Origin of the sequence: Staphylococcus caledonicus, assembly GCF_016238465.1 — a bacterium.
GTDB lineage: Bacteria > Bacillota > Bacilli > Staphylococcales > Staphylococcaceae > Staphylococcus > Staphylococcus caledonicus.
This window is the reverse complement of the sequence record NZ_JABTXV010000005.1, coordinates 57,672-114,509: the sequence shown is the minus strand read 5'-3', so window position 1 is coordinate 114,509 and position 56,838 is coordinate 57,672. Positions and strand designations below refer to the sequence as shown.

Annotated in this window: 56 protein-coding genes and 1 rRNA gene (1 of these 57 cut by a window edge); 15 read left to right on the top strand and 42 right to left on the bottom strand. The window is 33.0% G+C overall.

Translation table 11 applies throughout. The features are described 5' to 3' along the window. The 4 genes from HS848_RS11430 to bcp form a co-directional block, all read right to left on the bottom strand. Positions 1–125, bottom strand: a 16S ribosomal RNA gene (locus HS848_RS11430); the annotation flags it as partial. An 806-nt stretch (positions 126–931) separates the two neighbouring features. Next, a complete protein-coding gene (perR, locus tag HS848_RS11425; RefSeq protein ID WP_198612414.1) occupies positions 932–1,384 on the bottom strand; it encodes a peroxide-responsive transcriptional repressor PerR in 453 nt (150 codons plus the stop codon). Positions 1,385–1,478: 94 nt separating this feature from the next. Continuing rightward, entirely contained in the window at positions 1,479–2,435 is a 957-nt protein-coding gene (locus tag HS848_RS11420; RefSeq protein ID WP_198612413.1) for a phosphoglycerate dehydrogenase, read from the bottom strand. A gap of 5 nt (positions 2,436–2,440) precedes the next feature. Further along, positions 2,441–2,896, bottom strand: a complete 456-nt coding sequence (bcp, locus tag HS848_RS11415) for a thioredoxin-dependent thiol peroxidase (protein ID WP_198612412.1) — start codon at positions 2,894–2,896, stop codon at positions 2,441–2,443. A gap of 81 nt (positions 2,897–2,977) precedes the next feature. Here bcp and HS848_RS11410 point away from each other — a divergent pair, with 81 nt between their 5' ends. Next, a complete protein-coding gene (locus tag HS848_RS11410) occupies positions 2,978–4,267 on the top strand; it encodes a glutamate-1-semialdehyde 2,1-aminomutase (protein WP_198612411.1) in 1,290 nt (429 codons plus the stop codon). Positions 4,268–4,463: 196 nt separating this feature from the next. Then, positions 4,464–5,558, top strand: coding sequence for an FUSC family protein (locus HS848_RS11405; RefSeq protein WP_198612410.1), 1,095 nt, complete (start codon positions 4,464–4,466; stop codon positions 5,556–5,558). Between the two features lie 148 nt (positions 5,559–5,706). On the opposite strand, the gene HS848_RS11400 is transcribed toward HS848_RS11405, so the two are convergent. The 3 genes from HS848_RS11400 to mutY all read right to left on the bottom strand — a co-directional run bounded on the left by HS848_RS11400 (position 5,707) and on the right by mutY (position 9,321). Beyond that, positions 5,707–7,443 carry an ABC transporter ATP-binding protein gene (locus tag HS848_RS11400; protein WP_198612409.1) on the bottom strand — a complete coding sequence of 579 codons (1,737 nt, stop codon included), beginning with the start codon at positions 7,441–7,443 and terminating at the stop codon, positions 5,707–5,709. Between the two features lie 165 nt (positions 7,444–7,608). Beyond that, a complete protein-coding gene (ntdP, locus tag HS848_RS11395) occupies positions 7,609–8,151 on the bottom strand; it encodes a nucleoside tri-diphosphate phosphatase (RefSeq protein ID WP_103166685.1) in 543 nt (180 codons plus the stop codon). Between the two features lie 123 nt (positions 8,152–8,274). Further along, a complete protein-coding gene (gene mutY / locus HS848_RS11390) occupies positions 8,275–9,321 on the bottom strand; it encodes an A/G-specific adenine glycosylase (protein ID WP_198612408.1) in 1,047 nt (348 codons plus the stop codon). Between the two features lie 148 nt (positions 9,322–9,469). Between mutY and HS848_RS11385 the strand changes: the two genes are divergently transcribed. Then, entirely contained in the window at positions 9,470–10,447 is a 978-nt protein-coding gene (locus HS848_RS11385) for a metal-dependent hydrolase (RefSeq protein ID WP_107507752.1), read from the top strand. A 122-nt stretch (positions 10,448–10,569) separates the two neighbouring features. Here HS848_RS11385 and HS848_RS11380 read toward each other — a convergent pair whose 3' ends face one another. From HS848_RS11380 to HS848_RS11350, 7 genes are all read right to left on the bottom strand, one after another. Beyond that, entirely contained in the window at positions 10,570–11,364 is a 795-nt protein-coding gene (locus HS848_RS11380) for a teichoic acid transporter (protein WP_198612407.1), read from the bottom strand. Between the two features lie 8 nt (positions 11,365–11,372). Further along, the gene (locus tag HS848_RS11375) at positions 11,373–12,884 is read right to left on the bottom strand and encodes an ATP-binding cassette domain-containing protein (protein ID WP_198612406.1); all 1,512 of its coding nucleotides are present in this window, start codon (positions 12,882–12,884) and stop codon (positions 11,373–11,375) included. 15 nt (positions 12,885–12,899) lie between these two features. Then, positions 12,900–13,214, bottom strand: coding sequence for a YfhH family protein (locus HS848_RS11370; RefSeq protein WP_107507749.1), 315 nt, complete (start codon positions 13,212–13,214; stop codon positions 12,900–12,902). After that, the gene (gene recX, locus HS848_RS11365) at positions 13,207–14,010 is read right to left on the bottom strand and encodes a recombination regulator RecX (protein ID WP_198612405.1); all 804 of its coding nucleotides are present in this window, start codon (positions 14,008–14,010) and stop codon (positions 13,207–13,209) included. The genes HS848_RS11370 and recX overlap by 8 nt, the downstream gene beginning before the upstream one ends. 225 nt (positions 14,011–14,235) lie before the next feature. Continuing rightward, on the bottom strand, positions 14,236–15,048 hold the full coding sequence (gene sgtB / locus HS848_RS11360) for a monofunctional peptidoglycan glycosyltransferase SgtB (RefSeq protein WP_107507747.1): 813 nt from the start codon (positions 15,046–15,048) through the stop codon (positions 14,236–14,238). Between the two features lie 278 nt (positions 15,049–15,326). Next, positions 15,327–15,845, bottom strand: coding sequence for a type 1 glutamine amidotransferase domain-containing protein (locus tag HS848_RS11355; protein WP_198612404.1), 519 nt, complete (start codon positions 15,843–15,845; stop codon positions 15,327–15,329). An 82-nt stretch (positions 15,846–15,927) separates the two neighbouring features. Beyond that, positions 15,928–16,095 (bottom strand): SE1561 family protein, encoded by a 168-nt coding sequence (locus HS848_RS11350; protein ID WP_103166676.1) that lies wholly within the window; start codon positions 16,093–16,095, stop codon positions 15,928–15,930. Positions 16,096–16,253: 158 nt separating this feature from the next. Between HS848_RS11350 and yfkAB the strand changes: the two genes are divergently transcribed. Next, a complete protein-coding gene (gene yfkAB / locus HS848_RS11345; RefSeq protein ID WP_408642074.1) occupies positions 16,254–17,393 on the top strand; it encodes a radical SAM/CxCxxxxC motif protein YfkAB in 1,140 nt (379 codons plus the stop codon). A 79-nt stretch (positions 17,394–17,472) separates the two neighbouring features. Here the strand turns inward: yfkAB and HS848_RS11340 are convergent, their stop codons facing one another. Genes HS848_RS11340 through HS848_RS11330 form a run of 3 tightly spaced genes read right to left on the bottom strand, consistent with a single transcriptional unit; the run spans position 17,473 to position 19,511 of the window. Next, on the bottom strand, positions 17,473–18,006 hold the full coding sequence (locus tag HS848_RS11340; RefSeq protein WP_107507744.1) for an acyl-CoA thioesterase: 534 nt from the start codon (positions 18,004–18,006) through the stop codon (positions 17,473–17,475). Positions 18,007–18,043: 37 nt separating this feature from the next. Next, positions 18,044–19,291, bottom strand: a complete 1,248-nt coding sequence (locus HS848_RS11335; RefSeq protein WP_198612402.1) for an aminopeptidase — start codon at positions 19,289–19,291, stop codon at positions 18,044–18,046. Between the two features lie 13 nt (positions 19,292–19,304). Beyond that, positions 19,305–19,511, bottom strand: coding sequence for a DUF1128 domain-containing protein (locus tag HS848_RS11330; RefSeq protein ID WP_107507742.1), 207 nt, complete (start codon positions 19,509–19,511; stop codon positions 19,305–19,307). 141 nt (positions 19,512–19,652) lie between these two features. Here HS848_RS11330 and HS848_RS11325 point away from each other — a divergent pair, with 141 nt between their 5' ends. From HS848_RS11325 to HS848_RS11315, 3 genes are all read left to right on the top strand, one after another. Then, a complete protein-coding gene (locus HS848_RS11325) occupies positions 19,653–20,117 on the top strand; it encodes a low molecular weight protein-tyrosine-phosphatase (RefSeq protein WP_103166671.1) in 465 nt (154 codons plus the stop codon). Positions 20,118–20,122: 5 nt separating this feature from the next. Then, complete coding sequence (locus HS848_RS11320; RefSeq protein WP_107507740.1) at positions 20,123–20,407, top strand: YtxH domain-containing protein; 285 nt, start codon at positions 20,123–20,125, stop codon at positions 20,405–20,407. Between the two features lie 100 nt (positions 20,408–20,507). Continuing rightward, positions 20,508–21,734, top strand: a complete 1,227-nt coding sequence (locus HS848_RS11315) for a YihY/virulence factor BrkB family protein (protein ID WP_107507739.1) — start codon at positions 20,508–20,510, stop codon at positions 21,732–21,734. A 161-nt stretch (positions 21,735–21,895) separates the two neighbouring features. Here the strand turns inward: HS848_RS11315 and vraR are convergent, their stop codons facing one another. The 5 genes from vraR to map form a co-directional block, all read right to left on the bottom strand. Further along, on the bottom strand, positions 21,896–22,525 hold the full coding sequence (vraR, locus tag HS848_RS11310) for a response regulator transcription factor VraR (protein ID WP_107507738.1): 630 nt from the start codon (positions 22,523–22,525) through the stop codon (positions 21,896–21,898). Continuing rightward, the gene (gene vraS, locus HS848_RS11305) at positions 22,515–23,561 is read right to left on the bottom strand and encodes a sensor histidine kinase VraS (protein ID WP_198612401.1); all 1,047 of its coding nucleotides are present in this window, start codon (positions 23,559–23,561) and stop codon (positions 22,515–22,517) included. Before vraS ends, vraR begins: the two co-directional genes overlap by 11 nt. Beyond that, positions 23,558–24,259, bottom strand: coding sequence for a cell wall-active antibiotics response protein VraT (gene vraT / locus HS848_RS11300; RefSeq protein ID WP_198612400.1), 702 nt, complete (start codon positions 24,257–24,259; stop codon positions 23,558–23,560). The genes vraS and vraT overlap by 4 nt, the downstream gene beginning before the upstream one ends. Positions 24,260–24,287: 28 nt before the next feature. Continuing rightward, positions 24,288–24,674: a hypothetical protein gene (locus tag HS848_RS11295; RefSeq protein ID WP_107507735.1), complete on the bottom strand. Its 387-nt coding sequence runs from the start codon at positions 24,672–24,674 to the stop codon at positions 24,288–24,290. Positions 24,675–24,868: 194 nt separating this feature from the next. After that, the gene (map, locus tag HS848_RS11290; RefSeq protein WP_198612399.1) at positions 24,869–25,621 is read right to left on the bottom strand and encodes a type I methionyl aminopeptidase; all 753 of its coding nucleotides are present in this window, start codon (positions 25,619–25,621) and stop codon (positions 24,869–24,871) included. Positions 25,622–25,769: 148 nt separating this feature from the next. Between map and HS848_RS11285 the strand changes: the two genes are divergently transcribed. Then, entirely contained in the window at positions 25,770–26,759 is a 990-nt protein-coding gene (locus HS848_RS11285) for an FUSC family protein (protein ID WP_198612398.1), read from the top strand. A 61-nt stretch (positions 26,760–26,820) separates the two neighbouring features. On the opposite strand, the gene gatD is transcribed toward HS848_RS11285, so the two are convergent. Together gatD and murT are read right to left on the bottom strand one after the other, a co-directional pair. After that, on the bottom strand, positions 26,821–27,543 hold the full coding sequence (gene gatD, locus HS848_RS11280; protein WP_198612397.1) for a lipid II isoglutaminyl synthase subunit GatD: 723 nt from the start codon (positions 27,541–27,543) through the stop codon (positions 26,821–26,823). Between the two features lies 1 nt (position 27,544). Further along, on the bottom strand, positions 27,545–28,855 hold the full coding sequence (murT, locus tag HS848_RS11275) for a lipid II isoglutaminyl synthase subunit MurT (protein ID WP_198612396.1): 1,311 nt from the start codon (positions 28,853–28,855) through the stop codon (positions 27,545–27,547). A gap of 184 nt (positions 28,856–29,039) precedes the next feature. On the opposite strand from murT, the gene ftnA reads away from it, so the two are divergent. Both ftnA and HS848_RS11265 read left to right on the top strand, forming a co-directional pair. Further along, positions 29,040–29,540 (top strand): H-type ferritin FtnA, encoded by a 501-nt coding sequence (ftnA, locus tag HS848_RS11270; protein WP_107507730.1) that lies wholly within the window; start codon positions 29,040–29,042, stop codon positions 29,538–29,540. A 146-nt stretch (positions 29,541–29,686) separates the two neighbouring features. Next, entirely contained in the window at positions 29,687–30,241 is a 555-nt protein-coding gene (locus tag HS848_RS11265) for a 3'-5' exonuclease (RefSeq protein WP_198612419.1), read from the top strand. 57 nt (positions 30,242–30,298) lie between these two features. Here the strand turns inward: HS848_RS11265 and dinB are convergent, their stop codons facing one another. From dinB to gatC, 7 genes are all read right to left on the bottom strand, one after another. Further along, positions 30,299–31,369, bottom strand: coding sequence for a DNA polymerase IV (dinB, locus tag HS848_RS11260; protein WP_107507728.1), 1,071 nt, complete (start codon positions 31,367–31,369; stop codon positions 30,299–30,301). A 114-nt stretch (positions 31,370–31,483) separates the two neighbouring features. After that, positions 31,484–32,137, bottom strand: a complete 654-nt coding sequence (locus HS848_RS11255) for a DUF3267 domain-containing protein (protein ID WP_332871299.1) — start codon at positions 32,135–32,137, stop codon at positions 31,484–31,486. Positions 32,138–32,404: 267 nt separating this feature from the next. Beyond that, a complete protein-coding gene (gene rlmD, locus HS848_RS11250) occupies positions 32,405–33,781 on the bottom strand; it encodes a 23S rRNA (uracil(1939)-C(5))-methyltransferase RlmD (RefSeq protein WP_198612395.1) in 1,377 nt (458 codons plus the stop codon). Between the two features lie 124 nt (positions 33,782–33,905). Then, on the bottom strand, positions 33,906–34,868 hold the full coding sequence (locus tag HS848_RS11245; protein ID WP_198612394.1) for a diacylglycerol kinase: 963 nt from the start codon (positions 34,866–34,868) through the stop codon (positions 33,906–33,908). A 221-nt stretch (positions 34,869–35,089) separates the two neighbouring features. Further along, on the bottom strand, positions 35,090–36,517 hold the full coding sequence (gatB, locus tag HS848_RS11240) for an Asp-tRNA(Asn)/Glu-tRNA(Gln) amidotransferase subunit GatB (RefSeq protein ID WP_198612393.1): 1,428 nt from the start codon (positions 36,515–36,517) through the stop codon (positions 35,090–35,092). 12 nt (positions 36,518–36,529) lie between these two features. After that, a complete protein-coding gene (gatA, locus tag HS848_RS11235; RefSeq protein ID WP_198612392.1) occupies positions 36,530–37,987 on the bottom strand; it encodes an Asp-tRNA(Asn)/Glu-tRNA(Gln) amidotransferase subunit GatA in 1,458 nt (485 codons plus the stop codon). Position 37,988: 1 nt separating this feature from the next. Next, the gene (gatC, locus tag HS848_RS11230) at positions 37,989–38,291 is read right to left on the bottom strand and encodes an Asp-tRNA(Asn)/Glu-tRNA(Gln) amidotransferase subunit GatC (RefSeq protein ID WP_107507723.1); all 303 of its coding nucleotides are present in this window, start codon (positions 38,289–38,291) and stop codon (positions 37,989–37,991) included. A gap of 480 nt (positions 38,292–38,771) precedes the next feature. Between gatC and putP the strand changes: the two genes are divergently transcribed. Further along, positions 38,772–40,310 (top strand): sodium/proline symporter PutP, encoded by a 1,539-nt coding sequence (gene putP / locus HS848_RS11225; protein WP_198612391.1) that lies wholly within the window; start codon positions 38,772–38,774, stop codon positions 40,308–40,310. Between the two features lie 142 nt (positions 40,311–40,452). On the opposite strand, the gene HS848_RS11220 is transcribed toward putP, so the two are convergent. From HS848_RS11220 to HS848_RS11175, 10 genes are all read right to left on the bottom strand, one after another. Next, a complete protein-coding gene (locus tag HS848_RS11220; protein ID WP_198612390.1) occupies positions 40,453–41,658 on the bottom strand; it encodes a CamS family sex pheromone protein in 1,206 nt (401 codons plus the stop codon). Between the two features lie 12 nt (positions 41,659–41,670). Beyond that, positions 41,671–43,674 carry an NAD-dependent DNA ligase LigA gene (ligA, locus tag HS848_RS11215; protein WP_198612389.1) on the bottom strand — a complete coding sequence of 668 codons (2,004 nt, stop codon included), beginning with the start codon at positions 43,672–43,674 and terminating at the stop codon, positions 41,671–41,673. Positions 43,675–43,677: 3 nt separating this feature from the next. Then, positions 43,678–45,870 (bottom strand): DNA helicase PcrA, encoded by a 2,193-nt coding sequence (pcrA, locus tag HS848_RS11210; protein WP_107507719.1) that lies wholly within the window; start codon positions 45,868–45,870, stop codon positions 43,678–43,680. Then, complete coding sequence (gene pcrB / locus HS848_RS11205) at positions 45,867–46,562, bottom strand: heptaprenylglyceryl phosphate synthase (RefSeq protein WP_198612388.1); 696 nt, start codon at positions 46,560–46,562, stop codon at positions 45,867–45,869. The genes pcrA and pcrB overlap by 4 nt, the downstream gene beginning before the upstream one ends. 253 nt (positions 46,563–46,815) lie before the next feature. Next, positions 46,816–47,118: a YerC/YecD family TrpR-related protein gene (locus HS848_RS11200; RefSeq protein ID WP_107507717.1), complete on the bottom strand. Its 303-nt coding sequence runs from the start codon at positions 47,116–47,118 to the stop codon at positions 46,816–46,818. 93 nt (positions 47,119–47,211) lie between these two features. Then, the gene (purB, locus tag HS848_RS11195) at positions 47,212–48,507 is read right to left on the bottom strand and encodes an adenylosuccinate lyase (protein WP_107507716.1); all 1,296 of its coding nucleotides are present in this window, start codon (positions 48,505–48,507) and stop codon (positions 47,212–47,214) included. 350 nt (positions 48,508–48,857) lie between these two features. Beyond that, on the bottom strand, positions 48,858–49,031 hold the full coding sequence (locus tag HS848_RS11190) for an NETI motif-containing protein (RefSeq protein WP_107507715.1): 174 nt from the start codon (positions 49,029–49,031) through the stop codon (positions 48,858–48,860). Then, complete coding sequence (locus HS848_RS11185) at positions 49,012–49,617, bottom strand: DUF2179 domain-containing protein (RefSeq protein ID WP_107507714.1); 606 nt, start codon at positions 49,615–49,617, stop codon at positions 49,012–49,014. The genes HS848_RS11190 and HS848_RS11185 overlap by 20 nt, the downstream gene beginning before the upstream one ends. 201 nt (positions 49,618–49,818) lie before the next feature. Further along, entirely contained in the window at positions 49,819–50,640 is an 822-nt protein-coding gene (gene nadE / locus HS848_RS11180; RefSeq protein ID WP_198612387.1) for an ammonia-dependent NAD(+) synthetase, read from the bottom strand. Beyond that, positions 50,633–52,102, bottom strand: coding sequence for a nicotinate phosphoribosyltransferase (locus HS848_RS11175; protein ID WP_198612386.1), 1,470 nt, complete (start codon positions 52,100–52,102; stop codon positions 50,633–50,635). The genes nadE and HS848_RS11175 overlap by 8 nt, the downstream gene beginning before the upstream one ends. A 181-nt stretch (positions 52,103–52,283) precedes the next feature. On the opposite strand from HS848_RS11175, the gene HS848_RS11170 reads away from it, so the two are divergent. Continuing rightward, positions 52,284–53,327 (top strand): nitric oxide synthase oxygenase, encoded by a 1,044-nt coding sequence (locus HS848_RS11170; RefSeq protein ID WP_198612385.1) that lies wholly within the window; start codon positions 52,284–52,286, stop codon positions 53,325–53,327. Positions 53,328–53,381: 54 nt separating this feature from the next. Further along, on the top strand, positions 53,382–54,191 hold the full coding sequence (locus tag HS848_RS11165; RefSeq protein ID WP_198612417.1) for a prephenate dehydratase: 810 nt from the start codon (positions 53,382–53,384) through the stop codon (positions 54,189–54,191). A gap of 72 nt (positions 54,192–54,263) precedes the next feature. Here the strand turns inward: HS848_RS11165 and HS848_RS11160 are convergent, their stop codons facing one another. Continuing rightward, positions 54,264–55,346 (bottom strand): glycosyl hydrolase family 28-related protein, encoded by a 1,083-nt coding sequence (locus tag HS848_RS11160; protein WP_198612384.1) that lies wholly within the window; start codon positions 55,344–55,346, stop codon positions 54,264–54,266. Between the two features lie 173 nt (positions 55,347–55,519). Here HS848_RS11160 and HS848_RS11155 point away from each other — a divergent pair, with 173 nt between their 5' ends. Together HS848_RS11155 and HS848_RS11150 are read left to right on the top strand one after the other, a co-directional pair. After that, complete coding sequence (locus HS848_RS11155) at positions 55,520–56,080, top strand: cysteine hydrolase family protein (protein ID WP_198612383.1); 561 nt, start codon at positions 55,520–55,522, stop codon at positions 56,078–56,080. Positions 56,081–56,129: 49 nt separating this feature from the next. Then, positions 56,130–56,838: the 5' portion of a manganese-dependent inorganic pyrophosphatase gene (locus HS848_RS11150; protein ID WP_107507709.1), read on the top strand. It continues 221 nt past the right edge of the window; only the first 709 of its 930 coding nucleotides appear in the window; the start codon lies at positions 56,130–56,132; its stop codon lies off the right edge, out of view.

Below are 56,838 nucleotides of genomic sequence, written 5' to 3'. Positions count from 1 at the left end.
CCACGTGTTACTCACCCGTCCGCCGCTAACGTCAAAGGAGCAAGCTCCTTATCTGTTCGCTCGACTTGCATGTATTAGGCACGCCGCCAGCGTTCATCCTGAGCCAGGATCAAACTCTCCATAAAAAATTATGATGTTTGATTAGCTCATAATACTAAATAATGTTTGTAACATTTAAGTTACTTATTGGAATTAACGTTGACATATTGTCATTCAGTTTTCAATGTTCATTTCAAACAGTTACATTTATTAATTATATCAACAATCAATATATTTTGTCAAGAACTTTTTTCTTTTTATTTAATCGAAAATTTATCTCTTCAAAACTCAATTGATTATTTCAACAAATAATATCTTATAATGTTTTGTTTTTATTTTCAATAGTCAAAATTACACTTTCTTAACATTAAGTTAAAAAACTTAATCATCCGTTTCAAAAATGTTTCTTTCGTTTTTGACGACTTTTACATAATAGCAAGTTTGTAATTGAACGTCAATCATTTATTATATAGAATTATGTTTAATTTTATACATCAAATGTATTCTTTAACGTTTAAGAGTATTATTTATATGAAATATATTAAATTATGAGCCTCTTTTACTATAAAGCCAGGTAAATAATAGATTAGAAATATTAATTATTTGTAATTTACTCATCCCTTTAGCAAATGTAAAGGTAATTATTACCTTAATCATTTTAATAACTCACTGTATTATAATCTCCCTTTTTAGCTAAGCACTAAAGTCCCTCAATTTAGTTTTATTCATCTTACTTTATTCTCTTATTTAATTAAAGTTATTTTATGATCATTCAATTTATATTTCTTAACCACTATTAATATTCTAAACTTACACTTTTATCTATTGTAAAAAGAAAAAACACAATGGATTTTTTAATCCATTGTGTTGCCGATTTAAATTTACTTCATTATTATTCTTCTTTATCTCTGCATTCTTTACATATTCCATATATTTCCATACGGTGATGTGTTACGTCAAATTCCGTAATATGTTGAGCAAGCTGTTCAACTTCATCCAATTGTGGATAATGGAAATCGACAATCTTGCCACATTTCTCACAAATAACGTGATAATGATTATGTGTATTAAAGTCAAATCGACTTGATGAATCTCCATATGTTAACTCTTTAACAATACCGATATTTTTAAACACTCTTAAATTATTATAGATCGTCGCAACACTAATATTTGGAAAATCAGGTGAAAGTGCTTGATAAATTTCATCCGCTGTTGGATGTGAATGAGAAGTAATTAGAAAACGAATAATTGCTTGTCTTTGTGGTGTGATTCTTACTCCTGCTTTTCTAAGAGCTGCAATTGATTCTTCAAGTTCATGTTCTATAGATTCTATCTCCGCACTCATTATGTTCACCATCTTTCTACATAAGAATTATTATTACTTTATACTAATATAACTGTTTAGAAAGCTTAATGTCAATAAGTACGCTAGTATTCTACTAATATCCCTTATCAAGATCGACTAAATTCTCATTTACGCCCTCGTTATTGAGAAAATCATTCAAGTTTCTTTCAAATATCTTTGTGGAATCCTTTTTAATATTGTCATCATTTCCAGTTATGTGTGCAGTTATTGTTACATTTTCAATATCATAAAGAGGATGTTCTGGTGGTAAAGGTTCATTTTCAAAAACATCTAAATACGCATGTCGGATAGTTTTATTTCTTAATACCTCTAAAATAATCTCTTCATCTACTATTGTTCCTCTACCAACATTAATAAATAATGTCTCACTATCCATACGTTCAAAGTGTTCTTTATTTAATAAGTGATAAGTCTCCTTTGTTTCAGGCAACGTATTAATGATAATATCCGCTTCACTTTGACTTAGAACTTTATCTAATTCTTCTATTTTATATATTTGATTAAAGTCTTTCTTTTCTTGCCCTGATTTGCTAATACCAATAATTTCTACTTTAAAGGGTTGTAATAATCTTGCAGCTTCTTGTGCTAATGCGCCAGTTCCTAAAAATAACATTTTTGCTCCGCTTAGGCGTCTTCCTGTTAATTTTGAATCATAGATATGATTTTGTTGGTTGTCATATGATGTACGCATTTTTTTATAATCATCTAAGATGAACGCTAATATAAATTCAGATAGTTGCTTAGCTTGAACGCCCCTACTATTGGTTAAGATTATATTTCTCTCTTTTATATATTCTAATGGTAGGTTATTTACACCCGTAGCGTACCAAGCTATCCATTTTAATTTCGGACATTCTTGTAGAAAAGCTTTATCGACTTTATCGTCATAGCCTATCAAGATGTCTAATGTATTTTTTAAATGTTTTGGTATTTCACTAGCTTTTTTAAAGAAAGAAAACTCCAATTCTGGATATTTGTTAATGAGATATTTCTCTATATCGCCTAATCGTTTTAAACTAACAATTTTCATAGTTCTCACCCCAATATTTGTTTCAAGATTTCCATTTGTGTTTTTACTTTAACTTTCTCAATAACATCAATGATATACCCTTCTTCATCAATTACAAATGTGGTACGCACAATTCCCATGCTTTCTTTACCAAATGAACGTTTAAGTTGATACACGCCCATTTCTTTAGAAAAGTGGTAATCTTCATCAACCAATAAATCAAAATTCAAATCATTTTTCTCAATAAAATTTTGGTGCTTTTTCTTAGAATCTCCACTTATGCCAAACACTTTAACGTTTAAATCATTAAAATTTGATAAGTTATCTCTAAAATCGCACGCTTCTGTAGTACAAGTCGGCGTGTTATCACGTGGATAGAAGTATAAAATAGTATTACCACCTTTAATTGTATCGTTTGTAATCCAATCGCCTTGTTGGTTCTCTAGTTTAAATGTTGGTAATTTATCGCCCTTTTTTAACATTGTTTCACCTATTTCTTAATATTGTTAGTTATATGATACGATAGTAATGAATATTATTAAAATAAGAGAGGTTGATAATAAATGAATTTCACAGAGAGTGAACGTCTCCAAGAATTATCTAATGAATATATCTTAGGTGGAGTAAACTCACCTTCACGTTCTTATAAAGCAGTTGGTGGCGGAGCACCAGTCGTTATGCGAGAAGGACACGGAGCTTATTTATATGACGTAGATGGCAATAAGTTTATTGATTACTTACAAGCTTATGGCCCTATCATTACTGGCCATGCCCACCCTCACATTACTGAAGCTATTCAAGATCAAGCAGCTAAAGGTGTTCTTTACGGTACACCAACAGAATTAGAAATTGAATTTAGTAAAAAATTACGTGAGGCTATTCCCTCTTTAGAGAAAATTAGATTTGTAAACTCTGGAACTGAAGCAGTCATGACAACTATTCGTGTTGCACGTGCGTACACTAAACGTAATAAAATTATAAAATTTGCTGGCTCATACCATGGTCATTCCGACTTAGTATTAGTGGCTGCCGGTAGTGGTCCTTCACAATTAGGTTCTCCAGACTCAGCGGGCGTTCCTGAAAGTGTTGCTAAAGAAGTTATCACTGTGCCATTCAATGATGTTGAATCTTATAGAGAAGCTATGAAACATTGGGGCGATGAAGTAGCTGCAGTATTAGTAGAACCTATCGTAGGTAACTTTGGCATGGTAGAACCTCAACCAGGATTTTTAGAAGAAGTAAATAAAATAACACATGATTATGGAGCATTAGTGATATATGATGAGGTAATCACTGCCTTCCGCTTCCATTACGGAGCTGCACAAGACTTATTAAACGTCTACCCAGATTTAACAGCTTTCGGGAAAATTATTGGTGGTGGCCTTCCAATTGGAGGATATGGCGGACGCCAAGATATTATGGAACACGTTGCACCTCTAGGTCCAGCATATCAAGCAGGTACAATGGCTGGTAACCCTTTATCAATGAGAGCCGGTATTGCCCTATTAGAAGTTCTTGAACAAGATGGCGTATATGAAAAGTTAGATGCCCTTGGTAAACGTCTAGAAGATGGATTAAATAGATTAATCGAAAAACACAATATTACTGCTACAATTAATAGAGTTTATGGATCATTAACACTTTATTTCACTGATGAACATATTACTCATTATGAACAAGTTGAGAATTCAGATGGGGAAGCATTTGGAAAATTCTTCAAACTTATGTTGCATCAAGGTATTAATTTAGCACCTTCTAAATTTGAAGCATGGTTCCTTACAACTGAACACACTGAAGAAGACATCGACAAAACGCTTGAAGCTGCCGACTACGCATTTAGCCAAATGAAATAATTGGTCGAAAGCTTTTAAAGTCTGTCATCTTAGAATTCAACGTCAAAATAATCTACTAAATTGTTAACTTTAAATAGTATCTCAATTTAGTAGATTTCTTTATTTCTTCAATATAAAACTTGTATAGGTTCTTATTTCAAGTGTATACTAAATTCAATGTTATTAACTATAAATAAATTTTAAAGGAGCGTTATAGTTGAGGCTAGGAGCTCGTATACTTAAGACTGGTATTGCAATCATCCTCGCTTTGTTCATAGCTTCTTTCTTACCTGATAATGTCGGTTTGAAATCTGTAGCAGGGATTAGTGCGATTGTAGCAATGCAACCTAATATTTATCGCTCTATTAAAACAATCTCCGAACAAGCTACAGGTAACGTCATTGGCGCTATTCTCGCAGTTGTTATGGTCACTATATTTGGTAAAAATATAGTTATCATGGGTGTAACTGTCATTCTATTAATCGCCATTTTATACAAGTTGAATTTAGCACATGTAGCTACATTAGCTGGAGTTACTGCACTTATTATTATGGGGCAACACACTGGTTCTTTTTATGTAGCCGCTGCATTTAGATTTATTTTAGTCATGATTGGTGTAGTAAGTGCTTCGGTGGTTAACCTAATTTTCCTTCCACCTAAATTCGAAACAAAAATTTACCATAATTCAGTGAATATAGCTTCTGATATATTTATATGGTTTAAACTTGTATTAAATGACGCCTCTGACTATCATCAGATTAAAGAAGATGGTGAACAGATAGAATCACGCATATCGAAACTCGAACAAATTTTCAACTATTACAATGAAGAGAAAGCTTTAACTAGGAAAGCTACTTTTCAACAAAATAGAAAGAAAATCCTATTTAAAGAAGTAGTGGGTACTACTAGACAAGCTTATGAAGTTTTAAATCGTATGGCACGTTATCAAAATGATTTGCATAGTTTAAATTATAATCTTATTTTCCAAATTAAATTAGAATTAGATTCTTTAACAGCGTATCACGAACAAATTTTGAAAAGTTTATCAAAAAAAGCGCGCTATAATGTTGAACATTTTGATAATCAAATTAGAAATCCACAAAAGAAAGATCTTATGGATGCTTTCCAACAGCAACTTATTCAAAATCCTTATCAAGTAGAGTATTCTTATTCAAATATTATGCAAATCATTGCAACAATTGAGGAATATCGATACTTTTTAGAACATCTTGATCGTTTAAGACTAAGTTTCTTTACCTATCATCGTAATGATACGGATATAGATATTGCAGATGAAGACTTTGATTTATAATTCAAGTATGAGACTAGCATATCAACCTCTTTGATAGAAACATGCGAAATAAACAAAAATACCAAATAAGGCGTAGAGTCGATTCATAATAATTGAATCTTCTCTACGCCTCTTTATTTTAGGGTTTAAGCCTTAGACTTTGTATTTTTTATAGATTTTGGATGCTATATAAATGTTCATAAGCACCTTGTTTAGCAATAAGTTCTTGATGTGATCCTATTTCAACGATTTGTCCGTTTTGCATAACAATAATCTTGTCAGCATGAGTAATCGTAGATAGTCGATGGGCAACGATAAGCGTCGTACGATCTTTACTTAATACATCTAATGCTTCTTGAATGATTGCTTCACTTTCTAAATCAAGTGCACTAGTTGCTTCATCTAAAATTAAGATTGGTGGATCGTTTAGGAAGATACGTGCAATCGATAGTCGTTGTTTTTGACCACCGGATAATTTAACTCCTCGTTCCCCTACTTCTGTATCGTAACCATCTTGTAAGTTCATAATAAAATCATGTGCATTGGCCATTTTAGCGGCTTTAATAATCTCTTCTTCTGTCGCGTCAGGTCGTCCTAGTAGAATATTTTCTCTAACCGTATCAGAGAATAATACATTATCTTGTTGTACTAATCCTATTTGATTTCTTAAACTACCTGTTAAGAAGTCTTTAATATTATGACCGTCAATTAAGATTTCACCTTTTGAAACATCATAGAAACGAGGTATCAGATTGATTAGCGTCGACTTACCGCCACCACTCATTCCTACAAAGGCTACAGTATCACCTTTATTGATGTTAAGATTGATATCTTTTAAAATTGTTGCCTCATTTGAATTATATTTGAAGCTTACATCTTTTAATTCAATATGGCCTTCTTTAATTTCAATTGGCTGAGCCCCAACGCCATTTTTAATATCGTAATCTTCATCTATGAGTTGAAAGACCCTATCCATAGATGCAAAACTTTGAGTTAATGTAGTAAAAGAAGCTACTAATCTTCTTAAAGGGCCGAAAAGTTGTTCTAAATAACCAACGAAGGCAGCTAATGTACCAACTGTGATTGAACCATTAATTGCTAGATAGGCACCTACGCCAATGACGATAATTGGTCCTAGGTCTGTAACTGTATTAATAGCAGCGAAAGAATATGCATTCCATGATGTATGTTGGAACGCTTTATTTAAGAAGTTTTTATTTTTATGATCGAAGTTTTGAGCCTCATTATTTTCTATCGCGAAGCTTTTAATTACAGACATGCCTTGCACACGCTCATGTAGAAATCCTTGAACTTCTGCTAACGCTTGTGAACGTTTGCGGGTTAATTTTCTTAAGCGTCCAAAGAAAAAATATACTGTTAAAATATAGAATGGGAAAATGATGAGCGCAGCAAATGTTAATTTAACGTCTAAGAAGAACATAATTGTTAGTGCAATAATAATAGTGATACAGTCTAACCAAATGTTCATTAAACCTGTTAAAATAAAGTCTTTCGTTTGTTCTACGTCATTAATAACCCTTGAAATTACTTGACCTACTTGATTATTAGCATAGAATCTTGCACTTAATGCTTGTAGGTGATTGTATAATTGTTTACGAATATCATACAAGATTTTGTTACTTGTCCATTGCGCTAAATACTGACGTAAATACTCGATTGGTGGTCTCACAATTAAGAATATGAATAAAGCAATCCCAATAGCGATGCCAAGATGTTGGAATTTCTCATTTGTTGAAAGCGCATGATTATTAATTACGCCATCAATAGCGTATTTGATTAATAGTGGAATTAACATCGGTATGCCGAATTTAATAATACCAATTATAATAGTGGCAATAATACGATATTTATATGGTTTTACAAACTCTAAATAGCGTCGTATCATTCCAATCCCCCCTTTATGTCGCTTAATTTACTTATTGAAAATTAATAGAGGTTGAAGACTTAGTATTACAAACTACGACGTCCATAATAATACAGTCATTTCAACCTCTAACTATTATCACTCAAGTACTATAAAACAAATAAATCGTAATTACATCTTTTATGCTTAATAATTACGTATCTTTTTATATCTTTGCTTCCAAACTTTGATAAAATCTGGTGCAAAGGGTCCTTTCTTTTGTTCAATCCACTGTTGAAGGATATCGACATTGCGACGTAAGATAACATCAATATCAGAAGGATAATTCATTTGATTCATATGTTGCTCATACTCATCTTCATCTAATAAGTGATATTTCCCATTAGGATAAACCTTAATATCTAAATCATAATCGATATATTTTAACGCTTCCTCATCACAGACAAAAGGTGAAGATAAATTACAATAATAATAGATGCCGTCTTCTCTAAACATACAAATGACATTGAACCAATACTCTGAATGGAAGTACACAATTGCTGGTTCTCTTGTAATCCAAGTTCTGCCATCACTTTCAGTAACTAACGTGTGATCATTACCGCCTATGATAACATGATCCGTACCTTTTAATATTGTTGTTTCAGACCATACTCTATGAATGTTACCATCATGCTTGTAGCTCTGAATTTTTATATTTTCGCCTTCTTTAGGTATGGATTCTTTAACCATACTCCACACCACCTTTTATTATTTTCGCACTTTAGATTATAGCATATTTTTCATAAAGTCTTTAAAAAGGAATGTTTAAAATATTTACGAATTTATATTTAGATTGTGACATATCTATATAAGTTAACCATTAATGAATTCATATATTTTATTCATCGATACGGGCATCGTATAATCTTGTCGCGTATCTAAATCAAACCAGGCCATATTTTTCTTATTTAATTCTTCTTCTGAAATATTCACTTCCTCAATTACGCTATATACTTGCATATTCCACGTTTTATGTGTGAATTGATGTTTAAATTGGCATACTTTTTCTTCAGCAATAGTTAATGACATACCCAACTTTGCTTCTAATTGTTCTAATGCATTAGGTTCTTCAAACATTAGAAACTGCCACATACCGTTTAATAACTTTTCTTGTCGTTTCTCAATGAGATAATGTCCTTTATTATTTCTAATTAAAAATATACTTTGTTCTACCGTTTTTTTCTTAACGTTTTTAGTTTTTACTGGAAGTTCTAAGACGGTGCCCTCTTTGAAGGCTTCACAATTTTCTTGTACAGGACAAAATAAACATAATGGATTTTTAGGTGTGCAAATTAAAGCCCCTAGTTCCATCATCGATTGATTGAAAGTTCCAGCTTCTTCATTGACGTATGGTTGTAATTCTTTTTCAAAAGCTTTTCGCGTTGATTGTAATTTAGTATCACGGCTATCGTTATTTAAACGTGACCATACTCTAAATACATTTCCATCTACAGTAGCAAGGGGCTGATTATACGCTATACTCATAACAGCTGCTTGCGTATAGGGCCCAACGCCTTTTAACTTGCCAAATTTTTCAGGGGAATTCGGTACGAGGCCTCCATATTCCGCCTCTACTTCTTTAACAGCAGTATGGAAATTTCGTGCGCGACTATAATAACCTAAGCCTTCCCAATATTTGAGCACCTCGTCTTCATGGGCTTGGCTTAAATCTTCAATAGTAGGAAAACGTGCAATAAATCGGTGATAATAATCTATAACTGTTTTCACTTGAGTTTGTTGCAACATTACTTCACTTAGCCATATATAATATGGATTAGTAGTTTCTCGCCAAGGCATTGCTCTTTGATTTTTCTCGAACCACGTTACTATATTTTCTTTAAAAGAGTGCTCTTTTAACATCAACATTTTTCCTTTCTACAACTATTACGTGTATTGAATCTATTTCAATGTGCTAAATTATTTAATATTTTGTTAAGTCTCTTCATTTTGTTATTGTAACTTTTAGATTATAATATAAATTAAATTAAGATGAAAAGAGTGAACGTTTATGGATACAGCCACACATATTGCAATGGGTGTCGGGCTAACTGCATTAGCCACACAAGATCCTGTGATGGCTAATACGATGGTAGCTACTGCAACTACACTTATTGCGGGATCTTTAATCCCTGATGGTGATACAGTTTTAAAATTAAAAAATAATGCTACATATATTTCTCATCATAGAGGGATTACACATTCAATACCTTTTACTGTTTTATGGCCCATATTGATTGCATTCTTTATTTACGTCATATTTCCTAATGTAGATACCACTCATATATGGTTATGGGCTCAACTTGCAGTATTTTTACATGTGTTTGTAGATATTTTTAACTCATATGGTACCCAAGCATTACGACCAATAACTAACAAGTGGATTCAGCTAAGCGTTATTAATACCTTTGACCCCATTATCTTTGGCATCTTATGTCTTGGTATTGTCATTTGGTTGCTAGGCGTTCATCCGTTTTTAGTCTTTTTCCCTATTATTGGTGTGTTAATAGTGTATTATATTATTCGTTTCCAAATGCAAGCTATTATTAAAAGACAAGCGTTAAAACAAATCCAACAACAACATAATCCAGTAAAAATCTTTGTAGCACCTACAATGAAATTTATGGAATGGAGAGTTGCTATCCAAACTGAAGAACATGATTATGTAGGAAGAGCTCATGGTCGTAATGTCGTATTTAGCGATAAAGTGAAACGTCAAAACTTTTCTCCTGATACATTACTATGGCAACTTAAAAGTAACCCTGACATTAGAACATTTTTAAACTTTTCTTCAATCTATCGTTGGCAAACAAGAAGATTAGATGACGATACTACTGAGATAAGACTTATAGACTTGAGATATTTAAATAAAGGTCATTATTCTTTTGCCGCTATTGCTCATGTTGATAATGACAATCATATTGATCACTCTTATATTGGATGGGTTTTCAGTGAAGAAAAGCTACAAAAAAAATTATACTCACATTAATCTAATAAACACGTTATTAATACGTGTTAATAGTTCTATTATTAATTGCTAAACTAGTAAAGGCTGAGACATTAATTTAAGTGTCTCAGCCTTTTCCTATAACAATTGCTATTACGTCTTTTTTAATTTTCATTTCTTAGCGTTATTGCATTCTGTAAGTATCTATATTTTTCATGTGCGACATATCTCATTATCATAAAATTTAGTGTTCCTAATATAACTAGGAAAATTAAAAAATACACATGATAAGCCACATTATACATATTAATTGCTCCAAAAATAGCTGAAGTTGCAGAACCATCCACTATATAGTAGAACGGATTTAACTTTAGAATTGGGTTCAATAAACTTATTTTGGTACTAGGTAAATAAAGTATTGGTAATAATAAGAAACTTACAACACTACCTATGATAAATATTGTTAATATTTTTTTACTTAGAATATCAAGTAATCCTAATGTAACTGTTATAAAAATCATACTTACTATAGTCATCAACATGAAGAATAAATACGCTAGCATTGATGTTTCAAAATTAATAGGTTTAAAAATCGCGATAATTAATGTTAAAACCATCAGAATAATATTCCCAACTAAAATATTAGCTATCGTTGTTACTAGCGGCGTTAATTGAAATGATTTTGTAACTAAATAATCTTGACTATACTCTCTATATGACTTATAAACTGTAGCCGTGATAGTGATGAATGATATGAACGTGATCATTCTATATAACCATCTTGCTTTGACAATTTCTTCGATATCTATAATTGAAAGTGAGATGAGGACAATCGCTATAAGTATTAATTGGGCTACAAATAGAGTTATAAACCATTTTTTAGTATCAATAATTCGTTGTTTAGCGAATTTCATGAGTGATGGAAAAAATTTAAAATATAATAATAAATTATCTATCATTTTTACACCTACAATTCAATATAAATCCATTTGCTATCATTCATATCCGCAATAAGATAACCATTGTCCGTTTTCACAGTCCATAAATCTTGAGTAATATGATATTTATCTTTTAGTTTATCTTTATCAACTATTGGAAAAACGAAACCAGTTAATTTATTTTGATCATTAAATAGCATATCAATGGGTTGTTGCGTTACAGAGACGACGTAGCGTGAATCTTCGTCAGGTACTAGCGTTTTCTTAACTTGTTCATGCTTTTTATGTAATTGACTATTAAAGTAATCAACGTAATTACTATAATTAGATTTCATATATGGAGCTAGAGTGCTTAATGAATGCGACTCATATAGCGCAGCTGGATTGAAATATTGTAGCTTACTTTTCCCTACCTCATAATCCTTATCATTCATCGTCACTTGATATTTCTTGGAATTTTCACCCGTGATTGTAACAAATGTATATTTAGGTACTTTTATATTAGATTCACCATCAAGCGTGATTGAATCATTCATGACAATACCATAAGCAAGCTTTTCTTCAAAAGGATCTTTGTTTTGAACTTTCTTCTGTGTTTCAATCGTAGGTGCTTCGATTGTTCCAATATTATTCATTACTAAAACGCCGATTAAGATGAGTGCTAATACACTTGTGATAAGTATCGTCCAAAATTTAACGACGAAATCTGGGACTTTAGCATTCTTATATCGTTCTACACGTTTAAAGTTATAACTCATATCAGGCAAACGACTGCGACTTTCTTTCCAATCTAAATCAAAGTTTTGTTGTTCTTCTTCATTATCAATGCTTAATCTATCCCGCTCATGATCTTTAAATGCCGGTAACACTTGGTTTAAAGAACCTTCCATCCGTACTTGGCCATGTGATATCCAAGCTACATAGTTACTGACTTGAGCAACTTTATTAATATCATCATCAATAAGTATAAGGGATTGATTATCAGAAATATAATCTTTAGAAAGTTGTTTTGCTTTTTCTAGAAAAGCATCGTCTAGATGTTCAATAATATGATTGAGAATTAATACCTCGGCACGGCATACACGTGCGAGACTTAGTATTAATTGAGCAAATTCTGTATGACTTAATTCATTAATCTTCACAGATGCTTTCTCATCTAAATGAGCGTATTTAATAATTTGTTCAATATTATGTGATGATGTTTCATATGTAAATAACTGTTGAATATCTTTAACATATTCCTTAACAGTAATGTGAAGTAAATGCTTATCTTTAATATCTCCATAATACGTGGAGGCAGATTTCACCATTTTACCTCTATCGGGTTTAATATCGCCAGCTATAATTCTACCTAATAACGTTTTAGATGAGCCAGGTTCTCCAATAATAGCTAATGCTTCACCTTGATAAATGTGCAAGGATATTTTGTTTAATTCAATATCTTCTGCATCATATCCAAAAGGTAAATACCATTTTCTATTTTTCTTATTTCTATAATAATGTGTAACATTAAGTAACTTTAAAATTATTGAACTTCCCATTCGTGTTACATCCTTCTAAATTTTTAATAAAGCAAGTGGCAAACCTTCTTCAGGAGATGAACTATTAATTCTATATCCCCAAGCAAATATGCCTTTTAAGCGTTCTACTTTAAAATATTGATCACTACCATCGTTTAATTTATACATTCTTCCAAGCTCAACCTTTGTCCGGTCAACTAAGTAACTTTCAGCGACAATAACTTTACTTTGATATACATCATATTCGTTCATGATGCCATTCATTTCAGCTTTACGCATTTTTTCTCTATATGTTTGAATTTCATGTCTAAGTTCTTGTTCTGACATTTCATTTAGTCTCTTGTTATCCATCTGAAATACCACTTTCTTCTAGTTTAATTTTAATTTTATCATACTTATATCCTTTTCTCATAAGAGACTCAATTGTTTTCATCACTAACATTTGGCCATCATATTTACGGCGTTGTTTAGTATAAACTTTTTCCAAATCGTTAGCTAATAACTGATCAATGGTTTCTTCATCTTGGGTGAAATCCAATTCACCCAAAGCTTGTTGCGCCACTTCCATTGAATAACCTTTTTGAATGAGGCTTTGTAAAACTTTCTGTTTAACCTTTGAAGCGGGGCCTTTTTTTGTTCGCATTATTTTCTCTGCTACACCTATGACCGCTACTAATGATTGTTCTTCTTCATATAGTGCTACATAATTAGCAATAATATTAGGTTCAATACCCACTTGGTATAATTTTTGTTTATATATTTCCGGGCCTTTATCAGTAGTATTTAGCATTGTATTTTTTAAGCTTTCTGCATAATCATCATGATTAATATACATTTCTTTATAGCAATAATCGATAACTTGCTGAATAGCAGTTTCACTTATTTCATTTTTAGCAAGATGTTGTCGTACTTCTTTCTCTGTTCTTTTCTTGTAGGAGAGATATTGAATCGCCATGTTAATGCCTAATCTATAGTGCTCATGTTTCTGAATTTGCTCCATATCTTTAGCTTCAACGATTTGACCTTTTTTTAAATTAAATTTAACTAAAGTATCAATATCTATACCCATTTCGAATTCTCCGTCTAAGAATAGATTAAATCGTTCTTTATTTTTCTTTTGTACTTCAATTTTAGTGATTTTAGGCATCTCTACCCCTCCTTCTTAAATATGGAGAATATAATTTACAATACCCTTTCAAAGAAATGAAGAGCATGTACTTTGCCACACTCATTCACGGTCTATTCTTACCAAGGTATCATCTCAATCTCATATAACTTATTCTATAATAGTCTTAGCATGTCTCAAAGTATTTTATCCATTAAAAAGAAGAGATTGGAGCAAAAGTATTGATGTTCCAGTCTCTTCATTACATTAATAATTATTGAGTTGTGATAATGCCTCTTGATATTGATTGTCTGAAATATAATTTTGTTGTTTCATCTTTTCAAGATTGGTTTTGATACGATTTTTAAAATTATCCGACATGTTGCTAATATCATACACACTTGGTGCATTAACTTTACTAGCTAAAATGGCGCTTTGTAAAACTGTTATTTGAGAGCCACTGCCGTTATTCTGGTTTGTAGTTGTACCAAAGTAATAATTTGCTGCACCTTCTATTGTATATTGGTTACTACCGTAATAAATATTATTCAAATAAAAACTTAGAATTTGATTTTTACTATATTGTTGTTCTACTTTATGTGCGACAAAGAGTTCTTTTAACTTTCTTGTAAAAGATTGTTCATTATCATAGTAATAATTTTTCACTGTTTGTTGAGTAATAGTACTTCCACCTTGCACATCATGTTCACCAATAGTTGAAAACAATGCTCGTGTTGTACCTTTTAAATCAAAACCGTGGTGTTTATAAAATCTTTCATCTTCCATAGAAATGAAAGCCCCTTTTACATAATCAGGCATATTATCTACAGAAACATAGCTATTTTTATTTTCAATTGATTGTAAATCATCAACATTCGCTCTTGAAGATAAGAAATACATTAAACCGGTAAATAATGCGAAAATAAGAATAAAGATTAAGAATATTCTTAGGAATATGCGTTTACTTTTCTTTTTTTTAGGTGGTTTACCTACAGGCTCGTAATACGTATTATAATATGGTTCATTACGATACTGCGTATGTCTTTCAGGCGAGTTATGATATCTTTGGCTTCTTTTCATGCGCTAGCTCCTTTACTTAAACTCACTCTATAATTGAGAGTTTAACAGTAGTTGATATATTTAGCTATACTTAACGCTAAAAATCAGTCCCAGGGTGTACACGGCCTGATACCTTGGCACGAGTGTTTTTAATTAACGATCGTGAAATAAGCAATATTGAAAACTAATACATTCTCTAAAGTTATAATTCTGATTATTTACTTCTTATAACATAAAAAACCTAGGACATTTAATTAAAAATGTCCTAGGCTCTTCAATCATTATTACTAATCTATAGATTAGTCTTCTAATTGTTTAACAATTTCTCTATTGAAATCGTCTAAGTCCTCTGGTGTACGGCTTGTAACGATGTTGTTATCAACAACTACTGATTCATCAACCACGTGAGCGCCAGCGTTTGATAAGTCTTTACGTACATTTAGTACTGCAGTTAATGTACGACCGTTTAAATCGTCAGTATCAACTAAGACTTGTGGGCCGTGGCAAATTGCGAATGTTGGTACATCATTTTTAGTGAAGTATTTAGCAAATGCGCCATAACGACCTTCAGCATCACCACGTAAGTGGTCTGGTGAAAATCCACCTGGGATTAATAAGCCATCGTAGTCTTCTGGTTTAGCATCAGCAATGCTTACATTTACAGTAGCTTTTTCGCCGTGTTTACCTACTACTTCTGCGTTTGCAGTATCTCCAACGATTTCAGTTTCAAATCCTGCTTCTTCTAAAGCTTCTTTTGGACTTGTTAATTCTATATCTTCAAATTCGTCTGCTAAGATAATTGCTACTTTTTTAGCCATGTGTATATCACCTTTCTTAATCGTATTATATTGTATGTATAGACACTTTTAAGAGGTTTTAAACATATGACGTTAGTTTAAATTAATTTTCCTTAGATACTGATTTCACTTTTTCTTCTAATTGGTCTAATAAACCAATCCATTCATCAATATCTTCCACGCTTACTTCGTCCGGGTTCACATGATCAATATCTTCTAAGAATTTTGATAAGCGTGTTTTAATTTGGTCAATTGTTAATTGTTCGTCCATGAAAAGTTTGTCTCCTTTAATTATCTATTTTATTTAACATTTACGTTAGTTTTATCCTAACAGAATTTGACAAAAAGGGATATAATCTTAATAATGTTTACTGTACTTTTTAGCAACGTATAAAGGAATTTAAATGTTTAGGAGTAATAAATATGTTGATGACAAATCAAAAAAAGCCTATTTCTATTAATAATGATCCTTGGGAAGCATATAACGATATAGAAGAACATGGCAAATTAACATTAAGTAATATAGAATTTACAACTACTAATTTATGTAATATGAGATGTAGTCATTGCGCTGTAGGCTACACATTACAAACGAAAGATCCTGACCCCCTACCTATGGATATTATTTACCGTCGATTGGATGAAATTCCTAATTTACGTACAATGTCGATAACTGGTGGAGAGCCTATGTTCTCTAAAAAATCAATTAAAAATGTAGTCAAACCACTTTTAAAATATGCGCAAGACCGTGGTATTTATGTTCAAATGAATTCTAATCTAACGCTTCCTCAAGATCGTTACTTAGATATCGCTGAATACATAGATGTAATGCATATTTCTCATAATTGGGGAACTATCCAAGAATTTACTGATGTTGGCTTTGGTGCTATGAAAAAACAGCCGCCATTAAAAGCTAAATTGAAATTATATGAACAGATGTTAGATAACGCGAGTACTTTATCAGAACAAGGGATGTTTATATCTGCTGAAACTATGCTAAATCAAAGTACTTTGCCCTATCTAGATAAAATCCATAATGAAATCGTCAATGATATGAAATGTAGTCGTCATGAAGTTCATCCAATGTATCCTGCCGACTTTGCTAGTCAACTTAATGTCTTGTCTCTAAAAGAAATGAAACAAGCTATTCATCATTTATTAGATATTCGTGATGAAGATATATGGATGTTATTTGGCACTTTACCTATTTATCCTTGTATTAATGGTGAAAATGATCAAGCTTTACTACAACGATTAAGAGATGCCAAAAATGTGACGATGCGTAACGACCCCGATGGACGTAGCCGATTAAATGTAAATGTTTTTAGTGGAGATGTTATCGTGACAGATTTTGGAGATGAGAATGGTACTATCTCTAATATTAAACGTGATAAATTATCAGATGTCTTTAATAAATGGTTAACATCTGATTTAGCTAAATCTTTAAACTGTCATTGTGAAGCTTTCCAATGTTTAGGTCCAAATGTCTTAGTAAAAAATATGTACTACCCTAATACAGACTTTAAACAAAAAGAAATTGAAATGCATACAGAAAGTATATTTAGCTAATTGAGAATATTTAAAAGCAGCGAATCCTATTTTAAATTAATAGAATTCGCGCTTTTTTACTATCTTTATTGTTATGATTTTATATTTCTTCTATATTTTGGACGTCTGATAGAAAATCAAGCGTGCTTTTACTTTCTTCACGTCGATCTTTTCTTCGTTGAACACGACTAGGTGCACCTTCATAGAACCATTTTTCAATTTTAGTTTCAGGATAAACTTGCGGTACTTTTGTAGGTTTGCCATTGTCATCTAAAGCAACGAAAGTTAAAAAGCTAAGCGCTGCCAAATGTCTTTCTTTATTTAGTACGTCTTCAATAATAATTTGAACACAAATTTCCATTGAGCTTTTACCAGCATAGCTCACCATAGCTTCATATGAAGTGATTTCTCCTGTTTTAATTGGTCGAAGAAAATCCATTGAATCCATAGAAGCTGTAACCACTTGTGCATTAGCGTGTTTCATTGCTGTAATTGCAGCAACTTCATCAATATTAGACATTAATGAACCGCCAAACATTGTGTGATGATGATTGGTATCTTGAGGAAATACTTGTTTCGCTTTAATACTTTTAGATTCAGACATTGATTTTTTATTGTCTTGAGAATTTGACATATACTTTGCTCCCTTTATCTATACTATATTTAATGAGTTATTGTGCCCAATTCCCATTTTCAAAAACTAATTCTTTAGAGCCATCATGAAGAATGCCATAAATAGTTAAATCTGAGCTACCAATCATAAAGTCTTCATGCACATTGGAGTCATTTAAACCACTTGCGATTTTTTCTTCAGTAGTCATTTCTGTTCCGCCTTTAACATTGAAACCATATGCGGAACCAATGGCTAAGTGGCAAGAGGCATTTTCATCGAATAACGTATTATAAAAGATAGTGTTACGGTTTGAAATTGGTGAATCATCTGGTACAAGTGCAACTTCACCTAGGCGTTTTGAACCTTCGTCGGTATTAATTAAGTCTTTGAGTACTTCTTCACCTTTATCTGCTTTAAAATCGACGATGACTCCATCTTTAAAAGTTAAAGTAAAACCATCGATAATATTTCCATTATAACTTAATGGAAGTTTATTTGTTACATAACCATTGACGTTGTTTCGGTCAGGCGCAGTAAAGACTTCCTCTGTAGGAATATTGGCAATAAAAGGTTGTTGATCTCCATTAACATAACTTGTAGCATCTTCCCAAATGTGATTTTCCGGCAATCCAACTACTAAATCTGTACCTTCTGAAATGTAATGTAGTGCTTTATAATTTTTTTGTTGTAAACGTTGAGCGTGAACGCTTAAATCATTCACATGTTGTCTCCAATTATCAACTGGATTATTTCCGTCTACTCGTACAATATCGAAGACTTCATCAATAAATTTAGCGTAAGCCTCTTCTTCAGACAACTCTGGGTACACTCTTTTAGCCCATGCTTTTGATGGAAATGCAGCTACCACCCAAGGGAACTTATTTTTTTGACTACCTTCCATGTAGCCTTTAAATCCTTGAGAATATTTTGTTTGATAGGCTTTTAACTTCTCAGCATCAATACCACTTAATAAATCAGGGTCTTCAGTTAGAAGTGCTAAATTGGCAGCGCCACGGTTGGCATAATTCATTCGTTCCTCTACATCAAAATCTTTGATTTCAGTAGTCTCGAAGTGTTCTACAGTTTCATATTCAAACTTCAAGCGTTTTAATGTTGGATCTGAGTAAACTACTCTTACGTCAGAAGCACCAGCTTTATATGATTCTTCTACTATCAAATGAGTTAATTCTATTGCGTCAACTGATGATCTAATGAAAACGGGTTGCTTTGGTTGTATATTCATACACACTTTTACTAGCAGTTCGGCATATTGTTGTAATTTATCTTGATAATTTGAGTTTGTCATTTAAAATTCCTCCTTAGTCTTGACGTAAATTCCCTAATTCGTCAGCTATTGCTGTAACTTCACTTGGTGAAAATGAATCTTTTGACATGACAAAACCATGAATTTCTTCTATATCTTGTTGATTAGAATTTTTAAATTTATCTGGGTCTAATAATCCTTGGTTTACTATATTTAATTTTTTTCTAATATCGGCAATCATTTCTTCATTACTTTGCGCCATTCTTCTCACCTCTTTAATACAACATTTTATCAGAGTATGAAAATTTAATAAACTTTTATAGAAATTAGCAAAGTTATGCCTTTCTAAATGTTTAAAATACCTATAAAATGGTTTTATATTAATAGTTTGGAGGAATACAAGATGGTAGATGTAGCATTTGTCTGTCTCGGAAATATTTGTCGTTCTCCTATGGCTGAAGCGATTATGCGTCAGCGTTTAAAAGATCGAGGAATTTCCGGTGTTACAGTTCATTCACGAGGCACTGGTCGTTGGAATCTTGGAGAACCACCTCATGAAGGGACTCAAGATATTCTTAATCGTCATAATATCTCATATGATGGTATGATTAGTGAGCTATTTGAACCAGATCATGATTTTGATTATATTATCGCAATGGATCAAAGTAATATAGACAATATCAGATCAATTAATCCTAATTTAAAAGGACAATTGTTCAAATTGCTAGAATTTAGTAACATGGAAGAGAGTGATGTGCCAGATCCATATTACACAAATAATTTCGAAGGCGTGTATGAAATGGTACAATCATCTTGTGACAATCTAATAGATTACATCGTTAAAGATGCAAATTTGAAAGAGGGGTAAGCAAAATGCAAAATAAATTAATTCCTGGTATTTTAATTGGCGCTATTGTTGGTGGCGCTGCTACATTAGCTGACAAATCAACTCGTAATTCATTAGTACAATCTGTAAAAGATATGAAAGAAGGTAATCGTTCACGTAAACCTTCTAAAGTCAGCTCTATCAAAGATGAAGTTTTATACTGGAAAGATACTATCGAAGAAATTCGTCGTAACAATCCAGAGTTAGAAAAATCAATTAAAGATGCTAAAGATACTTTTGTAAATCGCAAAAATAATCGCATCGGTAAATAATTGATTGATTTTAGAGGTTGGGACAAAGGCGTAAACCATTCGTGTCCCAACCCCTTTCTTTTAAAATAAAATAAGTTGTCGTTTTATAGAGGAGGCCATTATGTCGAATAAAAATCAATCAAGCTCGAACTATCTTAATTCTGTGAAAGAACAACAAGAAGGAGAGCAAGATAAAATTAAGGTTGATCGTACATATGTAGAACCGCAAGAATTCCAATCTAAAGAACCTAAAAAGGATGATCAGGTTTTCTTCGTGTCACGATTAAATAAACCTGCAAAATACACAAAAAAATCAAATTTTATTTCTTATTTAATTTATCGTATCGGTAAGGATGATGCTTCAGGTTTAGCAGCACAGATGACTTATCACTTCGTCTTAGCGCTATTCCCAATGTTAATCTTCTTATTAACATTATTACCATTCTTCCAAATCGATCCTCAACAGATTAAAGATTTGGTTAGTCAAAATGCACCATCTGAAACTGCAGATGTAGTATCAAGAATCTTCGAAGATATCACGAAAAACTCAAGTGGCAGTTTACTTTCTGTCGGGTTATTATTAGCAATCTGGTCTGCATCAAATGGTATGTCTGCAATTATGAATTCATTCAATGTTGCTTACGATGTAGAAGATGCGCGTAACCCTGTTGTTCTTAAAATTTTAAGTGTTGTTTTCACTATAGTTATGGGAATTGTATTAGCTTTAGCGTTAACACTACCTACATTTGGTGATTTTATTAAAGAACATCTATTTGGTCCATTAGGCTTAAGTAATGAAGTCGCATGGATATTTGATTTAGTTAGAATTGTTCTACCGTTTATTGTTATTCTTATTTTATTCCTAACTTTATATTCAGTAGCACCAAATGTTAAAACTAAATTTAAATCAGTATTTCCTGGTGCGCTATTCACATCAATTATATGGTTAGTCGGTTCATTTGCGTTTGGATGGTACTTATCTAACTTTGGTAACTATTCTAAAACATATGGTAGTTTAGCCGGTATCATCATCTTACTACTTTGGTTATATATTACTTGTTTCATCATTATTATCGGTGCAGAAATCAATGCTATTGTACATCAAAGACATGTGATTAAAGGACAAACTCCTGAAGAAGCTGCATTAGTACATGATGATAACAACCAAAACCATTACAACGAAGATACAACATATGAATATAAACGCACTCAACCTGGTAAGGATGAGGATTATAATATCGATAAGGATGACGATGATAATAACGCTGAAGAAAAAGAATCGTTAACTGATAAAATTAAAGATAAGTTTACTTCAAATAACGATAATGAAGATAATAAGAAATCATAATTCGATATGAAGAAATTGAAGTGTAGAAATCATTAAAAGTTTGGTTTTTGTGACACTCATTTATGACTTTCAATCTTCTTTCATCTAAATTCATTACAAAAATGCTCTTAAATGACATCTATGGATATCATTTAAGAGCATTTTTAATTATTAAAGGATAGTTATTGAATTAAGTTATGTTGGAATGCATAAATAACTGCTTGTGTTCTATCTTGTACTTCTAATTTACTTAATATATTACTTACGTGCGTTTTAACTGTCTTGATAGTAATATGAGACGCACTTGCGATTTCTTGGTTAGAATATCCTTTAGCAATTAATAATAAAATTTCCATCTCACGCTCAGTTAACATTTCATATAATTCAGCACGCTTTTTCATTCTATTACGCATTTTGACTAGCACTTCAGGTTCGAAGACGGATTCATTATTATAGGTTTTACGTACAGCATCGGCTATACCACTCGCACTTGTTGTTTTTAGGATATAGCTATCTACCCCTGCATCAAGGGCTCTATATACTTCTTTATCTTCAATAAAACTTGTTAACATGACTACTTTTATATGTGGTAAATCTTTTTTAATTTGCATTGTAGCCTCAACGCCATCCATATCTTCCATTAATAAATCCATTAAAATTAAATCAGGTTGTAATTCATGTGCCTTAGCTATGGCATCTTTTCCTGATTCACCTTCCCCTACGATTTCAATATCTGATTGCGTTGATAAATAACTTGAAATTCCAATTCTAACCATTTCATGGTCATCTACAAATAGTACTTTAATCGCCATACGAATCATCCTCCTTATTTAACGGCGCTTTTACTTCTATACGCGTTCCTGAATCAGGTAATGACACAATGTGGAACGTAGCCCCAATTTCTAATGCGCGTTCTCTCATATTTTTTAAACCATAGCTTTGTTCAACTTTTTCATCAACATTAAATCCTTTACCATTATCTTGAATTCTTAATAGTAAATAATCTTGTTGGTTAAATAATTCTACTGTTACCTTTGTACCATTAGAATGTCTCAATGTATTAGAGATTGCTTCTTGAGTAATTCTAAACAAGTGATCCTCAATCCCTTTAGGTACTTTAAAATCTTGAATGTCATGTATCACTTTCATAGGGACTTTTTTCTGTAAATCGATAACTAAATCTTTAATACCTTCACCAAGCGTTTTATCTTTTAGTCCTATTGGGCGTAAATGTAATAATAATGCACGCATTTCTAGTTGAGATTCTTGAACCATTTTTTCAAGCACGGGTATTTGTTGATCCAGTGGTGGCTCTAATTTAGTTTCTTTAATTGCTGATAACATCATACTTGCTGCGAAAAGTTGTTGACTTACTGAATCATGTAATTCGCGAGCTAAACGTTGACGTTCATCTTCGATAATTTTTTTAACTTTAACGTCGTTCATATTATAATTTTCATTAGTTAAATTCTGAGTCTTAATTCTTAAACGATGCAATTCCTGATTTAAAGGCACTAATGTTTGGTAAAGTTCTACTGTCTCGTTGTATAATTCAATATTTTGGTCGTTAATCCCAACAGTTTCCCCTTCGATTGCATGTTCGATTTGTGATTTAATCCAATGATTTTGTTGATTAATTTTATAAGCTAATATTGAACCCACAATAATGCATAATAAAATAATTACTAAATTTAAAAATAAGAAGACGGGTATGCCAAATATTTGCGTATAAAACATCCCTTGGAAATAGATAATGTTAACAAATACTTTATCTATAAATAAGAACGCAGTAAACATGCTATACACGAGTATAAGCATGGAACCTATAGCTCTTAAGTAGTGATTCATCGATAAATCACCTCTACATCTCCTATAAACGTTGATACGTAAATATTCACATTATAATTCTCTTCTTTAGGTTTTTCTTCAACTTGGATATGATTATTTTCTACTTTATAGGATTGACCATTGACGTAACCAGTACCATAGAACGCTGCCATGTGTAGATTAATATTATAGTTTAATGGAACGACTAGCTGTACTTTTCCTAAAATGTGTCTAACTACAATCGTATTATTCTCTTTAATATTAGCAGCTTTCGTCATATCAATGTGTACATCTCCAACCCCGTGTTGAATCTGCACATCTTCCCATTTATAGACATAAATAGGTGTACGTTGTTCTCCAAACCACTTCTGTTTTATAAATTGTGGCGAAGTCACTTCATCTTCAGAAGCAACAATTTTTAACGGTTTAAATTTGAAAATTAAATACCTAATAATCACAATCACTAAGAAAATAAACAATATAATAATCGTATACTTATTCGATAATAGGGTGAATGCAATTAGCAAAGCACCTATCCAAAACGCCAAAAGTCCTCTTACTTTATGAAAGTATAGATATCCAACATAAACTAAAATACACCCCAGCAAGAGAACGAATAAGTAGCCAATCTTCTCAAAAAAGATATAGTAAAAATTAGCAATGATCATTAATGCTGTAAAAATGATTAATAATTCTGTCGATATATATTTACGTGTCAACACGTCGCCTCCTATCTTTCTTGATTATTTAAGCTACTACACTCATCTGTTCAATGATGTCACATTGACCTAAGGTAGTAATTCTTTCTTTTGCACAACGGTGTATATCCGCTTCTATTCTTGCGCAATATGCTTCAAACATATCTAATTGATTTTTCAAATCTTCAATTTCATAATTATTAATTTCTTGAGCATGTTTAATATTATAAGTATTCGCTATATCAATATACTTATTTTCTAATGTAGCAGATAAACTGTCAATCAACTTATTCATTTGTTGTTTTTTCTTATTTAAATACACTATGTATGTTTCGATACTTTTAAGTTTATTATCTAAAAGCATTCGATACTCGTCGATATTTTGTTTAATTACTACTTTTAAAAAATGTTGTAAGTACACGTCCATATAGTTCATAAAAAACACCTCACCCTTGATTAAGCTTTATTATAGTACATCGCTTCATGAAGGAATATAGGCTTAGGAACCATATTTAACTCATACTTAAGCACTACTTAAAGATGGTGATTTTTAATGAAATCATAATGATAATGCTCATAATTATAGCGTAAGAAAGATATGACATTACTATCTTTCTCACGCTATAACAATTAGTCTATTTTAGTTGTTAACACTGGGCCGTCTTTAGTTACGATGACTGTGTGTTCAATTTGAGCTACAAAGCTTTTATCTTTAGTTTCAAATGCCCATTCATTTTTACCTTCTGTTACAAATGTAGCTTTAGAAGAAATAAATGGCTCAACTGCGATAACTACGCCCTCTTTTAAAAGTGTTTTATCTTTAGGATCATAATAATTCATTACATGATTAGGAGCTTCATGTAACGATTGACCTACACCATGTCCAGTTAAGTTATTAATCACTGTTAAATCATTTTGACGTGCTGTTGCATGCACTGCTTTACCAATATTACTTAATTTAGTGCCTGGTTTAACTTTAGCCATAGCATTCTCAAAAGCCATTGTCGCCACATCACACACTTTTTGTTTAAGTGGATTATCTGCTTCGCCCACTACAAATGAAATACCTGTGTCTGCATAGTAGCCATTTTTCAAGGCTGAAACATCAATATTTACTAAATCACCTTCGCGAATGATACGTTTACCAGGAATGCCATGCGCTACTTCTTCATTAACGCTGATACATGTTTGGCCTGGGAAATTCTCATCATGAATGGGTGCTGAAATCGCCCCATGTTCTTCGAATAACTCTTTCGCGATATTATCTAGCTCTTTCGTTGTAACTCCAGGTTTGGTAGCCTCTTGCATTGTATCTCTTACTTTTGCACAAATATAACCTATCTCTTTTAAGGCTTGTAATTCTTCTTCTGTTTTTACAATCATATTATCCCGTTCCTTTTTAATTGATATTACATCTTATTATACCAAAAATTTTTTGATATACTAAACGTGACTAATAATGAAACGTAAATAATTTTCAATTTCACACTTACTACAATGATTATTTTCGTGCAACGAGAGGATTTATGACATGGATAAATGGTATAAACGGATTATTGGCGCTAGAACGATTAAAACAGGTTTAGCTACTTTCTTAACATCTTTATTTTGCTTAATGTTAAATTTGACACCTATCTTCGCAATTCTAACCGCAATTGTCACTATTGAACCAACCGCTAAAGCATCACTAAAAAAAGGCTATCGTAGATTACCAGCTACTGTTATTGGGGCATTATTTGCAGTAGTATTCACCTTCATCTTTGGAGATCAATCACCGCTTTCATATACCTTCAGTGCGTTATTTACTATTCTAGTATGTACAAAATTAAATTTACAAGTAGGTACGACTGTTGCCGTATTAACTTCAGTAGCCATGATTCCAGGAATTCATGATGCCTATTATTTTAATTTCTTTTCTAGATTACTAACTGCACTCATCGGATTGGTAACTGCCGGCGTAGTTAATTTCCTCGTTTTACCACCGAAATATTATCATCAAATAGAAGATAATCTGACTTTATCCGAACATAAGATGTACGAATTGTTCGCTTTACGATGTAATGAATTATTATTAGGTAAATTCCATTCTGATGATAGTAATGAGTTATTAACTAAATTAACTGCCATTATCGATAAAACTGAAACCTTAACTGGTTATCAACGTGATGAATTGCGCTATCATAAAAATAAAGAAGATGAGTGGAAACGGTTAAAACATATTTCCAATAGATCATACGTAGACCGTATACTCACAACGCATTTATCCAATATTATCTATTTACCTAAGAATGTAAATCTTATCTTTACTACCGAGGAAAAAATGGCCATTATTAAAATAAGTAATAGTATCCATGATATTCCATTAAATAATTATTTTGAACGTCAAAAGAAATCCGCTTCTACACTAAAATCTTCAGTTAAATTACTTGAAGAATTTGACCAAAATCAAATAAAAAGTCACGTAATTTACGAAATACTATTAATTTATAAATTGCTTGATAATCGATTTAAAGACAAATAACAAGAGCAGGACAGAAATCTAAGATAACTCTTATGATTTCATTGTCCTGCTCATTTTTTAATTACTTATTTTTAGCTGAACGATCGATAATTACTTGTTTAGCCGCTTCTTCTTCAGTATTATCTAACTGTTTTGGCTCAAAAGGTATACCTTTACGTTCACATGCTTTTTCTAAGAGATAGTCAGTGAGTTCATGGTTTTTTGGCAAAATTGGTCCATGAAGGTAAGTACCTAATAAATTCTTGTAGTGGATGCCTTCTTGCTTGTCGTCATCATTATTGCCATAGCCTACTGTTACATGGCCGAGTGTACCGAAATTATGATGAGTACGGCCACCGTGGTTTTCGAAACCGACAATAGTACCGAACGTATCACTTTCAATTACAATATCGCCTGTTAAACGATCTGTACGTGATTCAGTATAGAAATCTAAAATACCTAAACCTTCAAGCTCAGTTCCATCAGGTGTAATATATTTTGTACCTAAGAATTGATAACCACCACAAATTGTTAAACCTGGCATCCCATCTTCAATAGCATCCTTAAGTACTGTTTTAATTTTACTTAGTTCTTTAGTGGCAATGCTTTGTTCTCTATCACTACCGCCACCAATGAAGAAAATGTCACATTTTTCGAGAGTTACACCCACAGTTTCATTGATTTCTACTACGTTTAATTTAATATTACGTTTTTTAGCTCTCTGTTTTAGGGCTATAATATTCCCAATATCACTGTATAAGTTTAATTTATCTGACATAAAATGATAAATCGTTAATTCATTCATATTAATTGCCCCCTACAAATGAACGGTTTAGTTGTTCAAGCATTGGTGATAATGAAGTGTAGTTAGGAATTGCTACAGTGAAACCACTATAGTTTATAGTTAATGCCGTCGCTTTGTAAATATCCTTTTCAAGAATAATAGGAACATCGACTTCGGCTAATTTCAAACGTAATTGCAATTCTTCGGCACGCGTACCAGTTACAATAATGGCTTCAATATCTTGGTCATTTAATTTTTCAAAATCTGCATCATAAATCCAAGACGTATCACGACCATCTGCAGCATTATCATTTAAGCTGATAACATAAACTTTTTTATCATCTAACTGCTCTCCTACCGATAAGCTTGCATTCATACCAGCCGGATTCTTAGCTAAGTTTATCATTGCTTCTTTTTGATTCATTTTAAAATATTGCATACGGCCGTTATCAGACGTATATGTTTCAAAACCTTTACGTATTGCGTCATCGTTAAGGCCTAGTTCTCTCAATACTGAATAGGCTGCTAAGGCATTATATGCATTGAAATCGCCCGCAATTTTCATATCAAATATCTCGTCATTCATATTTAATTTTAAAAATGGTGAGACATCAAATGAAGTTATTTCATACTTAGGAGTTTCACGTTTAAAACCACATGTACAATGATAATGACCAATTTGGTTATAATGTATGTAATCGTATTCTAGTAGTCTACCGCAATTTGGACAATATTTACTTTCATTCATGCTGCTCTGTTCAAATTCATGCGCATGCGCCTTCATACCATAATAAACAATAGTCTCGCTTGCTATCTTTAAACGACTTACAAAAGGATCATCCGTATTTAGAAGTAATTTAATCCCTTTATTACTAATAGATTTCGCAATATTATTTACCATAATATCAATTTCACCGAAGCGGTCCATTTGGTCTCGGAAAAAGTTAGTAAATACGAACATAGAAGGTGTTACTTCTTTAAGAACACGAGGAATAGAACCCTCATCTATTTCAATCACAGCAACTTTCGTCTGTTTCGTACTTTGCATAATAAATGCCGAAGTAATACCAGCTGCCATATTGGCGCCTTCATTATTATGAATAATATCAATATTATTTGCTTTTAAAGTATGGCCTATCAAGTTAGATGTCGTCGTTTTACCATTTGTACCACTAATAAACACAATGTCATCTACTTGAGTAGCTAATTTACGTAATATATTTTGATCCACTCTACGAGCAATTTGGCCAGGCAAGTCTGTCCCTTTTTTACCAGCTGCGATACTTGCTTTACGTGCCAACTTAGCCAAGTGGGTTGCAGTCCATTGTCTCATGTGTTTCCTCCTTGTTTAAATCACTCGAATAATTATAACATGTAACGGGTATAACAAAAAATATTCTCAATTAAAATTAACAACTTCCACTCTAGATTATAATAATTATTATTTACTAATGAGAATAGATTTGGTATAATCTTATCAAACATATAAATAATAAAATTTTAAAGAGGTGACCTTTATGTTAAGTAAAGATTTATTAGAAGCGTTAAATGATCAAATGAACCATGAGTATTTCGCAGCACATGCCTATATGGCTATGGCCGCTTATTGTGATGATACATCATACGAAGGTTTCGCAAACTTCTACATTCAACAAGCTAAAGAAGAACGTTTCCACGGTAAAAAAATCTATGATTACATCAATGATCGTGGTGAACGTGCAGAATTCAAAGCTATTCCAGCACCTAAAACAGACTTCAATTCAATTTTAGAAACATTTAAAGATGGTTTAGCACAAGAACAAGAAGTGACACGTCGTTTCTATAATTTATCTGAAATTGCTCAAAAAGATAAAGACTATGCTACAACTTCATTCTTAAATTGGTTCTTAGATGAACAAGTTGAAGAAGAGTCTACATTTGAAACACACATTGATTATTTAACTCGTATCGGTGACGATTGCAATACATTATACTTATACGAAAAAGAATTAGCTTCACGTACATTTAACGAAGAATAATTTATACTATAAGATATATTTTATGCCCGATTCGTGCTTTCTAAGCATGAATCGGGCATTTATATGTGAGAATGCAATTTACTGTTCAATGTATGAATGTTTAGCTACAATAATATAATCAAATTATAATTGAGAAAGGATTATGTATCGTGGATAACGCATTCGTAGCTTTAGATTTTGAGACTGCTAATGGTAAACGCACAAGTATTTGTTCAGTCGGCATGGTGAAAGTAGTAAACAACGAAATAGTAGAATCCTTTTATACCTTAGTGAATCCATTTGATTACTTTTCACAAACAAATATTAAAGTGCATGGTATAAGACCAGAAGATGTTCAAGAGGCTCCTGGATTTGATCATGTTTATCCTTATATGATGCAATTTATAGATCAACTTCCTGTTGTCGCCCACAATGCCGCATTTGATATGAATGTCTTACATCAAAGTTTGAAGAACTTAAATATCGAAACGCCTTCAATGATTTATTTTTGTTCTTATCAATTAGCTAAACGTACTATCAGTGCTTATCGCTATGGTTTAAAACACTTAATGAATCATTATAAACTTGATTTTCACGGACACCATGATGCTTTAAATGATGCCAAAGCATGTGCGATGATTACATTTAGATTATTAAAACACTATGATAATTTACAAAGTATGCTTCAAATTTACGGTAAAAATTTAAAAGATAAAGGTTAGAGTCATTATTGGAATGAGAGACATACCTCTTATTCACAATCAATGTCGCCTTTATCTTTAAATAAAATCATATATTGTCATATTTTGATACGTTGAACGTTCCAAATTACCAACTGTAACGCCAATTAAACGAATAGGTACATTTGGATCCTTTAGTTCATTATATAAATCATACGCTACATTATAAATATCAATATCATTTCTAACTGGATCTCTTAAACTTCGTTGCTTCGAGAATGTTTCATACTGATACGTCTTCAATTTTACCGTTACAGTACTGCCAGATTTTTGTAGTTTTGCTAACCGTTCGGCAGTTTTACCTGATAATTCCCAAATTTTTTGTAGAATCTCATCATCGTCATTAACATCCGTAGAAAACGTTCGCTCTGTCCCTACTGATTTACGAATTCTAGTAGCCTTCACTTCGCTATGGTCGATCCCTCTGGCTTTATTATATAAACCTCTGCCTCTTTTACCAAACCATCGAATTAATTCAAATTCTGTCTTTTCATGTAAATCTTTACCGGTATATATCTCATGTTCATGCATAATTTTTTTCGAAGCTTTTCCAACACCGGGGAACTCACCAATATCTAGATTCATTAATATATCATGTACATTGTTATAATCGATGACCATCATTCCATTTGGCTTGTTCATACCACTTGCCAATTTAGCTAAGTATTTATTGTATGAGACACCTGCAGATGAGGTTAAACCTGTTTTTTCGAAAATATCTCGCCGTATAAAAGAAGCAATTTTTGATGCAGACAAATCAGGTCTTACTAAATGTGTAATATCTAAATATGCTTCATCAAGCGCTAAAGGCTCTACAATTTCTGTATAACTTTTGAAAATACTCATAATTATTGAAGATGCCTCACGGTACGCATCAAAACGTGCCCTTACGTAATAACCATTTGGGCACAGCTTATGGGCTTGAGACATTGGCATAGCAGAATGTACACCATATTTACGCGCTTCATACGATGCAGTAGAAACGACACCCCTATTACTTGCTTTACCACCTACAATAACGGGTTTACCTCGTAGCTTGGGATTATCTCGCATTTCTACTTGAGCATAAAAATAATCCATATCGACGTGTATAATTCTTCTTTCTGCCATTCTCTCACCCCCTTTTCAAAAAATAATAAAATAAGCCTTAATATAATTATACTGGTCATGAAACAAAAACTCATGAAATGTGCACAATATAACATATTAAGACTCATCTTTAATTTATTCATAATAATTATGAGTTTGAAGTGGTTTATGATAGTACATGTATAACCCTTCCTCACTCGGATGTATATATTTAAACTTATTAATCAATGTGACACCGACTAAATAAACGTCAATTAAGCAATAACCAATATGTATGCTTAAAATAAAGAGAATTGAAGAATAAGAATAATAGCTAAACACTACCATCAAACTGGCAGTAATAAGTATCATGGGCGCTAGCATTATTGTACAATATTGCCATTTATTAAAGTATTTATTTGAGCTATGAACAAGTAAAATACCCTTTTGAGATTTAACGCGAGGATGCTCCCCATGCGAAAAAATATAAAACATGAGTCGATGTATTAATTCATGTAGACCTAAAGCGAGTATAAACCCTAAAACACCCTTTTGAGATTTAACGCGAGGATGCTCCCCATGCGAAAAAATATAAAACATGAGTCGATGTATTAATTCATGTAGACCTAAAGCGAGTATAAACCCTAAAACACCATACAACCCATTAGCTATAAATGTCTGTTCTCTAACTTCGGTAAACATAAATGCCCATTTATACATGATTAAAATAACAAATAAGATAACGACAAATTGAGTCGCAATAAACTTTGGTAAGTTCAATTTATTAGATAATAAATCAATCTTATGCACAATAATGACCTCCCAACTGCTTGAATTCAAACTTAGTATACATGGCTCACTTTCAGAAACAAAGACTTTCTCAATAAATTAAATACCTTGTAATCTGATCTTAATGAAAGTCACCTAATTTAAAAATATTGTTTAAAATATTACACAGCGAAAGGCCTATTTTATTGTTAGCTTAGCACGAAGATTACGAGTTGCACAAAGTACAAAGCGCCAATACTTAATACAGTCTCATGTCTTCTAAATGACGTGAATCGTGCCTACAATTAATTAATTTGAGGGGTTATCTAAACTTTCAAATAGTGCAACTGTTTCGATGTGTGTCGTTTGTGGAAACATATCGACTGGCGTGATTTCTTTCAATTGATACTTCGTAGCCAGTATTTGAGCATCTCTTTGCTGTGTTGATGGATTACAAGATATATAAACAATACGTTTAGGATTAAGCGTTAATAATGTATCTAAGAAGGTTTCATCACATCCCTTACGTGGTGGATCGACCATTACCAAATCAGGTTTTATTCCTTGTTGTTTCCATTCTATAATGACGTCTTCTGCTTTACCACAGACAAAAGTTGTATTTTCTAATTGGTTTAAAGTCGCATTTTGTTGTGCATCTTTAATCGCAGAGGGTACAACTTCTACACCATAAACATGCTTAGCTACTGGCGCCATATAAAGACCAATCGTACCAATTCCACAATAAGTATCAAGCACCGTTTCTTCACCGTCTAATTGAGCGTAATCGATTGCTTTTTTATAAAGTTTTTCAGTTTGACTTGAATTGATTTGATAAAAAGATTGGTCACTGATTTTAAATGTAGTATCACTTAATTGGTCAACAATTTTATCTTTACCATATAAAGTCACCGATTGTTGCCCCATAATGACATTCGAATGGCTATTATTAATATTTTGTTTAATACTTGAAATATTTGGAAAAGCTTTATTTAACTTTTCAACCAAAATATCAGCTTGTTTAAATTTCGAACCATTTGTCACAAAGATAACCATAATTTCATCTGTGTAATGGCCTGTACGTATAACTAAATGTCTTAGCAAGCCTTTTTTCGTTTTTTCATTATAAATACTTACTTTTAATTCATTAATCCATTGTTTAATTTGATTCATAATTTCTTGATGTTGTTCATTTTGAATTAAACAGCTATCCATATCGATAATGTCATGGCTTCTTTGACGGTAATACCCCATGATTGCAGCGTTGTCTTTATCTTTACCAATTGGAAGTTGAGACTTATTTCTATAGCGCCAAGGATCGTCCATGCCTACCGTATCGTTAATCACTGTATCGTTGAATTGAGCCTTCCTATGGAAAAGGTTCACAACTTGTTCTTTCTTCATTGCCAATTGCGCTTCGTAGGTCATATGTTGTAGTTGACAACCTCCGCATTTCCAATAATATTTACATGGTGGCTCTACGCGGTTTTCGCTTTCTTTAAGAACGTTCATTAATTTCCCAATAGCAAAGTTCTTTTTAACTTTAATAACCTTAAATTCGATATCTTCATCTATTAACGCATTGGGTACAAATATGGGATAGCGATCAAATTTAACTACTCCATGGCCTTCATGCGTTAAGTCAATCACTGTTCCCTGTTTAATATCATTTTTATTTATTACTTCCATTCTTTCACCCCACACGAAAAAGAGGTTCGAATAGTTAAATACAGACTATGATGCACGTACTATGTATTCAAACTATGTCTCAACCTCTTCATCTCGTTCTATAACTATTTAGTTTAATTTATCATTATTGTTCTTCGATTGGTGACGTCTCGGTTACATCGTCAACTTGTTGGTCCTCTGTTAAATCTTCATTATAAATATCTTTAGGCGTACACACTTCAATATGACGTTTTAAATTTAAGAAATTCGCTGGTAATTTACCGCCATACTCGCCATCTACGTTTAGTTGCATATCAGTATATGACGAAATATTAATTGATGTCGCTTTCTCATATATCACCTTAGGATGTTTAATATGTTCTCCACGGGACGCTAATGTCATAATGTGGCCTAATTCAGCTAGATTCGCTTTTTCAACGATAATTAACGTAAAATGGCCGTCGTCTAGTTTAGCGTCTGGCACTAACTTTTCAAAGCCAGCCATAGAATTTGTAAGGCCTAATAGGAATAATAATGCTTCACCTTGAAAAACGTTATTATCATATTCTATTCGCAAATCAACAGCTTTCATCTGTGGTAACATTTCAAAACCTTTAATGTAATAAGCAAAAGGACCAACTATGGATTTCAAACGACTTGGCGTTTCATATGATACTTGGGTTAGTTGACCACCTGCAGCTAAATTAATAAAATAACGATTATTCATCTTTCCAATATCAACTTTTGTTGTATGGTTATCAATGATGACATCGACTGCGCCCATAATATCATTAGGTAAGTGTAATGCACGGCCGAAATCGTTAACGGTTCCCATTGGAATGATACCTAGCTTAGGTCGATTCGGTTGTTCGGCAATACCATTTACTACCTCGTTAAGTGTACCGTCGCCACCTGCAGCTATTAAAATATCATAATTTTGTTTCAATGCACGTTCCGCTTCTAGCGTAGCATCACCTTCTCTTTCAGTGGCATACGCGCTTGTTTCGTAACCTGCTCGCTCTAATTTTATTAAAACATCTGGTAAAGTTCTCTTGAATAATTCCTTTCCAGAAGTTGGATTATAGATGATTCTTGCCCGTTTTCTCATAAATTATCCCTCAACTTTTTATACATATATTTATATTAAATGATTTGCAAGTAAGTTAAAAGTATTTCAATCAATTATCTTTACTTTACTTTTCAATTTGCAGAATTGGAATCACGAGATGCAGGATATTTGAAATAAAAAAGACTTGAAGATGAGTTCTTTATAAACCACCTTCAAGCCTATTAATTTTGGACATATGTCCTAAATATTAATAATCATACTTATCTTTTATCTAATTCTTGTTTTAATAATTGATTTACTTTTTGAGGGTTAGCTTGACCTTTTGAAGCTTTCATAATTTGACCAACTAAGAAGCCCATAGCTCTACCTTTACCATTTTTGTAATCTTCAACCGATTGTGGGTTATTGTCTAAAGCTTCGACTACAAATTTAGTTAATGTAGCTTCATCAGAAATTTGGACTAATCCTTTGTCTTCCATGATTTGCTTAGCGTCGCCACCATTTTCAGCTAATTCTGGGAAGACTTTCTTAGCGATTTTACTACTCATTGTACCGTCTTCAATAAGTTTAATCATGCCCGCTAAGTTCTCAGGTGTTAATTTAGTATCTTCTAAATCAACTTGGTTTTTATTTAAATATTCGTTAACGCCGCCCATTAACCAGTTAGATGTTAATTTAACGTCAGCGCCATGGTCGATGGCACCTTCAAAGAAATCTGACATTTCTTTTGTAAGAGTTAACACGTGTGCATCGTATTCAGGTAAACCTAATTCTTTCACATATTTAGCTTTACGTTCATCTGGTAATTCAGGAATTGTTTGACGTACGCGTTCTTTCCATTCGTCATCTACGTATAAAGGTACGATGTCTGGCTCAGGGAAGTAACGATAATCGTCTGATCCTTCTTTAACACGCATAAGAATTGTTTTGCCAGTTGATTCATCAAAACGACGAGTTTCTTGCCCAATAGTACCGCCATTTAACAATTCTTCTTCTTGGCGTTTTTCTTCATATTCTAAACCTTTTCTTACAAAGTTAAATGAGTTAAGGTTTTTCAATTCAGTTTTAGTACCGAATTCGTCTTGACCATAAGGACGTAAAGAAATATTGGCATCACAACGTAATGAACCTTCTTCCATTTTACAGTCTGATACGCCTGTATATTGAATGATTGAACGTAATTTTTCTAAATAAGCGTAAGCTTCTTTAGGTGAACGAATATCTGGTTCAGATACGATTTCGATTAAAGGTGTACCTTGACGGTTTAAGTCAACAAGTGAGTATCCGTCTTTATGAGTTGATTTACCTGCATCTTCTTCCATGTGAAGACGAGTAATACCAATACGTTTAGTTTCGCCATCTACTTCAATGTCGATATATCCATTTTCACCAATTGGTTGGTCAAATTGTGAAATTTGATATGCTTTTGGATTGTCTGGATAGAAATAGTTTTTACGGTCGAATTTAGAATGAGTTGCAATTTCCATATTTAAGGCCATTGATGCACGCATAGCCCAATCTACTGCACGTTTATTTACAACTGGTAAAACACCAGGATATGCTAAGTCAATAACATTAGTATTTGAGTTAGGTTCAGCTCCAAAGTGCGCTGGTGATGGAGAGAACATTTTTGAGTCTGTTTTTAGCTCAACATGAACTTCAAGTCCGATAACTGTTTCAAAATGCATTATTTCCACTCCTTATAAATTTTCATATACGTCGTGTAAGTTGAATTGTGTTTCATATTGGTACGCAACACGATATAACGTTTTTTCATCAAAAGGTTTACCGATAAATTGTAAGCCAATTGGTCGTCCGTTTGATTGTCCACAAGGAACAGAAATACCTGGTAAACCGGCTAAGTTAACAGGTGTAGTTAATAAATCATTAGCATACATAGTTAACGGTTCATCAATTTCTTCTCCCAAGTTGAAAGCAGTCGTTGGTGCAGTTGGACCTACAACCACGTCATAATTTTCAAAGACTTTATCGAAGTCATTTTTAATTAATGTTCTAACTTTTTGTGATTTTTTATAGTACGCATCATAGTAACCAGAACTTAACGCGAATGTACCTAAGAAGATACGACGTTTAACTTCGGCGCCGAAACCTTCAGATCTAGACATTTTATATAATTCTTCTAATGATTGCGCTTCTTTAGAATGATAGCCATAGCGAATTCCGTCGAAACGAGCTAAGTTTGCTGATGCTTCTGAAGATGCAATAACATAATATGATGGAATACCGTATTTTGTATTAGGTAATGACACTTCATCGATTTCAGCACCTAATGATTTAAGTGTTTCAATCGCTTTTTTAACTGATTCTTTGACATCTTCATTAACACCTTCGCCTAAGTATTCTTTAGGCAATGCAATTTTTAAGCCTTTAATATCTTTGCCGATTTCAGAAGTAAAGTCTACATCATCAACAGGTGCACTTGTTGAGTCATTCTTATCTATTCCTGAAATAGCTTCTAATACTAATGCGTTGTCTTTAACATTACGTGTGATTGGTCCGATTTGGTCTAATGAAGACGCAAACGCTACTAAACCAAAACGTGATACACGTCCATAAGTAGGTTTCATACCTACTACACCACAATATGCTGCTGGTTGTCTAATAGAACCACCAGTATCAGAACCTAAACTAAATGGTACTAAGCCAGCTGCCACAGCTGCTGCTGAACCACCTGATGAGCCACCTGGAACTGCAGTGTGATCAAATGGGTTAACTGTCTTTTTAAAGTAAGATGTTTCAGTTGAACCACCCATAGCAAATTCATCCATATTTAATTTACCGATTAGCACGGCGTTTTCATTATGCAATTGTTGCATAACTGTTGAATCATAGATAGGAACGAAGCCTTCTAACATTTTACTTGCACACGTTGTTTCTACATCTTTAGTAATAATGTTGTCTTTGATACCCATTGGAATACCAAACAACTTGCCTTCCATTTGGCCTTTAGCTTGGAGTTCATCTAACTCTTCAGCTTTTTTTATCGCATTTTCTTTATCTAAAGCTAAAAATGATTTTACTGTTGGATCAGTTTCTTCAATAGCGTCGTAAATATCTTTTACTACGTCAGAAGGTTTGATTTCATTGTTTTTAATCATTTTTAATAAATTTTCAACAGATTCATAGCGAATACTCATCTTAAGCGTCCTCCTCGTTCATGATAGCTGGTACTTTGAATTGACCATCTTCTGTTTCTTTAGCATTTTTTAATGCTTGCTCTTGAGGAATGCCCTCGATTGCTTCATCTTCACGTAAGACATTTTGTAAATCTAAAACGTGATAGGTTGGTTCAATACCTTCAGTATTAGCTGTATCATTTTGTTTCGCAAAATCTAAAATACTTTCAAGTGTTTGAGCCATTTCTTCTGTTTCTTCTTCAGAAATTTGAAGTCTAGCTAAGTGTGCTATATGTTCAACTTCTTCACGTGTAACTTTAGTCATTAATTAAAAAGCCTCCTTATTACTCATTCATCATAAAATTGTATCAAATTTTCACTTAAAAATCTAAATATTTATTATTATAACAGTCAGTTAACCACCCTATTATACTAAATAAAGACAAAAATTTTTGCTTATACTACTGTCAATTTATAGTCCAGTCAAATTAATGTAACTCATTTAATATTTTTAAGTTAATTTAAATGTACAAATATAGTTAAAGTTAACTTTTTCCAATATATACAATATACGTATAAATATAGTTATTTTACTTTAATTATTGGTAAGCGATTACTAAACTGTTATAACAATATTTTTATTTGAAAAATAAAAATAACACTTCTCTAATACATGCATTATATTGTATAATATTACATGTAACTTATTTATTTAATATCTTATTACTAAATGTTAAAAGGTAATGCTTTTGATTAAGTTAAATTTTTAGTGATAGATAGCTTAAAACAAAGGGGGTACTTCTAGATGTTTACTTTGGGAGCAAGTTTAAGCAGTAATGTGAACGCTAGTTGGCAAACATATATCATGATTGCTGTTTATTTTATTATTTTACTTATTATCGGGTACTACGGTTATAAACAAGCAACTGGTAACTTAAGTGAGTACATGTTAGGTGGTAGAAGTATCGGACCATACATTACTGCCCTATCTGCGGGAGCGTCAGATATGAGTGGTTGGATGATAATGGGATTGCCCGGCTCAGTCTATAGTACTGGCTTATCGGCAATATGGATTACTATTGGGTTAACGCTTGGCGCTTATTTAAATTATTTAATTGTTGCACCGAGGCTAAGAGTTTATACAGAACTTGCCGGTGATGCGATTACCCTACCTGACTTTTTTAAAAATAGATTAAATGATAAACAGTCTATTATTAAAATTGTTTCTGGTTTAATCATTGTAGTATTCTTCACTTTATATACACACTCTGGTTTTGTGTCAGGTGGCAAACTATTTGAAAGTGCATTTGGTCTAGATTACCACTTTGGACTTATTTTAGTAGCAGTTATTGTTATTTTATATACATTTTTTGGAGGCTATCTAGCTGTATCAATTACTGATTTCTTCCAAGGGGTAATTATGTTAATCGCCATGGTTATGGTACCTATCGTAGCCATGATGCAACTAAATGGATGGGATACTTTCTCTCGTGTAGCTGAAATGAAACCAACAAATTTAGATTTATTTAGAGGCACTACTTTCTTAGGTATGATTTCTCTCTTTGCCTGGGGTTTAGGCTATTTTGGTCAACCTCATATTATTGTAAGATTTATGTCAATTAAATCACACAAGATGTTACCTAAGGCACGTCGTATCGGCATAAGCTGGATGGCTGTTGGTCTTTTAGGAGCTGTTGGTGTTGGTTTAACAGGTATTGCCTTTATTGCTGATAATGACATTAAGATGAATGACCCTGAAACATTATTTATTATTATGAGTCAAATTCTGTTCCATCCACTTGTAGGTGGTTTCTTACTTGCAGCTATTTTAGCAGCTATTATGAGCACGATTTCTTCACAACTTCTTGTAACTTCAAGCTCATTAACCGAAGATTTCTATAAATTATTCCGTGGCGAAGAACACGCTAAAACACATCAAAAAGAGTTTGTATTAGTAGGTAGACTCTCAGTACTTGTCGTAGCTATCGTAACCATTGCTATTGCTTGGTCTCCTAATGATACTATTTTAAACTTAGTTGGTAACGCATGGGCTGGCTTTGGGGCCGCATTTAGTCCATTAGTATTATTCGCACTTTACTGGAAGAAGCTCACACGCGCTGGTGCCATTAGCGGTATGATTGCTGGAGCACTAGTCGTTATCGTATGGATTGCATGGGTTAAACCATTAGCAAGTATCAATGAAATCTTTGGCATGTATGAAATCATTCCAGGTTTCCTTGTAAGTGTAATTGTTACTTATGTTGTTAGCTTATTCACGCAACAACCTGGTGAGTTTGTTGAACGAGATTTAGCACAAGTAAAAGCTATTATTAAAGAGAAATAAGCAGAAAGAAATTTTTTATTTAAAACTAAAATCATATATAACTATCGTAGTATTGATAATTAAAGAGTTGTAGAGGTAATTCATTATCGAATCACCTCTACAACTCTTTTTTAAAATTTATATATCAGTCTTGTAATTATGACTAATTATTATAAATATGAACTTGTGGTTCTTTGTCGTCTTTTGTTTTACTGATTAAAGCACGTGATGTGTTACCATCTTTAATACGAATTTCATAACTGTCAATATCGTCAAAGTATTTCTCAGCTTGTTCTGTTACATACTGAGTAATACCGATTGTTTCAGCTTGACCATAATAATCAATTGGCAAGTCAATTGTCAGTTGTCTTGGTTTCTTATCTTCAAACTTAACCTTACCTACTGCTTGAGTAAAGTTAGTAAAGTAAGATTGTAGATTATTATTAAATTGCTTGAAATTATTATTTAAAGTTTCGTTGTACTTCTCTGCAGTTTCTGACGGTAATAATGCTGATACTTCATTAATTTTATTCCATTTATTAATTTTAGTTTGATCTTCATCTACCGTAGTATTTGCTATAAATTCACCTGGTGTAATTGAATTTTGATCAGATTGTTTATAAATCGCAAAGTGGATAGGTATATCTTTCAAATCATCATTTGCTCTTAAGCGGGTAAGGATTTCAGACGCCATAGCTTTACCTTGTTTTTCAATTTCATCATCATCAAGCTTTCTACTATATGTTTCGCCGTCTTTTTCTTTTTGATAATAATAAACACTATTCATAGCTAAGCCGATGGTCATACCTTTAATATTAGACCCTTTAGTATCACTGTTATCGTAAAAATCTTGTTCTAAAATATTAGACAAATAAGCGGGAGACTCATCTGCTATCTTTTCAGGGTCATCCTCTCCATTATGTGAAGGATTTAAACCTAAATTTTCACTAGCTTTTTTAGATTTTTTCTCACTATCGCTCATTTTATCGATTTCTTTTTTAGAGTATTTAGGGTTTAAGTAGTTATTAAGTGTATCTTTATCTAAATATTGTCCATCTTGATAAAGGAAATCATCGGTAGGAAAAACATCCTTACTCAAATTTAATAGACCACTCTCAAAATCATCCCCGTTATAGCTATTGGCCATATTATCTTGTAATACCCCTCTAGCTTTACTTTCTTTAAACGGTAAAATTGTACGATAATTATCTCCTTGCACTTTCTTATCTGTTGCAATTGTCTTTACATTGTTTGAATTTGAGCTCGTATCTTCTTGTTTGTTAACCGATTGATCATTTTTATTATTACCGTTGCCACATGCCGCTAACAGCACAAGCGACATAATTACCAATAGTAGTGTCCGCTTCATTGCCGTTCTCCTCTAATTTGATATTTCATCTTTCTTAGTTATAAACTGTTCTTCTGTCCAAACTTCAGTACCAAACTTTTCAGCTTTAGTTAGTTTCGAACCTGCGTCTTCACCTGCAATAACAAGGTCCGTGCTTTTGGTTACACTGCTTGTTACTTTAGCGCCTTGCATTTCTAACCAAGCCGAAGCTTCTTTTCGAGTCATTTGTTGTAACTTTCCTGTTAGGACTATTGTTTTATCTTGAAAATCAGGATGCCCTTCTATTTCACTTGTTTTAACACCATTATATACCATATTAACGTTTTTATTTTTCAATTTTTCAATTAAAGCTTGTATATCTTCATTTTCCAAATAAGTGACTACAGATTGTGCAAGTTTATCTCCTATATCATGAATACTTACTAATTCATCTTCAGTAACTTCAAGTAAGCGATCCATAGTTTCATATTTCTCAGCGAGAACTTGGCTTGCTTTAACACCTAAATGGCGAATGCCTAAACCAAATAATAAGTGTTCTAATGAATTTGCTTTAGAGGCTTGAATTGCAGTGAGTAAATTCTCAACCTTTTTAGCACCCATACGTTCTAACGGTAATAAATCATCTTCTGTTAAATAGAAAATATCTGCTACATCTTTAATCACATGATTATGATACAGTTGTTGAATGATTTTAGTGCCTAAGCCATCAATATTCATTGCCTGACGTGATACAAAGTGGATCAGACCTTCTACAAGTTGTGCCTGACATTTAGGGTTGATACAACGTAGAGCTACTTCACCTTCAATACGTACAAGTTCGTGACCACAACTTGGGCAATGGGTTGGCATATGATACGGTTGAGCATCGTCTGGGCGTCGTTCAATCACACTTCTAACCACTTCTGGAATAATATCCCCAGCCTTTTTAACAACTACACTATCTCCGATTCTAATATCACGTTCTCTGATTAAATCTTCATTATGTAAGGAAGCTCTAGAGACTGTAGTTCCTGCAACACGCACTGGTTCGAGAATAGCTGTAGGTGTAACGACGCCTGTACGCCCTATACTCAATTCGATGTCTTGTAAAGTGGTCACCACTTCTTCAGCTGGGAATTTGTAGGCGATGGCCCATCTTGGCGATTTCTGAGTATAACCAATTTCATCTTGTTGGTCCAAATCATTAACTTTTATTACAATGCCATCAATATCATATGGAAGTTGTTCGCGTTGTGCCGTCCACTTTTCAATATAATTTAAAACACCTTCAATATCTTGAACACGTTCACGTTCTTGATTCGTTTTAAATCCTAGACGATCTAACTCATCCAAAGCGCCACTTTGAGTAGTAGCATCGAAATCAGTAAAATCATTTACACTATATAGAAAGACACTTAACTTACGTTTGGCTGCTAATTTAGGATCTAATTGTCTTAAAGAACCGGCAGCAGCATTACGCGGATTAGCAAATGGTTGTTCTTCATTTTTTTCTTTTTCTTCGTTTAAAGCCATAAATGAACTACGTGGCATATAGGCTTCGCCACGCACTTCAAAGTTTAATGGTTCTTTAATTTTTAAAGGAATCGCATGAATGGTACGCAAGTTTTCAGTTATGTCTTCACCAGTCGTTCCGTTTCCACGTGTCAATCCTTGTACGAAACGGCCATCCACATACTTAAGAGACACGGCTAACCCGTCAATTTTTAACTCACACATGTATTCCACATTATCTGTATGGTCGTGTATACGTTCATCGAACCGACGTAGTTCAGCTTCGTTAAAAGCATTACCCAAACTTAGCATTGGGGTATCATGATCGACCTTTTCAAATGAGGATTGCGCTTCTCCACCAACACGCACTGTAGGTGAATCATTGGTTTTATATTCTGGATGTGCCTCTTCAATATCAATTAATTCACGCAATAATTTATCATATTCACTATCTGGTACAGAAGGATTATCTTGCACATAATATTCATAACTATATTGATTTAATAAATTATGCAACTCATTCACTCGGTTTTGGATGTTCTCCATTAATTAATCCTCCTTTTTACTAATAGGGGCAAATTGAGCTAATAAACGTTTAGGTCCTTCAGATTTAAAAATAATATCTAATTCTACAGAACCGTTTTTCTCGTTCACATTACTTACCATACCCTCTCCCCAAGATTTATGCGTCACTTTGTCTCCTACTTTCCAGTCTGAAGCTGAAACTTGTTTCTTAGATGACGTAGTACGCTTGCTGAAACCACGCTTCGGTTGTGATGAGGACTTAGGTGTGATCGTTTGTCGTTGTTGTTTTGCAGGCACTTCTAATAAATCTTCAGGAATTTCTCGTAAGAATCGTGAAGGCATATTCGATTGTGAACGTCCGTATAACATTCGTGACGTTGCGTGCGTAATGTACAAGACTTCTTCGGCACGTGTGATTGCTACATAGCAAATACGACGTTCTTCTTCCATTTCATGTTCGTCGTCACTTTTAATTGCGCGGATATGAGGAAATAAAGATTCTTCCATACCCATTAAGAAGACAATTGGGAACTCTAAACCTTTAGCTGAGTGCATAGTCATTAAAGTAACGCCACTCTCGATATTAGCTTCATCGATATCAGCCACTAATGATAAATCTGTTAAAAAGTTAATTAATGACTGTTCTTCTAGAGGCGTATTTTCTTCGTAGTCTTTAGGTACTGACATGAACTCATCGATGTTCTCTAAACGACTTCTTGATTCAATTGTTTGTTCACGTTCAAGCATGTCACGGTAGCCTGATTTTTCAAGAATTTCAGTCACAATTTCACTTATTTCTAAAAATTCTTGTTCTTTAATTAAGTTTTGAATTAACTCGTAGAATTGAATACACTCTTGTGTCACCTTTTTAGAAAGTCCGATAAAATCTACTTCACCCAATGCATCAAACATACTTATATTATTCTCAACGGCGTATCTTTGAATCTTCTCAACTGATGAAGGGCCAATACCACGTTTAGGCACATTTATAATACGTTGCAAACTTATATCATCATTACTATTAGCCACAATTCGAAGATAACTTAGTAAGTCTTTAATCTCTTTACGGTCATAGAATTTTTGTCCCCCAACCATCGTGTAAGGAATATTTGATTTCATAAATGTTTCCTCTAACACACGTGATTGCGCATTGGTTCTATAGAGAATCGCCATGTCTTTATAATCTTTTCCAATTTTTCGATGCTTCATAATTTCACGCACGACGTATTCAGCTTCGTCACGTTCAGTCATCGCTTCATAGTATTTTATCTTATCGCCACCCGTATTAGCTGTCCATAAGCCTTTAGGTTTACGTTCCGAATTATTTTTAATCACTTCGTTAGCAGCCGTTAAAATGGTTTTAGTCGAACGATAATTTTGTTCTAGGAAAATGGTTTTCGCATTAGGGTAGTCCGCTTCAAAAGATAAAATATTTTGAATGTCAGCGCCTCTCCAGCCATAGATAGATTGGTCTGAATCACCAACAACACAAAGATTTTTAAACTTGCTAGCGAGAAGTTTGACGAGTGTATATTGAGCCTTGTTGGTATCTTGATATTCATCTACATGAATATATTGGAATTTATTTTGATAATATTCTAACGTATCTGGAACACGTTCAAATAATCTAATTGTTTTCATAATTAAGTCATCAAAATCTAACGCTTGGTTACGTGACAATTGACGTTGATAACCACTATATACCGTAGCCACCATTTGTGAATGGAAATCATTAGCTTCATTTATCGCATCTTCAGGTGTCTTCAATTCATTTTTTAGATTACTGATTGCGCCGATAAACATACGTGGTTCAAAGCGTTTGCTATCGATGTTTTCATTTTTTAATACGTCTTTTATCACAGATTTTTGATCGGTTGGATCAATAATTGTAAAGTTACGTTCAATTCCAATGCGATCTGCATCTCGTCTTAAGATACGCACACACATAGAGTGGAAAGTTGACATCCATATGACTTGGGCTTCTTCGCCCACTAATTGTTCAACACGCTCTTTCATTTCTTTAGCTGCTTTATTAGTAAAGGTAATTGCTAAAATATTATAAGGAGAGACATCTTTTTCATCTAATAAATAGGCGATTCGATGCGTTAATACTCTCGTCTTACCTGAACCAGCACCAGCCATTATAAGTAGTGGTCCTTCTGTAGTTCTTACCGCTTCACTTTGCTCTTTATTCATATTACTGACTAATGAATTCATTTATTAGACTCCTTTTTAATTTTTACTGTTTTAAGGGCTTTCTTAATGTCTGAATATATAATATTTCCTACGATAATGGTATCGGCGAATTGCTTCATTTCTTGTGCATGTTCTAGAGAACTTATGCCGCCCCCATATATTAACTGTGTATTGGTTAGCATTTGAGATACTGCTTTCACCATCTCAACGTCTCCATAAGTCCCACTATACTCAATGTACATCATAGGTAGTTTGTACATTTCATTCACCATTTGTGCATAAGCTTCCACATCTTCAATATCTAGGTTTGTATCAGCTTGCGTCAATTGTGCAACTTTACTATCTGGGTTAAGCACTAAGTAACCTTCCAATACGACTTCTTCAAAATTAACCATGTGTCCAAATTGTTTTAACGCTTTATGTAACATACCATTGTGATAAGTTGTATCTTTACTATTTAGTACCGTTGGAACAAAGTAAAAATCAAACCCAGGCATAACAGTATCTAAATTTGAAATTTCAAGAACGAGTGGTAACGGATATCTTCTCACTCTACTCATTAAATGAATGACATTATCCTCGGTTACGTTATCTGTTCCGCCAATCATTATTGCATCTGTATTTGACATGCATAATGCGTCTAAATCTTCGTCACTTATCTCTTTAGCCGGATCAAGTTTAAACACATGTTGCCATTCCTTAATGTCGTACATATATCCATAACTCCTTTTTTTAACATACACTAAATTATAGCATTTTTAATCTTTGAGTTCTAAACAGATTAGACTATTTTAACATCGAAAATTTACAACTTATAGCCGTTAAATCGATTTGTATTTCTACCTACTTAGCTTTAGAAAGACTCTATTTAAATCATTTATAAAAGAAAGAAACTCGAAGACCATTTCCTAATTGGAAATCATCTCCGAGTTATGAGTACGATATTTATAACTAAACTATTAAAACTTATTCTTTCGTCTCAATATTTAATCGATCTAGGATTATTGTATAAGCATCATTACCCCATTGTAATGAACGTTTCACTCTAGAAATAGTCGCTGTTGATGCACCCGATTCTTTTTCAATCGTTGCATAAGTAAAACCTTGTTTAATCATTTTAGCAACTTGAAGTCTTTGAGATAATGATTGTATTTCATTTACAGTGCATAAATCATCAAAAAATTGATAGCACTCTTCTCTATTTTCAAGTGTTAGAATCGCATCAAATAATTCATCTAATGCTTGTCCTCGTAGTTTTTCGATTTGCATCTCAAACAACCCCTATATTCCAATTTCAATATAATCTCATTTTAACGCATTAAATAGTTAAAGTGTAATGATTTCATTGAAAAGAATAGTTACTTATTCTAAGCCGGCACGTTGGAAGATTGTATCCACTTGATTTAAATGATGTTCAGGGTTGAAACATTCATCTAATTCTTCTTTCGAAAGAACGTTAGTAATATCATTATCTTGTTCAATTAATGTACGGAATGGCGTTTTAGTTTCCCATGATTCCATAGCTTTAGGTTGTACTTTATCATATGCTTCTTCACGAACCATACCTTTATTAATTAAAGCCAATAATACACGTTGTGAGAAGATTAAACCAAATGTTTTATCAATATTATTTCTCATATTATCTTCATATACAGTTAAACGATCAACAATATTTGTAAAACGGTTTAATGCATAATCTAATGCAATAGTTACATCTGGTAACATAATACGTTCTGCTGATGAATGAGAAATATCACGTTCATGCCATAATGGTACATTTTCATATGCTGTTGTAATATAACCACGGATGACACGTGAAATACCAGTAATATTTTCAGAACCAATTGGATTACGTTTATGAGGCATAGCTGAAGAACCTTTTTGTCCTTTGGCAAAGGCTTCTTCTACTTCACGTGTTTCAGTTTTTTGTAAGTTACGAATTTCTACTGCAAATTTTTCTAATGAAGTAGCTACTAATGCTAGCGTCGCAATATAATATGCGTGACGATCACGTTGTAATGTTTGAGTAGATACTGGTGCAGCATCGATACCTAAATGTTTACAAACATAGCTTTCAATTTCTGGTGGAATATTCGCAAATGTTCCTACTGCGCCACTCATTTTACCTACTTCGATTTCTTCACGTACTTCTTTAAAACGTTTTAGATTACGTTTCATTTCCGTATACCATAGCGCCATCTTCACACCAAACGTTGTTGGTTCAGCATGTACACCATGAGTTCGTCCCATCATTAACGTATATTTATATTTTTTAGCTTTTTGTTCTAACACTTTAATAAAACGTTCGATATCTTTTTCAATAATTTCGTTCGCTTGTTTAATAACGTAACTTAATGCAGTATCGACTACATCCGTTGAAGTTAAACCATAATGCACCCATTTACGTTCTTCACCTAATGTTTCAGAAACTTGTCTAGTAAAGGCTACCACATCATGACGTGTTTCTTCCTCAATTTCTTTGGCACGTTCAACATTTACTCGCGCATTTTCTCTTATTTTTTTAACATCTTCTTTAGGAATATGACCTAATTCACTCCATGCTTCACATGCTAAAATTTCAACTTCTAACCATGCTTCATATCTATTTTGGTCTGTCCAAATATTAGACATTTCTTCTCTTGAATAACGTTCAATCATCTTTAAACTCCTATTCTATGTATTAAATTTGTGGCAAAAACTGTACATTAACCATAAAAACACAAAAATAGTTCGTGTCTAAGCTTTCTGTTTAAGTTTAACAGATTCTATATGAAAAGTATAAGCCTTTTTCTCGCATTTCTAGTATAAATGATTCTTATAAGAAAAACACTAATATCTTAATTTGTCGTAAATGCAACAATAAAAAGAAACCTAAGTGCGCGTAATACGAATAGATGATGATGTGTCGTTCAATCATCTTATCTATTAATTCTTCACTTAGATTTCTTTTAGGAAATGACGATGGAACAACCAAACATTTAAATTACATTTGATTGCTAACCCACATCCTATTCTATTTTTTTACCAACAAACTGAATGTCTTGGCGTAATACTTCAATATTTCCGTCTTTATCTTCAGTATACACTGGCTTTTCAATACGTTTGACAGGCATATAGCCCGCTTCACGCATGCGTGCTAAACACTCTGAGATGGTTTCATTATCATTTACTCTGAACTTCATCGTGTTCCACTACACTTTCTATTTCTTCTACTTCATATGCTTTAACTTTTCTAGTACGTACGCCTTTAGTCCAGAAACCACCGTGTATTGCTCTAGGCTCATACGCAATGATAAAAGCTTTTTCATCCAAAGTACGTACTGTATCCATTAATTTACGTTCAAATCGTCTAGGGGTTAAAATTTGCATTACCATTCGACTACCGTCTCTACCATGAGCCTCATAGTGCGTAACGCCGTACCCAAGATTTCTTAATTCATTTGGTAAATCTAATTCATACTCTGATGAAGTTACATTTACAACTGTATAACCTAATGCGAGTTTCTCTTCAATCTTCATTCCCACTATGATACCAATTGAGAAACCAAAGGCATAAGCGACGATATTTTGAATTTGATCAAGGCTACTCATAACTAATCCAAGACCAACGACATATATCAATACCTCAAGGAAACTCACTACTGCGGCCATATAGCGATAGCCTTTTAACGTTAAGATTGTACGTACCGTTAAAAATGTCACGTAAAAAACGTTAATAACGAATATCGCTGCTACCATTAACCATGGGTTTGCCGTTATCACTGACATGTTATTCCTCATTTCTTCCTTGTATTACTAAAATCGAGATAATTTTATCAGTGATATTTTATTTTGTCACTAGTAAATCATCATAAACTGTGTGTATTTAATTTCAATTTAAATTAGTAAATTATAATTTTTTTATTCATTCAACCTATTTTAATGCTTGCTTATAAAATATTTAATGGAACTTCTCATAAATTCGGCGAGTTAATTCTTTGGCCATGTATATCGTGTATATGCTAGTTCGCGTTTATGTGCATTACGAACATAGTGCTTTTCAATTGTTTCACGTGCGTCACTAGGAACTTCTTTACCTTCTAAATAATCATCAATATGTTCATAACTTACACCTAGTGCTTCTTCATCAGGTAATTGTGGCTTATCGTCTTCTAAATCAGCAGTTGGAACTTTTTCATATAAACGTTTAGATGCGTCTAAATACTTTAATAATTGTTTACCCTGTCTTTTATTTAATCCGAAAATTGGGGCGATGTCTGCTGCACCATCACCATATTTAGTATAAAAGCCAGTGATATTTTCTGCAGAATGGTCTGTTCCAATGACAATACCACTTCGATTAGAGGCAATAGAATATTGAACTTTCATACGTTCACGTGCTTTCTCATTACCACGTTGAAAATCAGTTAACTCAATGCCTGCTTCTTTTAAAGATTGTACACTTTGATCTACGGCAGGTTTAATATTTACGGTAATCGTTTCATCCGGATTGATAAATTTTAAAGCTTCTTCTACTTCATCCGCCTCCTTTTGTACACCATATGGGAGTTTTACAGCGATAAACTGACATTCACGACCTTCTTTACGTAATTCTTCAACCGCTAATTGTGCAAGTTTACCAGTAAGCGTTGAATCTTGCCCACCTGAAATACCTAATACAAGTGACTTAATAAAAGCGTGAGATTGAACATAACTTTTAATAAAATGAATGATTTCATGAATCTCTTGTTTACTATCAATATTCTTTTTAACTTTCATTTCTTTCATTACAATATCTTGTAACTTAGTCATTGTCTTCCTCCATTTCTTTTACATGTTCTGCCACTTCAAAGATGCGTTTATGTTTATTGTCCCAACAAGCTGTACTTAAATCAACTGGATATTCTTGTGGGTTTAAATAACGTTTATTTTCTTCCCATAATTTAGAGAGTGCTTCTTTTAAATAGTCTTGTGCTTCTTTTTCACTTGGTAAATCGTATACGAGTTGACCATTTTCAAAGATAGAGTGATGTAAGTCGATCGCTTCGAAGTGTTTAATGTACTTCATTTTATAGGTGTGGACTGGGTGGAACATTTTTAACGGTTGTTCATTGTTAGGATTTTCATGTTCTAACGTAATATAATCGCCTTCTGCTTTACCAGATTTCGAGTTAATAATTCTATATACTTTCTTTTTACCTGGTGTCGTTACCTTTTCAGCATTATTAGACAATTTAATTCGATCAACATATTGGCCATGTTCATCTTCTACTGCTACAAGTTTATAAACTGCACCTAGTGCTGGTTGATCAAAACCAGTAATTAATTTAGTACCTACACCCCATGAATCCACTTTAGCACCTTGTGATTTTAAACTCATAATTGTCTGTTCATCTAAATCGTTTGACGCAATGATTTTAGCGTCTGGGAAACCAGCTTCATCTAACATACGCCGTGCTTCTTTAGATAGATAGGCAATATCACCAGAGTCTAAACGGATACCTACAAAATTAATTTTATCGCCTAACTCTTTGGCAACCTTAATCGCTGTTGGTACACCAGATTTTAAAGTATGGAATGTGTCTACTAAAAATACACAATCTTTATGGCGTTCGGCGTATACTTTAAATGCTTTATATTCATCGCCATAAGTTTGTACTAATGCATGTGCATGCGTTCCTGAAACGGGTATACCAAACAACTTACCTGAACGTACGTTACTTGTTGAATCGAAACCACCGATGTAGGCTGCACGTGCGCCCCATAAAGCTGCGTCAAGTTCTTGAGCACGACGCGTACCAAATTCCATTAATATATCATTTGGCGCAACTTGACGGATTCTGCTAGCTTTAGTTGCGATAAGAATATGGAAGTTAACGATATTTAATAATACTGTTTCAATAAGTTGAGCTTGGATAAGAGGTGCTTCTACACGTAGTAGTGGTTCATTACCGAAACAAAGTTCCCCTTCTTGCATAGCTCGAATATTACCCGTAAATTTAAGGTTTTTTAAATAATCTAGAAAATCATTTTGATATCCTATCGATTGTAAATATTCAATATCAGAGTCGCTAAAATGGAAATTTTCAATAAATTGAATCACTCGTTTTAACCCATTAAATACAGCGTAACCACTTTCGAATGGCATACTTCTGAAATATAAGTCGAATACTGCATTCCGTTCATGAATGCCATCATTCCAGTAACTTTCGGCCATGTTAATTTGATATAAATCATTATGTAACATTAAACTGTCATCTTCGTAACGATACACCATTATCTCTCCTAACGGTCTTTTTCATTATTTTATCATAATTCGATAGAAGTGAGTATTCTCGGGGGTTTTACTCTTATTTTAAATATGAAATATTAGTTATCCGACAAATTCGTGACAAAAGAAGTATTTAAATGAGTTAATTAATTGTCTAGATTATAATATTGGATGAGGTGGTCATATGATATTAGAAGAAGCTAAGTCTTTTATACACACAATGTATACTGAATTAGAGTACTCAAAAGCTGATATGGAAACAAGAATTGCAATGATAGAAAAAGAAATTGCTTCAACAGGGACATATACACATACGTACGAAGAGTTAAGCTATGGCGCTAAACTTGCTTGGCGTAATTCTAATCGTTGTATAGGCCGATTGTTTTGGGAGTCGCTACATGTTGAAGACGCGAGAGATGTGAGTAATCACTCAGAGTTTATTACTGCAATCAATAAACATCTTGAAGAAGCGACAAATGGCGGGAAAATAAAACCATATATCACTATTTTCTCAGCTGAAAATGCGCCGAAAATTTATAATAATCAATTAATACGTTATGCAGGATATGAAGATAAAGGAGATCCATCTGAACGTGAAGTGACCCAACTAGCTGAACATTTAGGTTGGAAAGGTGAAGGTACAGATTTCGATGTCTTGCCTCTGATTTACCAATTGCCTAATGAAGAAATTAAGTTATATTCACTTCCTTCTGATTTAGTTAAAGAGGTTAACATCGAGCATAATCGTTTTCCAAAATTAAAAGATTTAAATTTAAAATGGTACGGTGTGCCTATTATTTCAAATATGGATTTAAACATCGGTGGTATTGTCTATCCAACTGCGCCATTTAATGGTTGGTATATGGTTACTGAAATAGCAGTGCGTAATTTTACTGATACGTATCGTTATAATTTATTAGAAACTATTGCGGATGCCTTTGATTTTGGTACACTTAAAAATAATTCATTTAATAAAGATCGAACATTAGTAGAATTGAGTTATGCTGTTTATCATTCTTTTAAAACACAAGGTGTATCAATCGTTGATCATTTAACTGCTTCAAAGCAGTTCCAACTATTTGAAGAGAAAGAACATCGACATGAGCGAGAAGTAACTGGTAAATGGTCATGGCTAGCGCCACCTCTTTCACCTACACTGACTGAGAATTATCACCATGGATATAAAAATAAGATTAAGAATCCTAATTTTCATCATAAAAAGAAATAAGCATTGAAGTGTCCATTCCATTAATGTTCAGCAGACACGGAGGTAATGTTTGTGATGAATTTATACTATTTAGGACCTAAAGGAACTTTCTCTTATCTTGCAGCAAAGCAATATTCTTTAGAAAGAGAGTTTGCATATAGTCATTGTCCACCACAAAACTTATATGATGTAGTTAAATCTGTCGCAGACAATGATGACGCAATAGGTATCGTGCCACTTGAAAATTCGATTGAAGGGACTATCAATATTGTTGCTGACTCATTAATTCAACAAGAGGTTTACGCACATGGTGAAATTCATATGAATATTGATTTTGGTTTATACGCAAATGAAGGAACTCAAATTGAAGATATTACAAAAGTATATTCAATTGCGCCAGCCATTAGTCAAACAATTCAATATATCCATCAACATCAATTTGAATATGATTATGTTGACAGTACCATTCAAGGATTAGAGAAAATCTCTTCTACTGAAGCGGCTATAGCGCCACTTGGAAGTGGAGAATTATATAGTTTCGCTCCTATCGATAGCCATATTCAAGATTATTCACTCAATGTCACTCGTTTTTTAGTTATTAAAAATCATGCTAACTTTGATAAAGATGGAAACAATACTATTTTATTGATATCACCTAAAGCTAATAAAGCCGGTTTATTAGCTAAAATACTAAATATATTTGCGTTATTTGATATCAATTTATCATGGATAGAATCCCGCCCAATGAAACAGAAGTTAGGTTTTTATCACTTTTTTGTCCAAACTACGACAGGTAAGACGAAAGAACTGGATAATGTGATATCAATTTTAAACAACTTGAATTTTAAAGTGAAAATTATTGGAGTTTTTAATGCATACTCCTAAAAAATAACTTCGAGAGTTAGGATAATGAAATCTGTGTCATCACACTAGACTTCTCCCCACTCTCGAAGTTTTTTATTTTACATTAATTTTTTTAACTTTGACATCATCGTGTTGATTAAATGTTAATTCTGAAATATCTTCTAGATGTATCATTTGAGAAGCGTCATCAAATGTATTGCCTGCAATAAATACTTGCTTATGCTTAGCATTATTATAACTTCTAATATGAATCGCATCTCGTGTCATTTTTCCTGAAAAATGGTTGCCAATCACACTTAAATTCTCTCCACCTTGTGACACTTGAACGTGGCCAGTCAATGGATCAGCCGCGTTCTTACCATCTTTAACACCCAAGAAACGAATACCGCCATTACAATTTCTAAATTCGTTTTGTGAAATAATCATATTTTTAGATTTTAATGGAGTGAGCGCATATTCATTGAGGCCGTCGAAAGTATTATTTCTGATAGACACATTGTCATAGAATTTATTGTGACGACTTGCATGTGAACCAATCGCTCTATTCCATGCTTTCATATCAGGGTGGTCAGCTGCTCCGAAGTAACAATTTTCAATCACGACATTTTTTGTTATCGTTCCATCCGTCGTGCCAAATTTTGGAAATGCGCCTGGTACTTGAATATCTAATTGAATTGCTTCTGAAAATGAGCGATCCCCATCTATATCTCTAAATCCTTTAAAAACACAATCTCTGATATATAGTCCATCAATACCACAAGCATCTAAGGCATGGCCTCCCACAACATTTAATACTGTCACACCAATCAATTGAATATCTTCAGCGTGACCAATCGACATTGCCGTATTATTGTAAGGATAGTCTACCCCATTCATATCAAATGTTCCGCCCTTTATATAAATGTGACTATTTCCTTGATAGCCATGATAAAAACCGAACTGTCTTCCATTCTTTAAAAGAGCATCCTTGCTACATCGTAAAAGTGTCGTATCTTCCTCTAATAATAATGTAGTTGAATCATAAATAATGAGCGCTTTACCAATATGATATGTGCCACTTGGTATATAAACAGTATGTTCACCATATTTCGCCTTATTAAGCGCTTTTTGAATAGCTTTCGTATCTTTGCGTTTGTTATAACCAGTTAATCCGTAGTCTTGTGCGTTAATTAACATTTTCTGTCCCCTGTTCAAGTTTCTATATATGTAAATATCTATTGTATATACCAATTTCACCATGTATTAGCTATACTATATATAGACATAATACGAACTATTTACATTATCTTATCCATATTATTATACAATTTGTAACTAACTTAAACATTTATATGAGAGGAATGTTGAACATGAGCAAAAAAGCATTAATTGTTGTCGATTATTCATACGATTTTATTGCCGATGATGGTCGCTTAACTTGTGGTAAACCTGGCCAAGATATTGAAGATTTTATTGTAAGTCGTTTAGAAAAATATCACTCAAATAATGAAGACATATTTTTTATGATGGATTTACATTATGAAAACGACCCATATCATCCAGAAACAAAACTTTTCCCACCTCATAATATAGAAGGCACTTCTGGGCGTGAATTATACGGGAAAGTGAAAACTTTTTTCGATGAGAATAAAACAAGTTCAACGATTCACTTTTTAGATAAACGCCGCTACGATTCTTTCTATGGCACACCTTTAGATAGTTTATTACGTGAAAGAGGTATCACTTCTCTCGAAATTGTTGGCGTATGTACTGATATCTGTGTCTTCCATACTGTTGTGTCAGCCTACAATTTAGGATATGACATGACAATACCTAAAGATGGTGTAGCTTCTTTCAATGAAAATGGTCACAACTACGCTTTAAGCCATTTTGTAAACTCATTAGGCGCAGAGGTAGAAGTGAGTAATTAAAACATGCTAAAATAAGATTAAAATTATATGATAAGGGTGGATAATAAACATGGCAAAAACTTACATTTTTGGACATCAAAATCCAGATACTGATGCAATTTCTTCAGCTATCATCATGGCTGACTTTGAACAATTAACTGGAAATTCAGACGCAACACCTTATCGCCTAGGCGATATCAATGCTGAAACTAAATATGCTTTAGACCATTTTGAAATTAAAGCACCTGAATTATTAACTGATAATTTAGACGGTCAAGAAGTTATCTTAGTAGACCACAACGAATTCCAACAAAGTGCTGAAACAATTGCTGATGCAGAAATCAAACACGTTGTTGATCATCATAGAATTGCTAACTTTGAAACTGCAGCACCTTTATGGTATCGTGCAGAACCTGTTGGTTGTACTGCTACAATCTTATACAAAATGTATAAAGAACGTGGTTTCGAAATTAAACCTGAAATTGCTGGTCTAATGATTTCTGCAATTATTTCAGATAGCTTATTATTTAAATCACCAACATGCACTGAAGAAGATGTTAACGCTGCTAAAGCGCTTAAAGATACAGCTAATGTTGATTTAGAAGAATATGGTTTAGCTATGTTAAAAGCTGGCGCTTCTACTGTAGATAAAACAGCTGAAGAGTTATTAGATATGGACGCTAAATCATTCAACATGGGCGACTACATTACTCGTATTGCACAAGTCAATACAGTAGATATCGATGAAGTTTTAAATCGTAAAGACGAATTAGAAAAAG

Excerpts from the sequence above, each read along its gene's own strand:
- perR (WP_198612414.1), bottom strand. The coding sequence starts at position 1,384 with ATGAGTGCGGAGATAGAATCTATAGAACATGAACTTGAAGAATCAATT.
- HS848_RS11420 (WP_198612413.1), bottom strand. The coding sequence starts at position 2,435 with ATGAAAATTGTTAGTTTAAAACGATTAGGCGATATAGAGAAATATCTC.
- bcp (WP_198612412.1), bottom strand. The coding sequence starts at position 2,896 with ATGTTAAAAAAGGGCGATAAATTACCAACATTTAAACTAGAGAACCAA.
- HS848_RS11410 (WP_198612411.1), top strand. The coding sequence starts at position 2,978 with ATGAATTTCACAGAGAGTGAACGTCTCCAAGAATTATCTAATGAATAT.
- HS848_RS11400 (WP_198612409.1), bottom strand. The coding sequence starts at position 7,443 with ATGATACGACGCTATTTAGAGTTTGTAAAACCATATAAATATCGTATT.
- ntdP (WP_103166685.1), bottom strand. The coding sequence starts at position 8,151 with ATGGTTAAAGAATCCATACCTAAAGAAGGCGAAAATATAAAAATTCAG.
- mutY (WP_198612408.1), bottom strand. The coding sequence starts at position 9,321 with ATGTTAAAAGAGCACTCTTTTAAAGAAAATATAGTAACGTGGTTCGAG.
- HS848_RS11385 (WP_107507752.1), top strand. The coding sequence starts at position 9,470 with ATGGATACAGCCACACATATTGCAATGGGTGTCGGGCTAACTGCATTA.
- HS848_RS11380 (WP_198612407.1), bottom strand. The coding sequence starts at position 11,364 with ATGATAGATAATTTATTATTATATTTTAAATTTTTTCCATCACTCATG.
- HS848_RS11375 (WP_198612406.1), bottom strand. The coding sequence starts at position 12,884 with ATGGGAAGTTCAATAATTTTAAAGTTACTTAATGTTACACATTATTAT.
- HS848_RS11370 (WP_107507749.1), bottom strand. The coding sequence starts at position 13,214 with ATGGATAACAAGAGACTAAATGAAATGTCAGAACAAGAACTTAGACAT.
- recX (WP_198612405.1), bottom strand. The coding sequence starts at position 14,010 with ATGCCTAAAATCACTAAAATTGAAGTACAAAAGAAAAATAAAGAACGA.
- sgtB (WP_107507747.1), bottom strand. The coding sequence starts at position 15,048 with ATGAAAAGAAGCCAAAGATATCATAACTCGCCTGAAAGACATACGCAG.
- HS848_RS11355 (WP_198612404.1), bottom strand. The coding sequence starts at position 15,845 with ATGGCTAAAAAAGTAGCAATTATCTTAGCAGACGAATTTGAAGATATA.
- HS848_RS11350 (WP_103166676.1), bottom strand. The coding sequence starts at position 16,095 with ATGGACGAACAATTAACAATTGACCAAATTAAAACACGCTTATCAAAA.
- yfkAB (WP_408642074.1), top strand. The coding sequence starts at position 16,254 with ATGACAAATCAAAAAAAGCCTATTTCTATTAATAATGATCCTTGGGAA.
- HS848_RS11340 (WP_107507744.1), bottom strand. The coding sequence starts at position 18,006 with ATGTCAAATTCTCAAGACAATAAAAAATCAATGTCTGAATCTAAAAGT.
- HS848_RS11335 (WP_198612402.1), bottom strand. The coding sequence starts at position 19,291 with ATGACAAACTCAAATTATCAAGATAAATTACAACAATATGCCGAACTG.
- HS848_RS11330 (WP_107507742.1), bottom strand. The coding sequence starts at position 19,511 with ATGGCGCAAAGTAATGAAGAAATGATTGCCGATATTAGAAAAAAATTA.
- HS848_RS11325 (WP_103166671.1), top strand. The coding sequence starts at position 19,653 with ATGGTAGATGTAGCATTTGTCTGTCTCGGAAATATTTGTCGTTCTCCT.
- HS848_RS11320 (WP_107507740.1), top strand. The coding sequence starts at position 20,123 with ATGCAAAATAAATTAATTCCTGGTATTTTAATTGGCGCTATTGTTGGT.
- HS848_RS11315 (WP_107507739.1), top strand. The coding sequence starts at position 20,508 with ATGTCGAATAAAAATCAATCAAGCTCGAACTATCTTAATTCTGTGAAA.
- vraR (WP_107507738.1), bottom strand. The coding sequence starts at position 22,525 with ATGGCGATTAAAGTACTATTTGTAGATGACCATGAAATGGTTAGAATT.
- vraS (WP_198612401.1), bottom strand. The coding sequence starts at position 23,561 with ATGAATCACTACTTAAGAGCTATAGGTTCCATGCTTATACTCGTGTAT.
- HS848_RS11295 (WP_107507735.1), bottom strand. The coding sequence starts at position 24,674 with ATGAACTATATGGACGTGTACTTACAACATTTTTTAAAAGTAGTAATT.
- map (WP_198612399.1), bottom strand. The coding sequence starts at position 25,621 with ATGATTGTAAAAACAGAAGAAGAATTACAAGCCTTAAAAGAGATAGGT.
- HS848_RS11285 (WP_198612398.1), top strand. The coding sequence starts at position 25,770 with ATGGATAAATGGTATAAACGGATTATTGGCGCTAGAACGATTAAAACA.
- gatD (WP_198612397.1), bottom strand. The coding sequence starts at position 27,543 with ATGAATGAATTAACGATTTATCATTTTATGTCAGATAAATTAAACTTA.
- murT (WP_198612396.1), bottom strand. The coding sequence starts at position 28,855 with ATGAGACAATGGACTGCAACCCACTTGGCTAAGTTGGCACGTAAAGCA.
- ftnA (WP_107507730.1), top strand. The coding sequence starts at position 29,040 with ATGTTAAGTAAAGATTTATTAGAAGCGTTAAATGATCAAATGAACCAT.
- dinB (WP_107507728.1), bottom strand. The coding sequence starts at position 31,369 with ATGGCAGAAAGAAGAATTATACACGTCGATATGGATTATTTTTATGCT.
- rlmD (WP_198612395.1), bottom strand. The coding sequence starts at position 33,781 with ATGGAAGTAATAAATAAAAATGATATTAAACAGGGAACAGTGATTGAC.
- HS848_RS11245 (WP_198612394.1), bottom strand. The coding sequence starts at position 34,868 with ATGAGAAAACGGGCAAGAATCATCTATAATCCAACTTCTGGAAAGGAA.
- gatB (WP_198612393.1), bottom strand. The coding sequence starts at position 36,517 with ATGCATTTTGAAACAGTTATCGGACTTGAAGTTCATGTTGAGCTAAAA.
- gatA (WP_198612392.1), bottom strand. The coding sequence starts at position 37,987 with ATGAGTATTCGCTATGAATCTGTTGAAAATTTATTAAAAATGATTAAA.
- gatC (WP_107507723.1), bottom strand. The coding sequence starts at position 38,291 with ATGACTAAAGTTACACGTGAAGAAGTTGAACATATAGCACACTTAGCT.
- putP (WP_198612391.1), top strand. The coding sequence starts at position 38,772 with ATGTTTACTTTGGGAGCAAGTTTAAGCAGTAATGTGAACGCTAGTTGG.
- HS848_RS11220 (WP_198612390.1), bottom strand. The coding sequence starts at position 41,658 with ATGAAGCGGACACTACTATTGGTAATTATGTCGCTTGTGCTGTTAGCG.
- ligA (WP_198612389.1), bottom strand. The coding sequence starts at position 43,674 with ATGGAGAACATCCAAAACCGAGTGAATGAGTTGCATAATTTATTAAAT.
- pcrA (WP_107507719.1), bottom strand. The coding sequence starts at position 45,870 with ATGAATTCATTAGTCAGTAATATGAATAAAGAGCAAAGTGAAGCGGTA.
- pcrB (WP_198612388.1), bottom strand. The coding sequence starts at position 46,562 with ATGTACGACATTAAGGAATGGCAACATGTGTTTAAACTTGATCCGGCT.
- HS848_RS11200 (WP_107507717.1), bottom strand. The coding sequence starts at position 47,118 with ATGCAAATCGAAAAACTACGAGGACAAGCATTAGATGAATTATTTGAT.
- purB (WP_107507716.1), bottom strand. The coding sequence starts at position 48,507 with ATGATTGAACGTTATTCAAGAGAAGAAATGTCTAATATTTGGACAGAC.
- HS848_RS11190 (WP_107507715.1), bottom strand. The coding sequence starts at position 49,031 with ATGAAGTTCAGAGTAAATGATAATGAAACCATCTCAGAGTGTTTAGCA.
- HS848_RS11185 (WP_107507714.1), bottom strand. The coding sequence starts at position 49,617 with ATGTCAGTGATAACGGCAAACCCATGGTTAATGGTAGCAGCGATATTC.
- nadE (WP_198612387.1), bottom strand. The coding sequence starts at position 50,640 with ATGACTAAGTTACAAGATATTGTAATGAAAGAAATGAAAGTTAAAAAG.
- HS848_RS11170 (WP_198612385.1), top strand. The coding sequence starts at position 52,284 with ATGATATTAGAAGAAGCTAAGTCTTTTATACACACAATGTATACTGAA.
- HS848_RS11165 (WP_198612417.1), top strand. The coding sequence starts at position 53,382 with ATGAATTTATACTATTTAGGACCTAAAGGAACTTTCTCTTATCTTGCA.
- HS848_RS11160 (WP_198612384.1), bottom strand. The coding sequence starts at position 55,346 with ATGTTAATTAACGCACAAGACTACGGATTAACTGGTTATAACAAACGC.
- HS848_RS11155 (WP_198612383.1), top strand. The coding sequence starts at position 55,520 with ATGAGCAAAAAAGCATTAATTGTTGTCGATTATTCATACGATTTTATT.